This window comes from Actinocatenispora comari (assembly GCF_017312725.1).
In the GTDB taxonomy this organism is placed as follows: Bacteria; Actinomycetota; Actinomycetes; order Mycobacteriales; family Micromonosporaceae; genus Actinocatenispora; species Actinocatenispora comari.
The window spans coordinates 1-57671 of record NZ_BOPO01000091.1 but is presented as its reverse complement, the minus strand read 5'-3'; the positions used below and the strand labels follow the sequence as shown (position 1 = coordinate 57671).

Annotated in this window: 48 protein-coding genes, 2 pseudogenes and 1 riboswitch (1 of these 51 running past the window's edge); of the genes and pseudogenes, 23 read left to right on the top strand and 27 right to left on the bottom strand. The window is 74.6% G+C overall.

The features are described from left to right. Positions 1-11: the 3' portion of an FUSC family protein gene (locus NUM_RS23575; RefSeq protein WP_207127104.1), read on the top strand. 2134 nt of this gene lie to the left of the window's left edge; the window shows 11 of its 2145 coding nt (coding positions 2135-2145); its start codon lies off the left edge, out of view; its stop codon occupies positions 9-11. Between the two features lie 97 nt (positions 12-108). Here NUM_RS23575 and NUM_RS23570 read toward each other — a convergent pair whose 3' ends face one another. The 4 genes from NUM_RS23570 to NUM_RS23555 all read right to left on the bottom strand — a co-directional run bounded on the left by NUM_RS23570 (position 109) and on the right by NUM_RS23555 (position 3410). Beyond that, positions 109-1104 carry an NAD-dependent epimerase/dehydratase family protein gene (locus tag NUM_RS23570; RefSeq protein WP_207127103.1) on the bottom strand — a complete coding sequence of 332 codons (996 nt, stop codon included), beginning with the start codon at positions 1102-1104 and terminating at the stop codon, positions 109-111. 153 nt (positions 1105-1257) lie between these two features. Beyond that, on the bottom strand, positions 1258-1668 hold the full coding sequence (locus tag NUM_RS23565) for a MerR family transcriptional regulator (protein ID WP_207127102.1): 411 nt from the start codon (positions 1666-1668) through the stop codon (positions 1258-1260). Between the two features lie 80 nt (positions 1669-1748). After that, complete coding sequence (locus NUM_RS23560; protein WP_207127101.1) at positions 1749-2756, bottom strand: zinc-binding dehydrogenase; 1008 nt, start codon at positions 2754-2756, stop codon at positions 1749-1751. Positions 2757-2804: 48 nt separating this feature from the next. Further along, a complete protein-coding gene (locus tag NUM_RS23555) occupies positions 2805-3410 on the bottom strand; it encodes a TetR/AcrR family transcriptional regulator (RefSeq protein ID WP_207127100.1) in 606 nt (201 codons plus the stop codon). A 107-nt stretch (positions 3411-3517) separates the two neighbouring features. Here NUM_RS23555 and NUM_RS23550 point away from each other — a divergent pair, with 107 nt between their 5' ends. The 3 genes from NUM_RS23550 to NUM_RS23540 all read left to right on the top strand — a co-directional run bounded on the left by NUM_RS23550 (position 3518) and on the right by NUM_RS23540 (position 5958). Further along, positions 3518-4153 carry a VC0807 family protein gene (locus NUM_RS23550; protein WP_207127099.1) on the top strand — a complete coding sequence of 212 codons (636 nt, stop codon included), beginning with the start codon at positions 3518-3520 and terminating at the stop codon, positions 4151-4153. 5 nt (positions 4154-4158) lie between these two features. After that, on the top strand, positions 4159-5187 hold the full coding sequence (locus tag NUM_RS23545; protein ID WP_207127098.1) for a hypothetical protein: 1029 nt from the start codon (positions 4159-4161) through the stop codon (positions 5185-5187). A gap of 189 nt (positions 5188-5376) precedes the next feature. Further along, on the top strand, positions 5377-5958 hold the full coding sequence (locus NUM_RS23540) for a DNA-3-methyladenine glycosylase (RefSeq protein WP_207127097.1): 582 nt from the start codon (positions 5377-5379) through the stop codon (positions 5956-5958). Between the two features lie 106 nt (positions 5959-6064). On the opposite strand, the gene NUM_RS23535 is transcribed toward NUM_RS23540, so the two are convergent. Then, complete coding sequence (locus NUM_RS23535; RefSeq protein WP_207127096.1) at positions 6065-6250, bottom strand: hypothetical protein; 186 nt, start codon at positions 6248-6250, stop codon at positions 6065-6067. Positions 6251-6303: 53 nt separating this feature from the next. Next, positions 6304-6831, bottom strand: coding sequence for a M15 family metallopeptidase (locus NUM_RS23530; RefSeq protein ID WP_207127095.1), 528 nt, complete (start codon positions 6829-6831; stop codon positions 6304-6306). 87 nt (positions 6832-6918) lie between these two features. Here NUM_RS23530 and NUM_RS23525 point away from each other — a divergent pair, with 87 nt between their 5' ends. Next, positions 6919-7614, top strand: a complete 696-nt coding sequence (locus tag NUM_RS23525) for a response regulator transcription factor (RefSeq protein WP_207127094.1) — start codon at positions 6919-6921, stop codon at positions 7612-7614. 7 nt (positions 7615-7621) lie between these two features. Then, on the top strand, positions 7622-8701 hold the full coding sequence (locus NUM_RS23520; RefSeq protein WP_207127093.1) for a sensor histidine kinase: 1080 nt from the start codon (positions 7622-7624) through the stop codon (positions 8699-8701). A 10-nt stretch (positions 8702-8711) separates the two neighbouring features. Here NUM_RS23520 and NUM_RS23515 read toward each other — a convergent pair whose 3' ends face one another. The 8 genes from NUM_RS23515 to cobN all read right to left on the bottom strand — a co-directional run bounded on the left by NUM_RS23515 (position 8712) and on the right by cobN (position 18297). Further along, entirely contained in the window at positions 8712-9176 is a 465-nt protein-coding gene (locus tag NUM_RS23515; protein WP_207127092.1) for a GNAT family N-acetyltransferase, read from the bottom strand. After that, positions 9173-10309 (bottom strand): UDP-N-acetylglucosamine--N-acetylmuramyl-(pentapeptide) pyrophosphoryl-undecaprenol N-acetylglucosamine transferase, encoded by a 1137-nt coding sequence (locus NUM_RS23510; protein ID WP_207127091.1) that lies wholly within the window; start codon positions 10307-10309, stop codon positions 9173-9175. Before NUM_RS23510 ends, NUM_RS23515 begins: the two co-directional genes overlap by 4 nt. Before the next feature lie 27 nt (positions 10310-10336). Next, complete coding sequence (gene vanX / locus NUM_RS23505) at positions 10337-10951, bottom strand: D-Ala-D-Ala dipeptidase VanX (protein WP_207127090.1); 615 nt, start codon at positions 10949-10951, stop codon at positions 10337-10339. Next, positions 10948-11988, bottom strand: coding sequence for a D-alanine--(R)-lactate ligase (gene vanA, locus NUM_RS23500; RefSeq protein ID WP_207127089.1), 1041 nt, complete (start codon positions 11986-11988; stop codon positions 10948-10950). Before vanA ends, vanX begins: the two co-directional genes overlap by 4 nt. Then, a complete protein-coding gene (locus NUM_RS23495) occupies positions 11981-13012 on the bottom strand; it encodes a D-isomer specific 2-hydroxyacid dehydrogenase family protein (RefSeq protein ID WP_207127088.1) in 1032 nt (343 codons plus the stop codon). Before NUM_RS23495 ends, vanA begins: the two co-directional genes overlap by 8 nt. A gap of 110 nt (positions 13013-13122) precedes the next feature. Next, positions 13123-13743 carry a hypothetical protein gene (locus NUM_RS23490; protein ID WP_207127087.1) on the bottom strand — a complete coding sequence of 207 codons (621 nt, stop codon included), beginning with the start codon at positions 13741-13743 and terminating at the stop codon, positions 13123-13125. Positions 13744-13765: 22 nt separating this feature from the next. Then, positions 13766-14554 carry a precorrin-6A synthase (deacetylating) gene (gene cobF, locus NUM_RS23485; RefSeq protein ID WP_207127086.1) on the bottom strand — a complete coding sequence of 263 codons (789 nt, stop codon included), beginning with the start codon at positions 14552-14554 and terminating at the stop codon, positions 13766-13768. Beyond that, entirely contained in the window at positions 14551-18297 is a 3747-nt protein-coding gene (gene cobN / locus NUM_RS23480) for a cobaltochelatase subunit CobN (RefSeq protein ID WP_225918795.1), read from the bottom strand. Before cobN ends, cobF begins: the two co-directional genes overlap by 4 nt. A 457-nt stretch (positions 18298-18754) precedes the next feature. On the opposite strand from cobN, the gene NUM_RS23475 reads away from it, so the two are divergent. From NUM_RS23475 to NUM_RS23465, 3 genes are read left to right on the top strand one after another with little or no spacing between them, the layout of a single operon-like run. Next, on the top strand, positions 18755-19834 hold the full coding sequence (locus tag NUM_RS23475) for a sulfite reductase subunit beta (RefSeq protein ID WP_207127085.1): 1080 nt from the start codon (positions 18755-18757) through the stop codon (positions 19832-19834). Beyond that, complete coding sequence (locus NUM_RS23470; RefSeq protein ID WP_207127084.1) at positions 19822-20490, top strand: precorrin-8X methylmutase; 669 nt, start codon at positions 19822-19824, stop codon at positions 20488-20490. Before NUM_RS23475 ends, NUM_RS23470 begins: the two co-directional genes overlap by 13 nt. Beyond that, positions 20487-22052 carry a precorrin-2 C(20)-methyltransferase gene (locus tag NUM_RS23465; protein ID WP_207127083.1) on the top strand — a complete coding sequence of 522 codons (1566 nt, stop codon included), beginning with the start codon at positions 20487-20489 and terminating at the stop codon, positions 22050-22052. The genes NUM_RS23470 and NUM_RS23465 overlap by 4 nt, the downstream gene beginning before the upstream one ends. On the opposite strand, the gene NUM_RS23460 is transcribed toward NUM_RS23465, so the two are convergent. Both NUM_RS23460 and cbiT read right to left on the bottom strand, forming a co-directional pair. Then, a complete protein-coding gene (locus tag NUM_RS23460; RefSeq protein ID WP_207127082.1) occupies positions 21983-22912 on the bottom strand; it encodes a cobalt-precorrin-4/precorrin-4 C(11)-methyltransferase in 930 nt (309 codons plus the stop codon). The two genes, NUM_RS23465 and NUM_RS23460, sit on opposite strands and share 70 nt — an antisense overlap. 110 nt (positions 22913-23022) lie before the next feature. Continuing rightward, positions 23023-24255: a precorrin-6Y C5,15-methyltransferase (decarboxylating) subunit CbiT gene (gene cbiT / locus NUM_RS23455; protein WP_207127081.1), complete on the bottom strand. Its 1233-nt coding sequence runs from the start codon at positions 24253-24255 to the stop codon at positions 23023-23025. A gap of 93 nt (positions 24256-24348) precedes the next feature. Further along, positions 24349-24468, top strand: a riboswitch (cobalamin riboswitch). Between the two features lie 61 nt (positions 24469-24529). Here cbiT and NUM_RS23450 point away from each other — a divergent pair. The 4 genes and pseudogenes from NUM_RS23450 to cobA form a co-directional block, all read left to right on the top strand. Continuing rightward, entirely contained in the window at positions 24530-26680 is a 2151-nt protein-coding gene (locus tag NUM_RS23450; protein ID WP_207127080.1) for a VWA domain-containing protein, read from the top strand. Continuing rightward, positions 26680-27294: a cob(I)yrinic acid a,c-diamide adenosyltransferase gene (cobO, locus tag NUM_RS23445; RefSeq protein ID WP_207127079.1), complete on the top strand. Its 615-nt coding sequence runs from the start codon at positions 26680-26682 to the stop codon at positions 27292-27294. The genes NUM_RS23450 and cobO overlap by 1 nt, the downstream gene beginning before the upstream one ends. After that, positions 27288-28661 (top strand): annotated as a pseudogene (locus NUM_RS23440) (cobyrinate a,c-diamide synthase); the annotation flags it as partial. The gene cobO and the pseudogene NUM_RS23440, both read left to right, overlap by 7 nt. Before the next feature lie 276 nt (positions 28662-28937). Beyond that, positions 28938-29684 (top strand): annotated as a pseudogene (gene cobA, locus NUM_RS37325) (uroporphyrinogen-III C-methyltransferase); the annotation flags it as partial. Between the two features lie 160 nt (positions 29685-29844). On the opposite strand, the gene NUM_RS23435 reads toward cobA, so the two are convergent. The 3 genes from NUM_RS23435 to NUM_RS23425 all read right to left on the bottom strand — a co-directional run bounded on the left by NUM_RS23435 (position 29845) and on the right by NUM_RS23425 (position 31506). Beyond that, positions 29845-30585, bottom strand: coding sequence for a cobalt-precorrin-6A reductase (locus NUM_RS23435; protein ID WP_225918794.1), 741 nt, complete (start codon positions 30583-30585; stop codon positions 29845-29847). Positions 30586-30646: 61 nt separating this feature from the next. Continuing rightward, a complete protein-coding gene (locus tag NUM_RS23430; protein ID WP_207127078.1) occupies positions 30647-30811 on the bottom strand; it encodes a hypothetical protein in 165 nt (54 codons plus the stop codon). 101 nt (positions 30812-30912) lie between these two features. Next, on the bottom strand, positions 30913-31506 hold the full coding sequence (locus NUM_RS23425) for a TetR/AcrR family transcriptional regulator (RefSeq protein WP_207127077.1): 594 nt from the start codon (positions 31504-31506) through the stop codon (positions 30913-30915). 61 nt (positions 31507-31567) lie between these two features. Between NUM_RS23425 and NUM_RS23420 the strand changes: the two genes are divergently transcribed. Both NUM_RS23420 and NUM_RS23415 read left to right on the top strand, forming a co-directional pair. After that, the gene (locus NUM_RS23420; RefSeq protein ID WP_207127076.1) at positions 31568-32452 is read left to right on the top strand and encodes an oxidoreductase; all 885 of its coding nucleotides are present in this window, start codon (positions 31568-31570) and stop codon (positions 32450-32452) included. A 188-nt stretch (positions 32453-32640) separates the two neighbouring features. After that, positions 32641-33471, top strand: a complete 831-nt coding sequence (locus tag NUM_RS23415) for an aldo/keto reductase (RefSeq protein WP_207127075.1) — start codon at positions 32641-32643, stop codon at positions 33469-33471. A gap of 7 nt (positions 33472-33478) precedes the next feature. Here NUM_RS23415 and NUM_RS23410 read toward each other — a convergent pair whose 3' ends face one another. Beyond that, positions 33479-34786 carry a lanthionine synthetase LanC family protein gene (locus NUM_RS23410; protein WP_207127074.1) on the bottom strand — a complete coding sequence of 436 codons (1308 nt, stop codon included), beginning with the start codon at positions 34784-34786 and terminating at the stop codon, positions 33479-33481. Positions 34787-34896: 110 nt separating this feature from the next. Then, positions 34897-35790, bottom strand: coding sequence for an SMP-30/gluconolactonase/LRE family protein (locus tag NUM_RS23405; RefSeq protein WP_207127073.1), 894 nt, complete (start codon positions 35788-35790; stop codon positions 34897-34899). Positions 35791-35927: 137 nt separating this feature from the next. On the opposite strand from NUM_RS23405, the gene NUM_RS23400 reads away from it, so the two are divergent. The 7 genes from NUM_RS23400 (at position 35928) to NUM_RS23370 (ending at position 43165) form a co-directional block, all read left to right on the top strand. Beyond that, positions 35928-36923 (top strand): helix-turn-helix domain-containing protein, encoded by a 996-nt coding sequence (locus NUM_RS23400; protein WP_207127072.1) that lies wholly within the window; start codon positions 35928-35930, stop codon positions 36921-36923. A 282-nt stretch (positions 36924-37205) separates the two neighbouring features. Continuing rightward, complete coding sequence (locus tag NUM_RS23395) at positions 37206-38201, top strand: ABC transporter ATP-binding protein (RefSeq protein WP_207127071.1); 996 nt, start codon at positions 37206-37208, stop codon at positions 38199-38201. After that, positions 38198-38968 carry an ABC transporter permease gene (locus NUM_RS23390; protein ID WP_225918793.1) on the top strand — a complete coding sequence of 257 codons (771 nt, stop codon included), beginning with the start codon at positions 38198-38200 and terminating at the stop codon, positions 38966-38968. The genes NUM_RS23395 and NUM_RS23390 overlap by 4 nt, the downstream gene beginning before the upstream one ends. Positions 38969-39072: 104 nt before the next feature. Further along, complete coding sequence (locus tag NUM_RS23385; RefSeq protein ID WP_207127070.1) at positions 39073-39858, top strand: ABC transporter permease; 786 nt, start codon at positions 39073-39075, stop codon at positions 39856-39858. 46 nt (positions 39859-39904) lie between these two features. Next, positions 39905-40543 (top strand): TetR/AcrR family transcriptional regulator, encoded by a 639-nt coding sequence (locus tag NUM_RS37845; protein WP_207127069.1) that lies wholly within the window; start codon positions 39905-39907, stop codon positions 40541-40543. Beyond that, a complete protein-coding gene (locus NUM_RS23375) occupies positions 40540-41493 on the top strand; it encodes an ABC transporter ATP-binding protein (RefSeq protein WP_207127068.1) in 954 nt (317 codons plus the stop codon). The genes NUM_RS37845 and NUM_RS23375 overlap by 4 nt, the downstream gene beginning before the upstream one ends. Before the next feature lie 70 nt (positions 41494-41563). Continuing rightward, positions 41564-43165 carry an ABC transporter permease gene (locus tag NUM_RS23370; RefSeq protein WP_207127067.1) on the top strand — a complete coding sequence of 534 codons (1602 nt, stop codon included), beginning with the start codon at positions 41564-41566 and terminating at the stop codon, positions 43163-43165. A 54-nt stretch (positions 43166-43219) separates the two neighbouring features. Here NUM_RS23370 and NUM_RS23365 read toward each other — a convergent pair whose 3' ends face one another. Continuing rightward, on the bottom strand, positions 43220-43714 hold the full coding sequence (locus NUM_RS23365; RefSeq protein ID WP_207127066.1) for a MarR family winged helix-turn-helix transcriptional regulator: 495 nt from the start codon (positions 43712-43714) through the stop codon (positions 43220-43222). A 65-nt stretch (positions 43715-43779) separates the two neighbouring features. Here NUM_RS23365 and NUM_RS23360 point away from each other — a divergent pair, with 65 nt between their 5' ends. Beyond that, complete coding sequence (locus tag NUM_RS23360; RefSeq protein ID WP_207127065.1) at positions 43780-44172, top strand: DUF6069 family protein; 393 nt, start codon at positions 43780-43782, stop codon at positions 44170-44172. Positions 44173-44363: 191 nt separating this feature from the next. On the opposite strand, the gene NUM_RS23355 is transcribed toward NUM_RS23360, so the two are convergent. From NUM_RS23355 to NUM_RS23335, 5 genes are read right to left on the bottom strand one after another with little or no spacing between them, the layout of a single operon-like run. Next, a complete protein-coding gene (locus NUM_RS23355; RefSeq protein ID WP_207127064.1) occupies positions 44364-45281 on the bottom strand; it encodes a GlcNAc-transferase family protein in 918 nt (305 codons plus the stop codon). Then, positions 45278-45595 (bottom strand): YrhB domain-containing protein, encoded by a 318-nt coding sequence (locus NUM_RS23350; protein ID WP_207127063.1) that lies wholly within the window; start codon positions 45593-45595, stop codon positions 45278-45280. The genes NUM_RS23355 and NUM_RS23350 overlap by 4 nt, the downstream gene beginning before the upstream one ends. A gap of 7 nt (positions 45596-45602) precedes the next feature. Continuing rightward, positions 45603-46043 (bottom strand): type VII secretion system-associated protein, encoded by a 441-nt coding sequence (locus tag NUM_RS23345; protein ID WP_207127062.1) that lies wholly within the window; start codon positions 46041-46043, stop codon positions 45603-45605. Next, positions 46040-46615, bottom strand: coding sequence for a type VII secretion system-associated protein (locus tag NUM_RS23340; protein WP_207127061.1), 576 nt, complete (start codon positions 46613-46615; stop codon positions 46040-46042). The genes NUM_RS23345 and NUM_RS23340 overlap by 4 nt, the downstream gene beginning before the upstream one ends. Further along, a complete protein-coding gene (locus NUM_RS23335; protein ID WP_207127060.1) occupies positions 46606-57339 on the bottom strand; it encodes a toxin glutamine deamidase domain-containing protein in 10734 nt (3577 codons plus the stop codon). The genes NUM_RS23340 and NUM_RS23335 overlap by 10 nt, the downstream gene beginning before the upstream one ends. Positions 57340-57671: the final 332 nt, after the last annotated feature.

The window sequence follows — 57671 nt, the reverse complement described above, 5'->3', positions numbered from 1 at the left end:
GGTGGCGTTAGCGCGCCGGGCCCGTGCGGCCGGGACCGCTCGGCGCGCTCGGCGGCGCCGTGGCCACCCTGGTGTTCTCGGGTGGCCACGGCACGGGCCGGACGACGGTCAGCGGGCGTGCCAGGCCGCGAGCAGCGCCGCCTCGTCCTCGGCGGTGATGCCGCCGTCGCGCTCGTGGGGGCGCCACGCCTCGCGGGTCCAGGCGAGCGTGTCGCGGGCGGTCTCGGCCAGGTCTCGGGTGCGCAGGCCGGCGGCCAGCGACCGGGTCACGTCGCGGCTGAGGAACCCGCCGTACTCCGGCAGCGGCAGCCACAGCGGCAGCGAGCGTTCCCCGGCCCACGGGTTGACCCCCTGCTCGACCAGGAAGTCCTGATCCACCCAGGTCAGCTCCGGGGTCACCCCGACGCCGGCGGCGATCGCGGCCAGGAACTCGCGCATCGGCATCGGCGCGCCGTTCCCGTCGTACGCACCGGCCAGCCCGTCGACGCCGGCCCGGACGATCCAGTCGGCCAGGTCGCGCACGTCGACGACCTGAACGAGTCGGTCCGGATCGCCGGGCGCCAGCACCTCGCCGCCGCGGGCCAGCCGGCTCGGCCAGTAGCCGAAGCGGACCATCGCGTCGCGCGGCCCCACCAGCAGGCCGGCCCGGCACAGGAACGCCCGGTCGGCGCCCATCGCCTCGACCACGGCCAGCTCGCAGGCGCGCTTGCAGCGCCCGTAGTTCTCCTCGTCGGACTCGTCCACATCGGCCGGCGCCGGCTCGACCAGCGGCGCGGTCTCGGCGACCTGCCCGGGGGTCGCGTCGTCGGAGTACACGTTGCAGGTCGACACGAACGTCCAGTGCCCGGCCCGCTCCGCCAGCGCGGCCAGCGCGGAGCGTGCCTCGCTGGGCCGGCGGGCCACGTCGACGACCGCGTCGAAGTCGCCGTCGAGCCCGTCGTACGCCCCGGGCTGGGTGCGGTCGGCCCGGACGAACCGGACGCCGGGCGGCGGCTCGCCGGTCTTGCCGCGGGCCAGGCACACCACCTCGTGCCCGGCATCGCGGGCCGCCTCCGCCACCGCGCGCGACAGCATCGCGGTGCCGCCCAGTACCAGTGTTCGCATCGAACCAGTCCTCTCGTCGTACCGTCTCCGCGGAATCGTCGCAGCCGTCGGGGCGACACGCCCGCCGCTTTCGCCAGCAGCGGATCTGCTCAGAGCAGAGCGGACGACGGCCCAGCGTGGTGCGGTGATCCGATGGCGCCGGCGCGACCCGGCTCAGCGGCCCGCCGGCGATCCGCCCGACCGGGACGCGGAGGCCCGGGGCTGCGCGGCGGCGGCCGGCGCCGACGCCCGGCGCAGGTACTCGTCGAGCGAGTCCTGTTGCGCCCGGAGCAGGCGGACGCGGGCGCCGATGCGGTCCCGGTAGGCCCGGGCCGCAGCGAGATGCTCGGCCGCCGGGACGCCGCCCGCAGGCGGGTGCGGGCCGGCCAGCACGTCGCCGATCAACCGCACCGGGAGCCCCACCGCCAGCAGCGAGCGCACGGCCGCCGCCCGGTCGATGGTCGAGCGGCAGTAGTCGCGGTAGCCGTTGCTGCGGCGGCCGGGGACGATCAGCCCCTGGTCCTCGTAGTACCGCAGCGAGCGGGCGGACACCCCGACCGCCCGCGCCGCGTCACCGATCTGCATGCCTGCGCCAACGCCGCCGTGCTCAGGGGTGTTCCCGGGTACCGGCGGCACCCACCGATGCCGCCCGAGCCGGTGACGTCTCACCGCCACGGATCGAGGGCATGCTTGCCGGTCGTCTCGCCGGCCTCGAGCCGGCGAAGCACCGCCGGGCCCGCCGCGAGCGGGTGCACCCGTGGACGCCCGGGTGGGTACACCCCCTGGCCGACGAGCGTGTCGAGCTCGGCCAGCAGTGACCGGTGGAGGGCCGGGGCGCTCGTGGCCAGCGCGCCGATGTGCAGCCCCTTGACTTGCACCTGGTGACGGAAGACCAGATCGTGCGTGTCGAGCACGGCGTCCCCGGACGCGGCGCCGAACACCACGATGCGCCCCACGAACGGCCTGGTGACGGCCAGGCTGGTGGCGAACGTCGCGCGCCCGACCGACTCCAGCACCAGATCGACCCCGTCGGTACGGCGACGGATCAGGTCGGTCAGCTCGGGGCTGGCGCTGTCGAACACCTCGTCGACGCCGAGCGCCCGGACCGTGTCGTGCTTGGCCGCCGATGCCGTGCCGAGCACGCGCGCGCCGTAGTGGCGGGCCAGCCGGACGGCGGCCTGGCCGACCCCGCCGGCCGCGGCGTGCACGAGGACCACGTCGCCGGGCTCGACCTGGCCCAGTGGCCGCAGCGCGGCCAGGGCGGTCGCCCAGTTGAGCACCATGCCCAGGGCCGCGGCGTCGGTCCAACCCGGCGGTACCGGGATCGCGCCGGCGGCCGGCATGGTCAGGTACTGCGCGAAGGCGCCGGGTCCGGCGCCCACGACCCGGGTGCCGGGCGGGAGCGGAGCCGGGACGTCCGGGCCGGTCGCCACGATCTCGCCGGCGGCCTCGAAGCCGGCCAGGTACGGCGCCGCCGGCCCGCCGCCGTAGGTCCCGCGGGACTGCATGACGTCGGCGAAGTTGATCCCGGCGGCACCGACCCGCACCAGGTACTCCCCGGGCCCCGGGGTGGGGCGGGGCCGGTCGGTCACGAGGACCAGGTCGGCCGGCCCTCGGTGGGTCTGCTGCACCAGCGCCCGCATCGTCCTGTCGTGCTGCTCGTCGAGTCGCATCGGCCGACCGTAGAAGCCTCACACGTACGGCAAGGTCAAGTCGCCGGCTCAGCCGCGGGGCCGGACCAGCGGCAGGTAGACCTCGTCGACGATCTCGACCAGCAGGCCGTCCCCGGCGCTGGTCATGCCGTTGAGCCCGTACTCGTTGCGGAGCAGGTCGACGGCGACCGTCGCCACCCGCGGGGTCAGCGCCGCGGGGTCGGCCTCGCCGCGGGTGACCGCGCGCGCCAGGATCGTCAGCCACGGACCGACGCCGACCCGGCCGAGCTGCTCGCGGATCTCGCGCAGCCGCTCGGGATCGTCCTGCATCCCGGCCAGCAGGCCGCGCAGCACGGCGCCGAACGGTGCGGCCATCCGGTCGTTGGTCCGGCGCAGCATGGCCAGCGCGTCGTCGCGCAACGTGCCCGTGTCGGGCACGTCGTCCGGCGCGCTCGGCAGCATCGATCGCCATGCCGCGATGCTCAGCGCCGTCCGGTTCGGCCAGCGGCGGTAGATCACGTTCTTGCTGGTACCGGCGCGGGCGGCGACCCGGTCCATGGTCAGCCCGGGATAGCCGACCTCGGCCAGCTCCTCGGCCGCGGCCTGCAGCACCGCCGCCTCCAGCGCCGCACCGCGCCGGCGGGTCGCCTTGACCGCCGTGCCGTCCTCGACCATCGAGACCTCCCCTGAAGGAACTGGCCCGTACCTTACCGCAAGTCGCTTGCCCTGCGTGCAAGTCCATGTGAGATACGTTCACGTATCCTAATTTCGAGGGAGTGGACATGGACAAGCGAGCGCTGATCATCGGGCTGCTGGCCGACGTGGGGCTGCCGGCCGCGGTCTACTACGGGGGGCGCGCCGTCGGGCTCGACGTCGAACCCGCGCTGGCCGCCGGCGGCTGCGTCGCGCTGCTCCGGCTGGCGTACGTCGCGATCACCAGACGGCGCCTCGACGGGCTCGCCGCCGTCGTGGCCGGTGGGTTCGTCGCGCTGCTGGTCGCGTCGCTGCTGACCGGGGACGCCCGGATCCTGCTGGCGCGCGAGTCGATCGTGTCCGGCGGGCTCGGCCTGCTGCTGCTCGGATCGGTCGCCGTCGGCCGCCCGGTGCTCTACGCGATCCTGCGGCGGCTCAACGCCGGCAAGCCCGACGTGCTCGACCGGTGGGACCGGCTGTGGCGCGACCGGCCGGCGTTCCGGCGGGTGTTCGTGCTGATGAGCCTCGTCTGGGGGGCCGGTCTGCTGGCCGAGGCGATCGTCCGGGTGCCGCTGATCTACCTGCTGCCGGTCGACGTCACCGCCGCGCTGTCCACCGCGTTGCAGATAGGCACCGTCGGGCTGCTGGTCGGCTGGTCGCTGTGGTACCGCCGGAGCCGGCAACGCGCCGCCGCCCGCCACGCCACCACCCCCGAGACGGTCTGACTCCGGTGCGCGGCAAGGGAATCAACTACGACACCGGCGCCTACCCGGCGGGGCACCCGACGCGCGAGCGGTTCGACGCGGCGACGGTAGGCGAGGAGATGCGGGTCATCGCGGCGGATCTGCACTGCACCGCGGTACGCATCACCGGCGGCGATCCGGGCCGGCTCGATGTGGCCGCCCGCGCGGCGGCGGCCGCCGGCCTGGCCGTCTGGTACGCGCCGTTCCCGTGCGAACTGGGCACCGACGCGATGCTCGCGCTGTTCGCCGACTGCGCGAGACGAGCCGAAAGCCTGCGGCGGCAGGGCAACGAGGTCGTACTCGTGCTCGGCGGTGAGCTGAGCATCATGGCATCCGGGTTCCTGCCCGGCGACGACCTGCACGCTCGGCTGGCGTCGTTGACCTCGCCCGGCGGGCGGTCGCCGGCGCTGCTCGCCGCCGTACCGCCGGCGCTCAACGGGTTCCTGGCCACCGCGCTCGACCGGGTCCGGCCGCTGTTCGGCGGTCCGGTCACCTACGCCTCGCTACCGTACGAGCGGGTGGACTGGACACCGTTCGACTACGTCGCGGCGGACGCGTACCGGGCGGCGCACAACGCGGCCACGTTCGCCGCGGAGATCCGCGCCCTGCACCGGTACGGCAAACCGGTGGCGGTCACCGAGTTCGGCTGCGCCACGTTCCGCGGTGCGGCCGACCTCGGCGCCCGCGGCTGGCTGATCGTCGACCGCTCGTTCACCCCGCCCCGGCTGTCCGGCGAGTACGTCCGGGACGAGCCGGAGCAGGCCCGGTACCTGCGCGAGGTGCTGGCGGTCTTCGACGCAGAGGGGGTCGACACGGCGTTCTGGTTCACCTTCGCCGGCTACGCGTTCGAGCACCGGCCCGGCCCGCACGCCGATCTCGACCTCGCCTCGTACGGGGTCGTCCGGATCGGGCCGGACGGTCGACGCCGCCCCAAGGCCGCCTTCCACGCCCTGGCCGACGCTTACCGGGACCGTGCCGTGGACCATCGCCCGGCACCGGAGCGTCCGAGCCGGTGACGTCCGGAGCGCCGGGTCAGGATGACGTCTGGCGCGAACGGGCCGGTGACTCCCGAACCGCCGGGGCCGGTGACTCCCGGACCCGCGGTTCGGCCGGTGCCGTTCGGTCCGGTGCCCGCGCTGCCGAGCCCGGTCGACCTGCACCGTGGCCGCGGCGGTCCGGTGGCCTGCGCTAGGCTGCGCGCGACGATGAGCGAGATGCTGCGGCCAGGATTCGACTGGCTGGACCTTCCGGTGGAGCAGGCCGCGCGCCGGCTGCTCGGCTGCGAACTGCACCGCGAGCTCGACGGCCGCACGCTGGTCGCGCGGATCGTGGAGACCGAGGCGTACGACCAGGACGACGAGGCGAGCCACGCGTTTCGCGGGCGTACCGCGCGAACCGACGCGATGTTCCGCTCCGCCGGGCACCTGTACGTCTACCTGATCCACGGCATTCACCACTGCTGCAACGTCGTCACCGGGCGGGACGGGTACGGCAGCGGGGCGCTGGTCCGGGCCGTCGAACCGGTCGAGGGCGAGGACGTGATGCGGGCCCGCCGCGGCCGAGCCGGGACGGCGCTGACCAACGGGCCGGGCAAGCTGTGCCAGGCACTCGGCATCACCCGCACGCTGAGCGGCCACGACCTGTCGCTGCCGCCGGTACGGCTGGTCGAGCGCGACCCGGTCGACCAGCAGCGGATCGTCACCACGACGCGGGTCGGCATCTCCCGCGCCGTCGCCGCGCCCCGCCGCTTCTACCTCGCCGACAACCCCTACGTCTCCCAGCCCTGACCGGTCGCGCTTCCGCGCCGAGCCGGGCCTGTTGTCCTCGATCGGCGCCACCGCGAAGATCGTCCGGTAACGACGTCCTACCCGGGGCGCTCGTCGGGGGATCCGGTCAGCGGCGGGGTGGTTGCCAGCGGGCCAGGCGGGCGCGGTCGTGCCAGCTCGCGCGTTCCTGGTAGGGCGGCCCCTCGCGCTGCGGGGAGCCCAGCCGGCTGCGGATCGCCGCGAGCTTCGCGTCGACCCGATCGTGCTCGGTCATGCCGGCGCGGGCCCGGGTGTCGAGCTGGTAGGCGACCACGTTGGCCAGCGGCTCGTCGGCGAGCTTGCGGTGCGTCGACGCCGTGGTCGCGGTCAGGGCTGCATGCGGGGGTCGTGGGTGGGATCGGGGTAGAGGGGCGGCCGGCCGTGCCGGACGGCTTCCGGGCGCAGCTCGTAGTGCCAGGGCTCGTTGCGGTAGATCTGGCACAGCCCGTACCGGGCGCCGTACCGGGCCAGCCAGGCGGTCGCGTCGAACCGCCCGATGTCGACGGCGTGGCCGGCCACGTGCGCGGAGGTGTCCGCGGTGGCGACCCAGCGGGCGGCCTCCGCCGCCGACCCGTACTTGGTGACCGCCTCGCGCAGCAGCTGGTTCTGGTACGCCGGGGAGCGCCAGCCGCTGTTGACCCGGAACTCCACGCCGTCCCGGGCGGCGTCGGCGGCTGCCGCCCGCAGCGCGCGGAGCAGCGCGGAGTCGAGGTTGGCGACGCCGGGATAGCGGTCGTCGAACACCGTCACGCCGGCGGGCAGCACCCCGTCCGCCTCGGTCGTGGTCCGTACGGGCACCTCGTCGTTCGGCGGGATCCTGCCGGTCTTCGCTGGTGCTGAGGTGGTTTGTCGCATGCGGTCAGTCAAGGCGACGCCGTGTTGCCGGCTCGTATGTGCTTTTTGGTATGCCGACGATATGTGTCGGCTCCTAGCATCGAGACCATGCGTGTGTTGGTCGTCGAGGACGAGCCCTACATGGCCGAGGCCATCCGTGACGGCCTGCGGCTGGAGGCGATCGCGGCCGACATCGCCGGTGACGGCGACACGGCCCTGGAGCTGTTGAGCGTCAACGCCTACGACATCGCGGTACTCGACCGTGACATTCCCGGCCCGTCCGGGGACGAGGTCGCGCAGAGCATCGTGAGTTCCGGCAGCGGCATGCCGATCCTGATGCTCACCGCCGCCGACCGGCTCGACGACAAGGAGTCCGGGTTCGAACTCGGCGCCGACGACTACCTCACCAAGCCGTTCGCGCTGCGCGAGCTGGTGCTGCGGCTGCGGGCGCTGGACCGCCGCCGGAGCTACAGCAGGCCGCCGGTACGGGAGATCGCCGGGTTGCGGCTCGACCCGTTCCGCCGCGAGGTGTACCGGGACGGCAGGTACGTCGCGCTGACCAGGAAGCAGTTCGCGGTACTGGAGGTGCTGGTCGCCGCCGACGGCGGGGTGATCAGCGCCGAGGAGCTGCTGGAGCGGGCCTGGGACGAGAACGCCGACCCGTTCACGAATGCGGTACGCATCACCGTCTCGGCGCTGCGCAAGCGGCTCGGCGAACCGTGGTTGATCGCCACGGTCCCCGGCGTCGGCTACCGCATCGACGCCGAAGCCGGTACCGGGCGGGAGGGCGCGGGCCGTGCGTAGGCCCGGGATGAGCGTCCGGCTGAAGCTGACCCTCAGCTATGCCGGGTTCCTCATGGTGGCCGGTGCCCTGATGCTCGCGGTGGTGTACTTCTTCCTGCTGCGCTACGTGCCGTGGGTGGTCGTCACCTCCACGCCCGGGATGATGATTCCGGGGCGCACCGACCTGATCGAGGCGTTCGCCCCGAAGATCGCCTGGATGATGTTCTTCCTGCTGATCTTCGGACTGTTCGGCGGGTGGATCCTGGCCGGCCGGATGCTCGCCCCGCTGACCCGGATCACCAACGCCACCCGCAAGGCAGCGAGCGGGTCGCTGTCGCACCGGATCGAACTGGAGGGCCGCGCGGACGAGTTCCGGGAGCTGGCCGACAGCTTCGACGCGATGCTCGCCCAGATCGAGGCGCAGGTGGCCGAGCAGCAACGGTTCGCGGCCAACGCCTCGCACGAGCTGCGTACCCCGCTCGCGATCACCCAGACGCTGCTGGACGTGGCGCGCAACGACCCGCACCACGACACCCGGGAGCTGATCGAACGGCTGCACTACGTCAACGGCCGGGCGATCGACCTGACCGAGGCGCTGTTGCTGCTCAGCCGGGCCGATCGGCGCTCCTTCACCCGGGAGCCGGTCGACCTGTCGTTGCTGGCCGAGGAGGCGGCGGAGACGTTGCTGCCGCTGGCGGAGAAGCGCGGCGTCACGATCGAGACGGCCGGCGAGGTGGCGGTCACGATCGGCTCGCACCCGCTGCTGCTGCAGCTGACCACGAACCTGCTGCACAACGCGATCGTGCACAACCTGCCGCGGGACGGCACCGTGCGGGTCCACACCGCGGCGTTCGCCGGGTTCGTCGTGCTGACGGTCGACAACACCGGCGAGCAGCTCTCGCCGCAGCTGGTGGCGACGCTCACCGAGCCGTTCCAGCGTGGTACCCAACGCATCCACCGCGACCACAGCGGGGTCGGCCTGGGCCTGGCCATCGTCAAGAGCATCACCCGGGCGCACGACGGCGTGCTGCACCTGGTACCGCTGCCGTCCGGGGGGTTGCGGGTCAGCGTGCAACTGCCGGCCGCGCCGCCGCCGGTTCCCCGCTGACCCGCGGCGATCAACGGTCGGTGTCGGTGCCCAGCTCGCGAAGGAACCGGGACGAGACCCCGGCCTGATCGGCGTAGCCGTGCCGCCGGTAGAACGCGTGCGCGTCGCCTCGCCGAGCGGCGCTGGTGACCTCCATCCGCGTGCAGCCGTGCCCGATCGCGAACCGCTCGGCGGCGGCGACGAGGCGGGAGCCCACGCCGCGGCGGCGCACCCGGTCGCGGACCACCAGCGCGGTGATGCGGGCCCAGGCCCCGTCGCGCTCGAAGTACGGACAGATCTGGACGGCGACGATGCCGAGCGGCGCACCGCCGTCGTCGGCGACCAGGGCCGTCGCGCTCGGATCGTCGTGCCAGGAACGGATCCGGACCGCCGTCGCGGCCCGGTCCCGCTGCGGGTAGCCCAGCTGCTCCAGCAGCGCGACGACCGCGTCGACATCGGTGGCGTGCACCGGCCGGATCCGGAGCTCCCGGCTCACCGGGCGTCCCGGCGCCGGTCGGCGATGAGGCCCAGCACGTGCCGGGCCAGGACGGCGTCCGCGTCGGGGGCGCCGGCCGCGGACGCGGCGGCAGACATGGCCGCGATCCGGGCCGGATCGGTGAGCACCGGGAGCAGGCTGCTCAGCACCCAGGCCGGGTCGAGGTCGGCGTTGTCGACCAGCAGCCCGCCGCCAGCCGCGACGATCGGCTCGGCGTTGTGCCGCTGCTCGCCGCCGCGCAGCGGCAGCGGTACGTACGCCGCGGGAAGCCCGACGGACGTCAGCTCGGCGCAGGTCATCGCCCCGGACCGGCAGATCACGAAGTCGGCGGCGGCATAGGCGTACTGCATCTCGTCGACGTAGCGCAGCACCACGTACGGCGGGTCGCCGGCGGGTGCCTCGACCTCGTGCTGCGGCCCGGTGATGTGCAGCACCTGCACGCCGGCCGCGCGCAGCGCCGGTGCGGCGCCGGAGACCGCGACGTTGATCGCCCGGGCGCCCTGCGACCCGCCGGTGACCAGCAGTACCGGCCCGTCCGGGTGCAGGCCGAACCGCCGCCGGGCCGCGGCGCGCAGCGCGGACCGGTCCAGCCCGGTGATCGCCGGCCGCAGCGGGATCCCGATCGCGGTGGCGTGCGCCAGCCGTACTGCCGGGGTGGCGGTGAACACGTGCGTGGTCAGCCGGGCCGCGAGGCGGTTGGCGACACCGGGCTGGGCGTTCGCCTCGTGCACGACGATGGGCAGCCCGCGCCGGTGCGCGGCGAGGTAGGCGGGCGCGGCCACGTAGCCGCCGAAGCCGACCACGGCCTCGGCACGTACCCGGTCGAGTACGGTGCCGGCCGCCCGCACCGAGTCGCGCAGCTTGCCCGGGGTCTGCAACAGGGCGAGGTTCAGGTTGCGCGGCAACGGTACCGGCGGGATCAGCTCCAGCGGGTAGCCGCGAGCCGGGACGAGCGTGGTGTCCAGCCCGCGGACCGTGCCCAGCGCGGTGATCTCGGCGGTGGGGTCCAGCCGGCGCAGCGCGTCGGCGAGGTTCATCGCGGGCTCGATGTGGCCGGCCGAGTGGCCGCCGGCGACGACGACGCGTGGCGCGCTCACGCGGGTGCCCCGGGGCACGGGTGCGGTGGCATGCATGGTCCTTGTCTGGTGACGGGGGTCGGCTCAGCTGGCGAGGATGGGGAAGTCGAAGTAGGTGTCCGGGTACGGCTCGTCGGCCAGCGTGTAGTGCCACCACTCGCAGTCGTACGGGCGGAATCCGCTGGCGCACATCAGCTCGCGCAGCTGGTCCCGGTTGGCCGCCGCGGCCGGCGCGAGGCCCGCCGCCCGGTGGTGGGAGATCGGGTCCATCAGGTCGTGGTCGCCGCCCATCGCGGCGAGCTCCCCGGTGTCGAGGTGGTACAGGGTCAGGTCGACGGTGCTGCCCCGGCTGTGCCCGGACCGCCTCGCCACGTAACCCTGTTCGATCATCGCGGCACGGTCGATGTTCGGGTGGTGCCGCCGCTTGGTCCGGCCGTCCTCGGGTTCGGTCGACCAGCGCAGGAACCGGTCCACTGCGCGTTGCGGGCGGTAGGCGTCCCACAGCAGCAACCCGAAGCCGAGCGACTCGGCCTGCCGCCGCGCGTCGTCCAGCGCGGTGCACAGCGCCTTGGTGCCGACGATGCGGTTCGCCGCGTAGCCGTCCACCGGCTTGCCGGTGAAGTTGTCCCAGGTGGCGTACTTGGCGTCCCAGCGGATCCCGGGCACGAACTCGTCCACGAAGACGAAGTCGCCGTTCATCGCCGGCTTCCGGTCAGGGCCAGTGCCGCGATCCGGTCGATCACCTCGGTGAGCGGCAGCCCGGCGGCCGCCATCATCCGCGGGTACCGGCTGTACGAGGTGGTACCGGGGAAGGTGTTGACCTCGTTGAGGACCACGGTGCCGTCGTCGGTCAGGAACATGTCCACCCGGGCCAGCCCGCGGCAGCCCAGGGCACGGTAGATCGCCTTCGCGGTCTCCCGGACGAGCTCCCGGGTCGGGCCTGAGATGTTCGCCGGCACGGTGACGGTGGAGTTCTCCGAGCCGGTCTCGGGCGAGTTCTCCTGGTGGATCTTGAAGAAGCCGTGCGACAGGGTGATCTGGTCGACCTCGCCGGCGACCAGGTCGGTGTCGTTGCCGAGGATCGCGCAGCCGACCTCGGTCCCGGCGACCGCCGCCTCGATCAGCACCTTCGAGTCGAACTCGCGCGCCGCGGCCACCGCGCCGGGCAGGTCCGCCGGCCCGGCCGCCTTGCCCACCCCGAACGAGGAGCCCGAGCGGGCCGGCTTGACGAAGATGGGATAGCTGAACAGGTCCGGGTCGATGGTCTCGCCGGCGGTGAAGGTCCAGAAGTCCGGCGTGGCGATCCCCGCGCTGCGCACCACCAGGTACGCCAGCGACTTGTCCATGCACAGCGCGGAGCTCTGGATGTCGCATCCCACGTACGGCATGCCGGACAGCTCCAGCAGCCCCTGCATGGCGCCGTCCTCGCCGAGCTTGCCGTGCAGTACCGGGAAGACCAGGTCCAGCTCGATCGTCTCGTACTTGCCCTCGTCGAACACCAGCAGCCCGCGCACCCTGCGGTCGGGGGACAGCACGGCCGGCCGGCAGTTGCCGTTCTCCCAGTCCGGGGCCGGGCCGTCGCACAGCTTCCAGGCGCCGCTTCGGGTGATGCCGACGTAGAACGGCTCGTACTTCGTCAGGTCGAGGTTTCTCGCCACCTCCTGCGCGGACTTGACCGAGATGGGGTGCTCCTCGGAGCAGCCGCCGAACACGATGCCGACCTTCAACCTAGTCATGGTTTCTGCTTTCGAATCGGAGACAGTTGGCGATGGAGTTCTCGACCGTGTCGCGCAGCGCGTGGTCGGTGTAGTAGGCGGTGTGCGGGCTGACGACGACGTTCGGCAGCTGCTGCAGCCGGGCCAGCGTGGTGCCGGTCGGCGGCGCGTCCCGGCGGTCGGCGTAGAAGATCCCTTCCTCGCCCTCGACCACGTCCAGCGCCGCACCGCCCAGCTGCCCGGACTCCAGCGCGGTGAGCAGCGCGTCGCTGTCGACCAGCGGGCCGCGACCGGTGTTGACGACGATCGCGCCCCGGCGCAGCCGCCCGATCCGCTCGCGGTCGAGCAGGTGGTAGGTGCCCGCGGTGAGCGGGGTGTGCAGCGTGACGATGTCGCTGCCGTGCAGCAGCTCGTCGAACGACACGTGCTCGGCCGCGGTGGCCGGATGCTGGTCGTGGGCCAGTATCCGGCAGCCGAAGCCGGACAGCCGGTCGATGACCGCGGCGCCGATGCGTCCGGTGCCGACCACCCCGACGGTCAGGTCGCGCAGCTCCCGGCCGCGCTGCTCGGTCAGCCGGTAGTCGTACCGGTCGACCCGGGTGAGCACGGACCGGGTGTGTCGCACCGCCATCAGCATCAGCATCAGCGTGTAGTCGGCGACGCTGTCGGGTGAGTACGCGACGTTCTCCACGCACACGCCGATGCTCGCGGCGTAGGCGACGTCGATGTGGTCGAACCCGACGCTGCGGGTGGACACGTACCGCACGCCGGCCCGGCTCAGCGCACGCAGCGTGGTGTTGCCGATCCGGGTCTTGTGGCCGACGCTGATGCTGCGGTTCCCCGCGGCCAGCGCGACGTTGTCCGCCGACAGCGGCGTCTCGGTGATGGTGGCAAGCACGCCGAGGCGCGGTGCCAGCGTGCGGAACAGGGCGGCCTCGTCGGGCCCGCAGCTGTACACGGTGATCCCGGTCGCCGTCGGCGCCGCGGGGGGTGCCGTCGGCCGGGCGGGGCGGGCCGCAACTCGTACTGGCTCCCGGTAGCTCATGCCGGTCAGTCAAGTCGTCGCCGCGTTGCCGTCGCGTATCCGATTCTCGATACGCCGGCGATATGTTACTTGCAGGTAATCAGGCCGACGCGCGCCCGCGCCGGGTGGGCTCAGCGCGGCGGGCGGGCCGCCAGCCGGGCCAGCTCGGTGGCGGTGCGGCGGGCGGATTCCGTGGCCCCGGCGGCGAGGTAGCGGGCGAGCGTGTCCAGGTCGCCGGCCGGGCGCAGCGAGCCGATCGTCGGCTCGCCCAGCGGGTACGCCAGGTGCCGGCCCTCGCGATCGGGCCCCAGCAGCAGCACCGGCGCCGACACCCGGCTCGGCGTGACGGTGGCGCCGTCCCCGGTCGCGGTGCCCAGCCGGGCCTCGCAGCTCGCCAGGTCGACCCGGCCCCGGACACCGCCCTCGGCCACCAGCTCGGTGCCCTCGATCCAGCTGTGCACGCCGAGCACCAGCCGGCTCATCGTCGGGCGCATCACCTTCAGTGCGCCGACCAGGATCACGGTGACGCAGGCCAGCGCGAACACCGTGTTGAGCAGGATCGCGCCGACCGACCAGTGGTTGCGGACCGCATGCCGGATCTCGACCGGCAGGTAGGCCGCGACCACCACGGCGTAGCCGAGGATCAGCAGGTACCGGACCGCCCGGCCGGTGGCCAGCCGCCTGCGTCCCCGCGGGGACGTGAGATCGGTCAGCTGAACCGCTCCGGGTGGTGGTTGCGCAGGTTGGCTCACCGCGCCAGCATAGGTCGGCGCGTCAGGTCGTCCCGTCGCGCTCGCGGCGCAGCAGGTGCAGGTCCAGCACCCAACCCGCGGCCGCGCGCGCGGCGGCGCGGGCGGCGGCGATCCGGGGCCGGGCGCTGGCGAGGTCGCCGGCGACGAGCTGTTCGGACCCGGTGCCGAGGTTGGCCCCCCACCAGACGTGCCAGCCGGTGGGGTCCAGCGCGTCGAGCTCCGCGAGCGACCGGTTCAGCAGTACGGCGATGGCGGAGTGGCCCTGCGCGACCGCCTCGGCGAGCCGGCGCCCGGTGGTGACGTGCAGCGGCTCGCCGATGTCGTGCAGCACGATGCGGTGCCGCGCGGCCAGCGCGGACAGGCTGGACACGCCCGGTACCACGTGCAGCCGCGCCCCGGTGGCGTCGGCGACCCGGTTCAGCACCCGGATGGTGGAGTCGTACAGCGCGGGGTCGCCCCAGACCAGGAACCCGACGTCGCCGTGGTACCCGTCGAGCGCGGCGGCCCAGCGTCGCGCCCGGGCCGCGTGCCAGTCGGCGACCGCCTGCCGGTACCCGGCGGCACCGGCCGGCGTGCGATCGCGCTCCACGTCCGCGACGACGACCACCTCGGGTTCGCCGGCCACGTACCGGGCCAGCAGCGCCAGGCGGGCGGCGGCCAGCGGATCGCCGTCCGGGCGGTGCTTCTCGGTGACGACGAACCGGCCGACCTCGTTCATCGCCCGGACCGCTTCGAGCGTCACCTGTTCCGGATCGCCCGGCCCGATGCCGATCAGCACGATCCGCCGCCTCGACCCACCGTGCTCGCTCACGCGCCCGGTCCGTCCTCCAGGTCGCCCTCGACGGCGAGGTAGACCTGCTGCATCGCGGCGAGTACCGCCGGGTCGGGCTCGGCCCACAGGCCGCGCTCGGCGGCCTCGTGCAGCCGTTCCACGATGCCGCGCAGCGCCCACGGGTTGGCCTCGCGCAGGAACTGCTGCGTCGCGTCGTCCAGCACGTACTCGTGCGCCAGCCGGTCGTACATCCAGTCGTGCATCACGCCGGTGGTCGCATCGAACCCGAACAGGTAGTCGACGGTCGCGGCCAGCTCGAACGCGCCCTTGTACCCGTGCCGGCGCATCGCGCCGATCCACCGCGGGTTGACCACCCGGGAGCGGAACACCCGGTTCGTCTCCTCCTGCAGGGAGCGGGTGCGCACCGCGTCCGGCGAGGTGGAGTCGCCGACGTAGGCCCGCGGGTCGGAACCGGTGAGCGCCCGCACCGTGGCGACCATCCCCCCGTGGTACTGGAAGTAGTCGTCGGAGTCGGCGATGTCGTGCTCGCGGCTGTCGATGTTCTTCGCCGCGACCTGGATGCGCCGGTAGTTGGCGCGCATGTCCTCGGCCGCGGGCCGCCCGGCCAGATCCCGGCCGTACGCGAAGCCGCCCCACGCGGTGTACACCTCGGCCAGGTCCGCGTCGTCACGCCAGTTGCCGGACTCGACCACCGGCAGGATGCCCGCCCCGTACGAGCCGGGCGCGGAGCCGAAGATGCGGGTGGTGGCGCGGCGCTCGTCGCCGTGCGCGGCGAGCTCGGCGCGGGTGTGCGCGCGCACGTGGTTGTGCTCGTCCTCCTCGTCCAGCGCGGCGACCAGCCGGACCGCGTCGTCGAGCATCGCGACCACGTGCGGGAAGGCGTCCCGGAAGAACCCGGAGATCCGGACGGTGACGTCGATCCGGGGCCGGCCCAGCTCCTCGTGCGGCACCACCGCCAGCTCCCGCACCCGGCGGGACGCCTCGTCCCACACCGGTCGCACGCCGAGCAGCGCCAGCACCTCGGCCACGTCGTCGCCGGAGGTGCGCATCGCCGCGGTGCCCCACACCGACAGCCCCACCGACGCCGGGTAGCCGCCCGTCTCGTCGAGGTACCGGGCCAGCAGCGAGTCGGCCATCGCCAGCCCGGTCTCGTACGCCAGCCGGGACGGCACCGCGCGCGGGTCGACGGTGTAGAAGTTGCGGCCGGTGGGCAGCACGTTGACCAGCCCGCGCAACGGCGAACCGGACGGCCCGGCCGGCACGTACCCGCCGTCCAGGGCGTGCAGCACCGCGTCGAGCTCGCCGGCGGTACCGGCCAGCCGCGGCACCACCTCGCTCGCCGCGAACTCCAGCACCCGGCGTACCTCCGGGTCGTCGGTCAGGTTCGCCGCGGCTGCCGGCTCCCAGCCGGTGTCCTCCATCGCCTCGACCAGCGCGCGCGCCCGCGCCTCGACCGCGTCGACCGCGGCGGTCGCCTCGGCACCCTCCTTGAGCCCCAGCGCGGTCCGCAGTCCCGGCACGCTCGCCGCCTCGCCGCCCCAGACCTGCTGCGCGCGCAGGATCGCGAGCACCAGGTCGACCCGCTGCGCGCCCGTCGGAGCCTGGCCGAGCACGTGCAGCCCGTCCCGGATCTGCGCGTCCTTCACCTCGCACAGCCAACCGTCCACGTGCAGCAGGAAGTCGTCGAACTCCGCGTCCGCCGGCCGGTCGGTCAAACCCAGGTCGTGATGCAGCTGCGCGGCCTGCATCAGCGTCCAGATCTCGGCCCGGATCGCCGGCAGCTTCGCCGGGTCCATCGCGGCGATGTTCGCGTGCTCGTCCATCAGCTGTTCCAGCCGGGCCAGCTCGCCGTACGACTCGGCCCGCGCCATCGGCGGCACGAGATGGTCGATGATGACCGCGTGCGCGCGCCGCTTCGCCTGCGCGCCCTCACCCGGATCGTTGACCAGGAACGGGTACACCAGCGGTAGGTTGCCGATCGCGGCGTCGGGCCCGCACGCCGCCGACAGCGCCGCGTTCTTGCCGGGCAGCCACTCCATCGACCCGTGCTTGCCCAGGTGTACCACCGCATGCGCGCCGAACCCGCGCTCCAGCCACCGGTACGCGGCGAGGTAATGGTGCGACGGTGCGAGATCCGGGTCGTGATAGATGGCGACCGGGTTCTCGCCGAAGCCACGTGGCGGCTGGATCAGCAGCACCACGTTGCCGGCCCGAATCGTCGCCAGCACGATCTCGTTGGCGTCGTTGACGAACAGGCTCCCGGGTGGCGGCCCCCACGCCGCGACCACGGCGTCGCGCAGGCCCGCGTCCAGCTCCTCGAACCAGGCCGTGTAGTCGGCGGCGGAGATCCGCACGTGCGCGTCGGTCAGCTGCCCCGCGGTCAGCCACTCGGCGTCCTGCCCACCGGCCGCGATCAGCGCGTGGATCAACGCGTTCCCGGCCTCGGTGTCGCGTGCCAGGCTCGCCTCGGTGTCCGTGACGAGACCCGCCCCGGTTCCGCCTTCATGGCTCGCCTCGGTACCGCCCGCGACCGCCTCGCTGTCGCTTTCCCGGCTCGCTTCGGCTCCGCTCTCGCGGCCCGCTTTGGCTCCGCTTTCGCGGCTGGGCTCGGTGTCGCCGGTCGGGTCGAGGCCGGGGATCTCGCCGACCTCGTACCCGGCGTCGCGCAGCCGGCGCAGCAGCCGCACCGCGGACACCGGGGTGTCCAACCCGACCGCGTTGCCGATCCTGCTGTGCTTGGTCGGGTACGCCGAGAGCATCAGCGCGATCCGCCGCCGTGCCGGCGGGGTGTGCCGCAGCCGGGCGTGCGCGACGGCGATGCCGGCGACGCGGGCGCACCGCTCCGGGTCGGCCTCGTACCGGGGCAGGCCGTCGGCGTCGATCTCCTTGAACGAGAACGGCACCGTCACGATCCGCCCGTCGAACTCCGGGATCGCGATCTGGTTCGCCGAGTCCAGCGGCGTCACCCCCTCGTCCGAGGACTGCCACTCGGCGCGGCTGGAGGTCAGGCAGAGCCCTTGCAGAACGGGGATGTCCAGGGCGCGGATGCGGGCCACGTCCCAGGCCTCGTCGTCGCCGCCGGCACCGGCGCCGGCCGGCGTGATCCCGCCGGCGGCGAGCACGGTGACGATCAGGGCGTCGAGCGTGCCCAGCGCCGCGTACAGCTCGTCCGGAGCCGAGCGCAGCGAGGTGGAGAAGATCGGTACACCGACCGCCTCGCCGGTGGCGTCGATCGCGTCCGCGAGGGCGTGCGCGAACCCGGTGTTGCCGCTGGCTTCGTGCGCGCGGTAGTAGAGCACGCCGATCCGTGGCAGGTCGCCGGCCGGCACCTCGCGCGGCGCGTACCCCCAGGCGGGCACGGCGGCGGGTGGCTCGAACCCCTCGCCGGTCAGCAGCACCGTGTCGGACAGGAACGCGTGCAGCTGGGCCAGGTTCGCCGGTCCGCCCTCGGCGAGGTACCGGTGCGCGTCGGCGGCGATGCCCGCCGGCACCGTGGACAACCGCATCAGCTCGGCGTCCGGCCGCTGCTCACCGCCCAGTACCACCAGCGGCAGTCCGGACCGGCGCAGTGTGGCGAACCCGTCCCGCCACGACTCGGGCGTACCGAGCAGCCGCACCACGGCCACGTCCGCTCCGTCGAGCAGCGCGGGCAGCTCGGTGAGGTCGAGCCGGCCGGGGTTGGCCCACCGGTACCCGCGACCGGACGCGCGGGCCGACAGCAGATCGGTGTCGGAGGTGGAGAGCAGCACGACGGTGCGCATGCGGGTCCTCCCCGGGAGTTCTCGCTCCCTGGACGGCGGAAGAGGCCGCGCTCAGTGTCTGGCTCACCGACCCACCGTCTCTCGACGGCGAACCGGCACACAGTGGCGGAACCGCCCCGGAATCGCACCGGAGTTCCTGAGAGGCCCGACGCGTGTCCGGGCCCCCGAGCACGCGGCCTGCGGGCTCGGCACCACCCTAGCGGGTCGGTGCGCGACGGACCGACCGGCCGCCGCCCTCGCATCCCGACGGGTACTCGCGGTCCGGCGGGTGCCGACCGGCCGTCGCCTTCGTGTGGCGGCCGGCCGTCTCCCTCGCGCGCGCGGAGCCGGCCCCAGCAGGTCGAGCGACGGCCGGTGGATCAGCCCGTCTCCCTCGCGCGCGGGGCCGGTCCGCGCCGGAGGTGACCCTCGTCGCGCCCGCCGCCGGGGCCGCGGCGGCTGGTGGCACCATGGCGCGGTGACCAGACGCGTGCATCCCGACCGCTGCCCGGGTGTGCTGCGTCCCTGGCTCGCGGCGGACGGCGCGCTGGTGCGGCTGCGCATCCCCGGCGGCCGGATCGCGCCGGCGACGCTGCTTCGGCTGGTGGCGCTGGCCGAACGGTACGGCGACGGCGCCGTGCTGCTGACCAAGCGGGCGAACCTTCAGCTGCGCGGCATCGCGGCGGTCGCCGGTACGGTGCCGGCGCCGCTGGTCGCCGACCTGACCGGCGCCGGCCTGCTGCCGTCGCGCAGCCACGAACTGGTCCGCAACGTGGTCGCCTCACCGCTGACCGGTCTGCGCGGCGGCCGTACCGACCTGCGCCCGGTGGTCGTCGCGCTGGATCACGCGCTGTGCGCCGACCCGGCGCTGGCCGCGCTCGGCGGCCGGTTCCTGTTCGTCCTGGACGATGGTCGCGGCGACGTGGCCGGGCGCGATCTCGACCTCGGCCTCTGCGCGCTCGACGGGACCCGCGTCCAGCTGCGCGCCGGCCGCCAGCACTGGGGCCCGGTGGTACCGGTCGCCGACGCGCCGGCCGCGCTCGTCGGGCTGGCGCGCCGGTTCCTCGCCGTCCGCGGCGACGGGCCGACCGTGCCGTGGCACGTCGGCGAGCTACCCACCGGCGGCGCCGCGCTGCTGGATCGGCCCGGTGATCGGCATCCCGCGGTCGTCGACGCCGGACCGCCGGCCGAGCCCGGCCGGTACCGTGCGGACGACGGGCGGCGGCTCGACGTGCTGGGCGTACCGGACGGGCTGGTGCGCCGCCCGCTGGCCGAGCGGCTGCGCGACGCGGCCGAGCTGGTCGTCACGCCCTGGCGCAGCATCGTCGTGGCAGGCACCAGTGCGGGATGCGTTGGTACGGAAGCCTTCGGCATCGTAGGTGCCGGCGCCGACGGGCGAGCCGGTACCCACGGCGGCGGGACGGACGACGCCGGTACGGCTGCCCGGGGTGTCGCCGGCGCCGGCGGCGACGCGGCGGTGACGCGCGGCGGCAGGGGTCCGAGTGCGACGCGCGGCGTGGTGAACGTCGGGGGAGAGGGAGCGGGATGGGCACGGTGACGGGGCCGCCGACGGCGCGGTACGGCTACCAGCGCGACGGCGCGGCGATCTACCGGGAGTCGTTCGCGACGATCCGGCACGAGTCGCGACTGGCGCACCTGCCGGCCGACGCCGAGAAGGTCGCGGTACGGATGATCCACGCGTGCGGCCAGCCCGATCTCGCCGCCGACCTGGTGGTGCATCCGCGACTGGTGTCCGAGGCGCGGGCCGCGCTGCGGACCGGCGCGCCGATCCTCACCGACGCGCACATGGTGGCCTCCGGCGTGACCCGGGCCCGGCTGCCGCACGGCAACGAGGTCGTCTGCCTGCTGCGTGACGAGCGGGTCCCGGAACTCGCGCGCGAGTGGGGCACCACCCGGTCGGCCGCCGCGGTGTCGCTGTGGGCCGACCGGCTCGACGGTGCCGTGGTCGCGGTCGGCAACGCGCCGACCGCGCTGTTCCACCTGCTGGAGCTGCTGGCCGACGGTGCGGCCCGGCCGGCGGCGATCGTCGGCGTACCGGTCGGGTTCGTCGGTGCCGCCGAGTCGAAGGAGGCGCTCGCCGCCTTCGCCGCCGAGCACGGCATCGACGTCCCGTTCCTGACCGTCCGGGGCCGGCGCGGCGGCTCGGCGCTCGCCGCGTCGGCGCTCAACGCGCTCGCCCGGGAGCAGGAGTGAGCGCCCCCGGCCGGCTGTACGGGGTCGGCCTCGGCCCCGGCGATCCGGAACTGGTCACCGTCAAGGCCGCCCGGCTGATCGGCGCCGCCGACGTCGTCGCGTACCACCAGGGGCCGCGCCGCCGCTCGCACGCCCGCCGCATCGCCGAGCCGTACCTGCCCGAGGGGGTGGTCGAGGAGCTGCTGGAGTACCCGGTGACCACCGGCGGCACCGACCACCCGGGCGGGTACGCCGGGGCCATGGCCGAGTTCTACGAGCGGTGCGCGACCCGGCTCGCGGCGCACCTGGCGGCCGGCCGCGACGTGGTGGTGCTCGCCGAGGGCGACCCGCTGCTGTACGGCTCGTACATGTACCTGCACGACCGGCTCGGCGAGCGGTTCCGGGCCGAGGTGGTGCCCGGCGTACCGGCGTTCGCGGCGTCCACCGCGGCGCTGGCTCGCCCGCTGGCCCGGCAGTCCGACGTGCTCACGGTGCTGCAGGGCACGCTGCCGCGCGCGGAGCTGGCCCGCCGGCTCGCCGACACCGACGCGGCGGTGATCATGAAGCTGGGCCGCACGTTCCCCGCGGTACGCGCGGCGCTCGCGGAGGCGGGTCGGCTCGACGACGCCTGGTACGTCGAGCGCGCGTCGCTGCCCGACCAGCGCTGGCTGCCGGTCGCCGAGGTCGATCCGGCCGGCGTGCCGTACTTCGCGCTGGTCGTGGTGCCGGGCGACAGCCACACCGGGCGCCGCCGGTACGACGATCCGGACGTGGCGCCGGAACCGGACGTGGCTGCCGCACAGCTGGCCGTGGTGGGGCTGGGGCCCGGCCCGGAACAGTGGCTGACCCCGGAAGCGGCGCAGGTACTCGCCGAGGTCGACCACGTGGTCGGCTACGCACCGTACGTCGACCGGGTGCCGCAGCGGGCCGGCCTGCACCGGCACGCCTCCGGCAACACCGTCGAGCTGGACCGGGCCCGCCTCGCGCTGGAGCTGGCCCGGCGCGGCGAACGCGTGGCCGTCGTCTCCGGCGGCGACGCGGGCGTGTTCGGCATGGCGTCCGCGGTGTTCGAGGCGGCCCAGGATCCCGGGTACGCCGGGGTCGACATCCGGGTGGTGCCCGGGGTCAGCGCCGTGCAGGCGGTCGCGGCGCGGGCCGGTGCGCCGATCGGCGCCGACTTCGCCGTGCTCAGCCTGTCCGACCGGCTCAAACCGTGGCCGGTGATCGAACGGCGGCTGCACGCGATCGCCGCGGCCGACCTGGTGCTCGCGGTCTACAACCCGCGCTCCCGCACCCGTACCACGCAGGTCGCCGAGCTGCAGCGGATCCTGTTGTCGCACAAGCGGTCCGACACCCCGGTGGTGGTCGGTCGGGACGTCGGCCGGGCGGCTGAGTCGTTGACCGTGACCACGCTGGCCGAGCTGGATCCGGCCACGATCGACATGCGCTGCCTGCTCATCGTCGGCGCGTCCGGCACCCGCACCACCGTCACCGGCCGCGTCTGGACCCCGCGCTACGTCCCGGCCGAGCCCGTACCGGGTGTGCCCGCCGCGCCGGAATCCGCTGCGCCCGTGCGGTCGTAGCCGGTGTGCGACTGCGCCACGGTGCCGGTACCCGACCCGTCCGCGGCGCCGGAGCCGACCGCGACGTCATCGCCGGTGGAGTGCACGGCCGCGGCGCGGGTGGTTCCGGCCGGAACGGAGCGCTCCCGGGACGGGTCGTAGAGGTACGACTCGGCGCCGCGGACGTCGGCGCCCAGCGCCGGCCCGACCAGGATCACCGCGGCCTGCCGCAGCCCGGCCGCCTCGACCCGGTCGCCGATGTCGGCCAGGGTGCCGCGCAGCACCACCTCGCTCGGTTGGGAGGCGTGCGCGACGACCGCCACCGGACAGCGCGATCCGTAGTGTCCGGCCAGTTCCGCGGCCAGTTCCCGGGTACGGGTGATCGCCAGGTGCAGCGCGAGCGTCGCACCGGTGGCAGCGAAGGCGGCCAGCGTCTCGCCCGGCGGCATCGCGGTGGAGCGGGCCCGGGTCCGGGTCAAGACCACCGACTGCGCGACCTCCGGGACGGTCAGCTCGGCGCCGAGCCGGGCCGCGGCCGCCGCGTACGCCGGTACGCCCGGCGTCACGTCCCACGGCACCCCGGCGGCGTCCAGCCGGCGGGTCTGCTCGTACAGCGCGGAGTAGAGCGACGGGTCGCCGGAGGTGAGCCGTACCACGGTGTGGCCGGCGCGGTGCGCGTCGACCAGTTCGGCCACGATCCGGTCCAGGTCGAGCCGCTGGGTGTCGACCAGCCGGGCGGCGGGACGGCAGTGCCCGAGCACCGCCGCGTCCAGGTAGGTGCCGGGGTAGAGCACCACGTCCGCGGCGCCGAGCAGGGCGACGGCGCGCAGGGTCAGCAGATCCGCGGCGCCCGGCCCGGCGCCGACGAAGTGCACGCTCATCGGCGTCTCCGCCTCGCCGCAACCCCGGTGCGGGACCGGTGACTCGCGCTCATCGGCGCTCCTGCCTGCTCGCAACGCCGGTGCGGCACGAGAACCCGGTTCGCGGTCGCTCACCGGGTCACCGCCCACTGGGTCACCACACGCGCCGGCGTCCAGCCGGTCAGCCGGCCCAGCGGCGCCGCGGACTCCACCTGGATGCGGCTCAGCTCCCCGCCGTGCGCCGAGTACCACCCCGCGAGCAGCGTCTCGGTCTCCAGCGTCACGCCGTGCACGACCAGCCGCCCGCCCGGCCGCAGCGCCGCCCAGCACCCGTCGAGCACGCCGGGGGAGGTGGCGCCGCCACCGACGAACACCGCGTCCGGTGGCGGCAGCTCGGCCAGCACGTCGCCGGCCGAACCGGTCACCACCCGCAGCCCCGGTACGCCCAGGGTCGCGGCGTTGCGGCCGATGCGCGCCGCGCGGTCCGGGTCGCGTTCCACCGCGACCGCGCGGCAGGTCGGATGGGCCCGCAGCCACTCGATGCCGACCGAACCGGCACCGGCGCCGACGTCCCACAGCAGCTGACCGGGCTGCGGCACCAGCCGGGCCAGCGCGCTGGCCCGCAGGTCGCGCCGGGTGAGCTGACCGTCGTGCTCGTACGCGTCGTCCGGCAGCCCGGTGACCAGCCCGCACCGGGTGGCGCCCGCGCACTCGATCGCCAGTACGTGCAGTGCCGGCGCGTCGCCGACCCACGCCGCGGCAGTGCCGCGGGTGATCGTCTCGTCGGCCGCGCCCAGCCGGGCGAGCACCGTGTACCCGCTGGCACCGAAGCCGTGCCCCACCAGCGTTGCGGCCAGCGTGCCGGGCGTGCTGGCGTCGGTGGACAGCACCAGGATGCGCCGGCCCGGCGCCAGGTGGCGGGCGACGGTGCCGGGGTCGCGGACCACCACGGTGGTCTCCGCCGGCCAGCCGAGCCGGGCCCGGGCCAGCGCCACCGACGACACCGCCGGCACCACGGTGACCGCGTCCGGTCCGAGCAGCTCGACCAGGGTCGAGCCGATCCCGGCGACCAGCGGATCACCCGAGGCGAGCGCCACCACCGGGCAGCCGGCCGGGTCCGCATCAGTTGACCGGCGCCGCATGCCGACGGACGTCTCGTGGCCGGCGAGGTCGGCCAGCAACGCCGGAAGGCGGTCGCGCAGTGGCGAAGGCCACTCGATCCGCCGCTGCCCGTCGATCGCCGGAACCAGAGCGAGCTGGCGCGGGGCGCCGAGCAGCACGCCGGCCGAGCGCACCAGCGTACGCACCGGCTCGGTGAGCCCCGGCCAGCCGTCCGCACCGATCCCCACCACGTGCAGCCTCACGGCCGGCCACGATACCGACGGCCGGACCGCCGCTCCGCGCAGGTGCGCCCGGGTACCGCCGGCCACCGGGTCGTTAGACTGCCGGGCACAGGCCCGAGGTGCCCGCACGTCGCGGGAGAATCGGGAAGCCGGTGAGAGTCCGGCACAGGGCCCGCTGCGGTGACCCGGAACCGTCGTACGACGGGGGCCGGGAAGTCCGAAGACCGGCCTCGGCGCCTGGCGACGGACGCGCCCGTGTCCGCCGCACCGATGGCAGAGAGCGCGGGAGCCCCGAATGCCACAGCACCATCCTGGGCAGTACCCCCTGTCCGCGGTCGTCGGCTCCGACGACCTGGTCCTCGCCCTGGTTCTCGCGGCGGTCGCCCCGGAGATCGGCGGAGTGCTCGTCCGCGGCGAGAAGGGCACCGCCAAGACCACCGCGGTCCGGGCGCTGGCGGCGGTGCTGCCGCCGATCGACGTGATCGCGGGCGACCGGTTCTCCACCGACCCGCACGAGGCGGCGCCGCTGTCGCCGGACGGTCCGTTCGGCGCCGACGCGCCGGTCGAGACCCGGCCGGTACGGCTGGTGGAACTGCCGGTCGGTGCGACCGAGGACCGGGTGCTCGGCTCGTTGCACCTGCAACGGGCGCTGGCCGAGGGCGTCACCGAGTACGAGCCGGGCCTGCTCGCCCGCGCCCACCGCGGCATCCTGTACGTCGACGAGGTGAACCTGCTGCACGACCACCTGGTCGACGTGCTGCTGGACGCCGCCGCGACCGGCCGGGTCAGCGTCGAGCGCGACGGCGTGTCGGTCGGCCACGCGGCGCGCTTCGTCCTGGTCGGCACGATGAACCCGGAGGAGGGCGAGCTGCGGCCGCAGCTGCTCGACCGCTTCGGCCTCACCGTGCAGGTCGCCGCCTCGCGCGACCCCGGGCAGCGGGCCGAGGTGGTTCGCCGGCGGCTCGCCTTCGACGCCGATCCGGCCGGCTTCGCCGCTGCGTACGCCGGCGCGGACGCCGCGCTGCGCGACCGCATCGCCGCGGCCCGCGACCTGCTCGGCCGGGTGCTGCTGGACGACGCGACGCTGGTGCGGATCGCCGAGATCTGCGCCGCGTTCGAGGTGGACGGGATGCGCGCCGACATCGTCACCGCGCGGACCGCGGCGGCACACGCGGCCTGGCGCGGGAGCCGCCGCATCGAGAGCGCCGACCTGCGGATCGCGGCGCGGCTCGCGCTGCCGCATCGGCGGCGCCGCAACCCGTTCGACGCGCCCGGGCTGGACGAGCAACTGCTCGACGAGCTGCTGGACAAGACCGAACCGGAACCCGACCCGGACGGCCCGGACTCGGATCCGGCGCGCGGCGAGTCGGACACCGATCCGGGTTCGGGCGGCCACGACGGCCGACCGGATCACGGTGCGGGAGGCGCGGATCGTGACCGTGCCCCGGACGATCGTCGCGACGGCGGCGGTCGCTCGCACGGTCCGGACGCCGGTGACCCGGGGCCCGGTGCCGAGCCCTTCGATCCGGAGTCGGCGTCCGACGGCGCGGATCGACCGCCCGGCAACGCAAGCGCGCCAGCCAGCCCACCCGGCCCGCCGGGGTCGGCCGGGGGTGCCGGCACGGTCACCGCACCGGGCGGCGCGCCGTACCGGGCGAAGCTGTTCACCGTCGACGGGGTCGGCGCCGGGGCGGCCGGTCGCCGTTCCCGGGCCCGTACCGGTACCGGGCGGCGGATCGGTGCGCAGCGACCGACGGTGTCCGGTGGTGCGCTCCACCTGGCCGAGACGGTCCGCGCCGCCGTGCCCTTCCAGTACGCGCGGGGCCGGCGCACCGGCCGGCTCCGGCTCGCCGCCCCGGACCTGCGGGTCGCGGTGACCGAGGGCCGCGAGTCCAACCTGGTGCTGTTCTGCGTCGACGCGTCCGGTTCGATGGCGGCCCGGCAGCGGATGGCGGCGGTCAAGACCGCGATCCTGTCCCTGCTCACCGACGCGTACCAGCGGCGCGACAAGGTCGGCCTGATCACCTTCCGCGGCGCGGACGCCGACCTGGCGCTGCCGCCCACCGGGTCGGTGGAGGTCGCGGTCGCCCGGCTGCGGGAGCTGCCCGCCGGGGGCCGTACCCCGCTGGCCGAGGCGCTGGCACGGGTCGCCGACGTGCTGCGGGTCGAGCGGCTGCGCGACCCGCGCTGCCGGCCGCTGCTGGTGCTGGTCACCGACGGCCGCGCCACGTACGGCACGGACGCGGTGCGGCGCGCCCACACCGCCGCCGCGGCGCTGGGCGCGACCGGCCTCGCCTCGGTGGTCGTCGACTGCGAGACCGGGCGGTTCCGGCTGGGGCTGGCCGGTCGGCTGGCCGACCTGCTGGACGCCACGCACGTACCGGTCGACCAGGTGGACGCGGCCGCGCTGGCCGGCGCCGCCCGTACCACGCGGGGGGTGGCCTGATGGCGCAGGGGACGCCGCCGGTGCGGCCGGCCGACGGGCTGACCACCCGGCAGCGCCGCAACCGGCCGCTGCTGGTGGTCAACACCGGCGACGGGAAGGGCAAGTCGACCGCCGCGTTCGGGCTGGCGCTGCGCGGCTGGAACCAGGGCTGGAACATCGGCGTGTTCCAGTTCGTCAAGTCGGCGAAGTGGCGGATCGGCGAGCAGGCCGTACTGGAGCGGCTCGGCGCGTTGCACGCCGAGACCGGCGAGGGCGGGCCGGTCGAGTGGCACAAGATGGGCGCCGGCTGGTCCTGGTCACGCAAGGAAGGCACCGCCGAGGACCATGCCGCGGCGGCGGCCGAGGGTTGGGCGGAGGTGCGCCGGCGGCTCGCCGCGCAGACCCACGACCTGTACGTGCTGGACGAGTTCACCTACCTGATGCAGTGGGGCTGGGTGGACACCGACGAGGTGCTCGCCACGCTCGCCGACCGGCCCGGCCACCAGCACGTCGTGGTCACCGGCCGGCGCGCCGACCCGCGGCTGGTGGAGCTGGCCGACCTGGTCACCGACATGACGCAGGTCAAGCACCCGTTCCAGGCCGGTCAGAAGGGCCAGCGGGGGATCGAGTGGTGAGGCTGCCGCGGCTGGTGATCGCCGCACCCGCCTCCGGCCACGGCAAGACGACCGTCGCCACCGGGGTGCTCGCCGCGCTGCGCCGCCGCGGCCTGACCGTCAGCGGGCACAAGGTCGGCCCGGACTACATCGACCCCGGCTACCACGCGCTCGCCACCGGCCGGCCGGGCCGCAACCTGGACCCGTTCCTGGTCGGTACGCACCGGGTCGCGCCGCTGCTCGCGCACGGCGCCGCCGGCGCGGACGTGGCGATCGTCGAGGGCGTGATGGGCCTGTACGACGGGCAACTCGGCACCGACGGGTTCGCCTCCACCGCGCACGTCGCCGCGCTGACCGCCAGCCCGGTGCTGCTGGTCGTGGACGTCTCGCACGCGTCCCGGTCGATCGCCGCCGTCGTGCACGGCATGCGGACCTTCGACCCGGGGGTACGGCTGGTCGGGGTGGTGCTCAACAAGGCCGGCTCGCCGCGGCACGCCCGCGAGGTCACCGACGCGCTGGACGCGACCGGGCTGCCGGTGCTCGGCGTCCTCGGGCGCGACGACGGGATCGTCGCTCCGTCCCGCCACCTCGGCCTGGTACCGGCGGCCGAACGCGCCGGTGCCGCCGCCGAGCTCGACGTGCTCGCCGATCAGATCGAGGCCGGCCTCGATCTCGACGCGCTGCTGGAACTGGCCCGCGCCGCACCGGAGCTGGACGCCGCGCCGTGGGATCCGTTCGCCGAGGTGCGCGCCCCGCACGGCGACCGGCCGGGTACCGGCGCCGCCGCGCCGGACGGGAGCCGGCCGTTGGTGGCGCTGGCCGGTGGCCGTGCCTTCACCTTCCGGTACGCGGAGACCGAGGAGCTGCTGCGCGCCGCCGGTTGCGACACCGTCGTGCTCGACCCGCGTACCGACCGCGAGCTGCCCGCCGGGGTGCGCGGGCTCTACCTCGGCGGCGGCTTCCCCGAGGTGTACGCCGGCGACCTGGCCGGCAACCACCGGCTGCGCGCCGAGGTCCGCGACGCGGTCGGCGCCGGCCTGCCCACCGTCGCCGAGTGCGCCGGCCTGCTGTACCTGTGCCGCAGCCTCGACGGGCGACCGATGGTCGGCGCGCTGCCCGCCGACGCGGCGATGACGCCGCGGCTGTCGCTCGGCTACCGCACCGCGGTGGTCCCGGCCGACGGGCTCGCCGGCCCGGCCGGCACCCGGCTGCACGGGCACGAGTTCCACCGCACCGCGCTGACGCCGAGCGCCGGCGCCTCGCCGGCATTCCTGCTGGACGGCCGCGCCGACGGCGTCGGCTCCGCGACGCTGACCGCCTCGTACCTGCACCTGCACTGGGCCGGCCAGCCGCAACTGGCGCAGCGCTTCGCCGCCGCCGCCCGCGCGTTCGGCCGCACCGCGGTCGACCGCCCGCCGCTGCCGTCGTCGGGCACCGCGCCCAGCGCCAACGCACCGGCCCAGGTCACCGGCACACCGGTTCCCGACGCCATCGCGCCACTGGCCGGCGCCGGCGCACCGGTTGCCGACGGCACGCCACGGGTGTCCGGTGTCGCCGGTGTCGCAGAGGCCGCCGGTGCCGCCGAGGTGGTCGAGGCTGTCGACGCCGCAGCGCTCGCCGATTCCGTTGCCGTGGCGGCGTTCGCGGCCGGGGCCGGTACGGTCGGTGAAGTGGTACTGGTCGGGGCCGGGCCCGGCGATCCGGGGCTGGTGACGGTCGCCGGCAAGGCGGCACTGGCCGCCGCGGACGTGGTGCTGGCCGATCGGCTGGTACCGGTCGAGGCGCTGTCCTGGCTGCGTCCCGGCGCCGAGATCGTCGACGTGGCCAAGCATCCGGGCGGCCCGGCGACCACGCAGGAGCAGATCAACCGCCTGCTGGTGGCGCACGCGCGGGCCGGTCGTCGCGTCGTCCGGCTCAAGGGTGGGGACAGCTTCGTGTTCGGCCGCGGCGGCGAGGAGGTCCTCGCCTGCGCCGAGGCGGGTGTCCCGGTCCGGGTGGTTCCCGGTGTCACGTCGTCGATCGCGGTACCCGCGCTGGTCGGGATCCCGGTCACCCACCGGGGCCGCACCCAGGGGTTCACGGTGGTCTCCGGGCACGTACCGCCGGGCCATCCGGACTCCACGGTGGACTTCGCGGCGCTGGCCGCGGTGGGTACCACCATCGTGGTGCTGATGGGCGTCCGTACCCTCGGGGCGATCACCGCGGCGCTGGTCGCCGCCGGCCTCGATCCGGCCACCCCGGCGGCGGTCGTCGCCGACGGCGGGCTGCCCGCCCAGCGCGTCGAGACCGGTACCGTTGCGACGATCGCCACGGTCGCGGCCGAGGCCGGGATCGGCCCGCCGGCGGTCACCGTCATCGGCGCCGTCGCCGGTTTCGCCGCCACCGCAACGGATGCGACCGCGCGAGACTGACCCGGACCACGTCGGACCCGGGCGCCGCAGGCGATTCCGCTCGCCGCACCCGCGCCGGTACGGTGGCGCGTGGCCGGGTCCATCGGTGCCGCGGCCACGGAGTGCGGGCGCTCTGCCCGGTGCGACGACCGATCCCGTCGCGGGCGCTGCGCGGGATGCGTCAGCCGCGCGCGATCGCCCAGGCCGCCGCGTCGGCCGGGTCGGTGACGGTCCGCGCGGTACCGGGCGGGGTGCCGCGGCGGACCACCACGACCGGGATGCCCAGCTCGTCGGCGACCTGCAGCTTGGCCCGGGTGTAGCTGCCGCCCGAGTCCTTGGTGACCACCGCGTCGACCGCGTGCTCGGTCATCAGCGCGTGCTCGGCCGCGACCGGGTACGGGCCGCGGCTGGTGCGCAGCGTCCATGCCGCCGGCAGCGCGACGTCCGGTACGTCGACCACCCGGACCAGCGCCGCGTGCCGGTGCAGCGGCCCGGTGAACGCGTCCAGCCGCTGCCGCCCGACGGTCAGAAACGGCCGCGCGGACAGGGCCGCGACCAGTTCGGCCGCGTCCCGGTGACCGTCCACCCAGTGCCAGCGGTCCGCCCCGGGTGCGTCGCCCCAGCCGGGGCGTTCCAGCCGCAGCAACGGGACGCCGGTGGCTTCGCAGCCTTCGACCGCGTTCGCGGTCATTCCCATCGCGAACGGGTGCGTCGCGTCGACCACGGCGGTGACGCCGTGCTCGGACAGGTACCGGACGAGCCCGTCGACGCCGCCGAACCCGCCGACGCGGACCTCGCCGACCGGCAGCCGCGGCCGGGCCACCCGGCCCGCCAGCGACGACACGAACGCGACGCCGGACGCCTGCAACAGCTCGGCCAGCGTCCGCGCCTCCGCGGTACCGCCGAGCACCAGCACCGTCACCGCGCACCACCCACGGGCCGCCGGCCGTGTGGTGACGTCGATCCGTGGTTCGCGGCATCGCTCATGTCCCGACGGTACCGGTCGCGGATCCCGCCGACGGCCGCAGCGCCGTGCCGCCGACGACCCGCGAGGCGAGTGCGAGTACCACCACGCCGGCCAGGCCGAGCAGCGTGACGAGCAGGACCCGGCCGGGGACGAACCCGGACCTGTCGCCGAGTGTCGGCACCGCTCCCGTGAGGTGTCGGCCGGGACGACGGCACCGGATCCCCGCCGGTGCCACGGCCGACGGCCGCGCGGCCAACCCGTACGGCCATCCGGCGCGGACCGTCAGGGGCGGGCGCCGCGGAGGAACTGCTGGACCGCCGTGCTGACCAGACCGTCGAGCAGCTCCGGCGGGACGATGTTGCCGTTGACGATCGAGGCGATGCCCTGCAGCGTCGCGAACAGCACGATGCCCACCTGCTCGGGGTCGCCGGCCTGCAGCGCGCCCTCCGCCTGGCCCTGGGCGATCACCTCGACGAGCAGCCCGAGCGTCGTCTCGGCCGCCTCGGTGATCCGGGTCGCACCGGGCCGGTGCTTGCTGGTGTACATCAGCTCCAGCAGCGCGGCGTTCTCGGTGGCGAACCGGGTGTAGACGACGGCCGCGGCCCGGACCCGGTCGGGGAAGTCGTCGGCGCTGTCCAGGGCGGCCCGCAGCGCCGCGTCCAGCCGGGCGAAACCGGTCTCGGCGAGCGCGTCCAGCAGCGCCTGCCGGTCGGCGAAGTGCCGGCGGGGCGCGGCGTGGCTGACGCCGATCTCGCGGGCCAGGTCGCGCAGCGCCAACTGGTCGACGCCGTGCTCGCGCAGGCCGCGTTCGGCCGCGTCGAGCAGGGCGGTGCGGAGGTTGCCGTGGTGGTACGGCCGCTCGCTGGTGGTGGGCACGGTCCGATCCTAGCTGTTGTTTTCGTTGACAACATTGTTGCCGGTGGCTACTATGTTGCTCATGACAACATTCGATCTCTCCGCTCTGTCCGGCCGCACCGTCGTCGTGACCGGCGGCAACAGCGGGATCGGTCAGTCCGCCGGTCGAGCGCTGGCCGCCGCCGGGGCCCGGGTCGTGCTCGCCGTCCGTACCGTGGAGAACGGGCGCGAGGCTGCCGCCACGATGCCCGGTCGGGTCGAGGTGCACCGTCTCGACCTCGCCGACCTCGCATCGGTCCGCGAGTTCGCCACGGCGTTCACCGAGCCGATCGACGTGCTGATCAACAACGCCGGGGTGATGATCCCGCCGCTGTCACGCACCGCGGACGGGTTCGAGCTGCAGTTCGGCACCAACCATCTCGGCCCGTTCGCGCTGACCAACCTGCTGCTGCCGCGCATCCGCGGCCGGGTGGTCACCGTGTCCTCGGTCGGGCACCGGGCGGGCACCATCGAGTTCGACGACCTCGACTGGCGGCGGCGCCGCTACCGGGCGATGGCCGCGTACGGGCAGTCCAAGCTGGCGAACCTGCTGTTCACCGCGGAGCTCCAGCGCCGCCTCACCGAGTCCGGCTCGCCGGTGCTCGCGACCGCCGCACATCCCGGCCTCGCCGCCACCAACCTGCTGTCGCGCCAGCAGACCGGGCTGCACCGGCTCGCCGACCTGCTGGTCCGGCCGTTCGCGCAGAGCGCGGCCGCCGGCGCGCTGCCGATGCTGTACGCGGCGACGGCCGAGCTGCCCGGCAACAGCTACGTGGGGCCCCGCGGGTTGCTGGAGTGGCGCGGCGCGCCGACGCTCGTCGGCCGCTCCGCGCGCGCCCGGGACACCGCGACCGCCGGTCGCCTGTGGCAGGTCTCCGAACAGCTGACCGGCGTGACGTTCCCGCAGCGGCTGCTGCACGCCGCCTGAACCGTCCGCGCCGCCCAGGCACCACCCGCGCGCCGGGCCGGCTGGCGGGCGCCGTCACCGCCGAAGCGGCCGGATCCGGCACGGGCCGGCCGGAACGGGACGGCTGTCGCGTCTCCCGGTTGCGGCGGACGGGGGGAGCCGGGGTCGATACCCTCGACAGCAGTCCGATCCCGGTGAAGGAGTGCGCGATGGCAGAGCCAGGTACGACGGCGGACGGGCGGGCCCGGGTGCTCGCCGACGGCAACGAGATTCCGCTGCTCGGGCTGGGCGTCTGGCAGGTGCCGGACGGGCGGGAGTGCGAGGACGCGGTGCGCTGGGCGCTCGCCGCCGGCTACCGGCACATCGACACCGCGCAGGCCTACCGCAACGAGCGCAGCGTCGGGCGCGCGCTGCGCGACAGCGGAGTGCCCCGCGAGGAGGTGTTCATCACCACGAAGTTCTTCCCCGGCCGGGAGGATCCGGAGCGGGAGGCGCAGCGCAGCCTGGAGCGGCTCGGCGTCGACTACGTCGACCTGTACATCATCCACTGGCCGCAGGGTGGGCCGACCTGGGCGTGGGACGGGATGCAGCGGGCGCACGCACGCGGGTACGCGCGGTCGATCGGCGTCTCCAACTTCGACGTCGAGGAGCTGGCCGCGGTGTTCGGGGTGGCCGAGGTACCGCCGGTGGTCGACCAGGTCCAGTTCAGCCCGTTCGAGTTCCGTCGGAAGCTGCTGGACGCCTGCGAGCAGCGCAACGTGGCGATCGAGGCGTACAGCCCGCTCGGTACCGGGCGGCACCTGGGCGACCGGCAGGTGGCCGAGATCGCCGAGCGACTGGGCCGCACGCCGGCGCAGGTGCTGATCCGGTGGGCGTTGCAGCGCGGCCTGGTCGTGCTGCCGAAGTCCACCCACCGGGAGCGGATCGAGAGCAACGCGCAGGTCTTCGACTTCGCTCTGACCGACGAGGACATGGCCGCCCTGGACGGCCTGGACCGCACCGACGGTACCGACCGGGCCCAGGAGCACGCCTGGTGGTGAGCGCGCCTCACCCGGTGACGCGCGGCGCGGCGGGGACCGCCCACCACTGTTCCGGGCGGTCCACCACCGGGGCGGCCAGCCCGTCGTCGAGTACCCGGGCGAGCCGGAACAGGTAGGCCGCGATGCCCGCGGCGCCCTGCATCCACGACGTACCGGGCGGCAGCAGCGGCTGCTCGATCCGGTACTCGACGAACCGCCAGCGGGCGCCCGCCTCGTCCCGGATCGCCCGCTCCAGCAGCGCGTCGCCCATCGTCCGGGCCGGAGCCAGCAGCTCCGCGTTGCCGGTGTCCTGCGCGGTGTCGAGCAGCATGTCGCCGACCCCGGCCGTACCGCAGCAGCGGCCGTCGTTGTCCCAGAAGCCGGGCCGCAGCCGTTGCGGCAGCCCGGAGTCGAGCACCGAGCGGATGCACCGCTCGCGCAGCTCGGCGACCGGATGCCCGTCGACGTCCGACACCCCGGCGCGCGCCAGCGCGGCGAACAGGTAGGTCAGGCCGGTCGGGCCGTGACACCAGCCGTAGGTGACCGGCTCGACCTCGCGGCTGGAGTACGGCAGGGTGTGCGGCACGACGAAGCCGCCGTCGGCGAGCGACCCGACCGACAGCAGGTGCCGCGCCCCGTCGACGGCGGCGTCGACGAAGTCCTTCCGGCCCAGCAGAGTGCCCGCGACGGCCAGCGCGCTCGCCACCCCGGCGGTGCCGTGCGCGAAGTTCGGCGTACTGGCGGGGTAGCCGGGATGCAGTCGCCAGTCGAGCCCGCCCTCGGTGCGCTCGGCCGCACCCAGCAGCGCGGTGCCGCCGGTCGTCAGCAGCGCCGTCGCGTCCAGGCCGCCGGCCCAGGCGGCGGCCAGCACGACCCCGGCGGTACCCATGATCAGGTCGGTGATCGGCTCGCTCGTCTCCAGGTCGGAGGTGCTGGGCCAGCCGTCCGGGGTGGCCAGCTCGGCCAGCCGGCGCAGCGCGACGCGTTCGGTGCCGGGCGCGAGCTGCCGCAACGCGAGGACGTGCCCGGCCAGCCCGTCGGCCCAGCACGCCTCGGTACGCTCCGGCGCGGTCGCGGTGAGCCTGGCCACGATGCCGTCGGCGAGGGTGCGCTCGGTGCCGGTGAGCGGCCGGTACCGGGCGATCTCGGTCAGCACCGGCGCCAGCCCGGCGATGCCGCTGTACGCCGAGTCGCGCTCGCCGTCCGGCTCGGTCGGCGGTGCACCGTCGACGGGCACGTCCTCGGGTAGCCACGGCCCGTCGTCGTCGCGCACCTGGGCCAGCACCCAGGACCAGGCCGCCTCACCGGTCTCCCGGTACCGTGTCGCATCAGGCATCCGACCAGCGTACGGCGCCGCGCCGACCGGCACTGCCACGCACGGCGCCGACGGATCCGGCGCACGGCGGGAGCCTCTGGGCAACGATCCGGCGCCCGACTCGACGGCGGTCAGGCGACGGCCGGGACCGGGATGGCGCGGACGACGAACGGTGCGGCGGCGGTGCCGTCGTGCTGGCCGGCGAACTGGGAGTGCACCAGCAGCAGCCGGTCGCCGAGGTGCGCGACCGTGGTCGGGGTGTCGCGGTGGCGCTGCGGCCAGCGGCCGACCAGCGCGGCGGAGCGCCGGTCCGGCGCGGGGCGCAGCGCGGTCAGCACGTAGTCCGCGCCGCCGTCAGGCCGGTCGATGTTGTCGCAGACGTACACCAGGTCGTCGACGACGACCAGCCCGTCGCCGTTGACCGGCACCCCGCCCACGTCGACCTGCTCGGCGGCCGCCGCCGCCACGTCGACCTGCTCGGCGGCGGCCGCCGCCACGTCGACCCACCACAGCGTTCCGCTGCCCTGCGCGGCGACCAGCAACGTGGCGCCGCCGTCCAGCGCCACGATGCCGTTGAGATAGGGCAACTCGCCCGGATCGGGCACCGTGAGCCACTCCTCGGGCGCGCCGATCTCCTCGCCCAGCGGCACCCGCCACAGCACCGGCCGGACCGAGTCGGTCACGTACGCGTACCCGCCGGCCACGCACACGTCGTTGAGCAGCGACGGTTCCGGCACCGGGTGGCGGGCGAGGAGGGCGCCGCTGGTCGTGTCGTAGCCGAAGAGCTGGCCGGTGTCGCCGCCGCACACCAGCAGCCGGCCGGCCGGATCGACAACCATCCCGGCCGCCTTGGTCCGGCCGTCGGTGCCGGGAGCCAGCCACACCTCGGTCTCCGGTTCGCCCAGGCGGCCGCGGAAGATCGTGCCCTGGGCGTAGCTGGAGACGTAGAACCTGACCCCGTCCGGGTCCTCGGTGATGCCCTCCGGGAACACGCCGTCCCCGGGCAGCAGGTAGTCGGTCAGCACGCCGCAACGGTACCGGCGGGTCGGACCGCCCTGCCGGGTTCGTCGGCGGCGTCACCACCGCGACGCGCCGTCCGGTCCGGCCGCAGCGTCGGTCACACTCCCGGCCACCACCGGCCCGGCCCGCCTATGCTCCGGACGTGATCCGGATCGAGTTGGACGAGCCGACGCTGTCGCGCACCCGGATCGCGCTGAGCCCGCTGTGGGAGACGGTGTGCAGCCTGCACCTGCTGCACCGCACCGGTGGCCGGCCGCCGTACCCGTACCAGGACTGGGCCCGGCGCGCCGTCGAGGCGGTGCCGGCGACCGGGATCGGGTGGTACCCGGCGGCGACCGACGGCAACTCACCGGACTTCCTGTCGCCGATCCCGGCCGGCCCGACCCCGACGATCGCCGACGAGCTGACCGCCCTGTGCGAGACCGATCCGGCCACCATCGTCGCGCAGCTCGACCGGCACCACCCGGACGGCGAACCGCCGGCACTGGCGCCGTTTCGTACCGATCCGGGCGCAGCGCTGTGCCGGCTCGCCGACCAGCTGCTGGCCTACCACGAGCGGGCGATCGAACCGTACTGGCCGGCGCTGCACGCGGTGCTCGACGAGGAGCTGCTGCACCGGGCCCGGGCGCTGGCCACCGACGGCGCCGACGCGCTGCTCGCCGACCTGCACGACCGGGTCCGCTGGCAGCGGCCGGTGCTGACGCTGGTCAAGCAGCTCGACTACCGGGAACGGGTGGTCGACAAGCAACTGCTGCTCATCCCGCTGGTGTTCTCCCGCGGCGGGCTGATGTGCTCCACCGACCATCCGCGCATCACCGCGGTGTCCTACCAGGCGCGCGGTGCGGCGGTGCTCGCCGGTGAGCCGGCGGAGCCGGCGCCGGCCGACCGGCTGGCGCTGCTGGTGGGGCGCGGCCGGGCGACGCTGCTGCGCGAGCTGGTGGCGCCGACCAGCACCGCGATGCTGGCTCGCCGGCTCGGCCTCGCCCCGAGCACGGTGTCCGAGCACCTCGGCACGCTGCTCGCCGCCGGTGCGGTCGCCCGCCGCCGGCACGGCCGTACGGTGCTCTACCAGGTCACCGAGACCGGTACCGCGCTGCTGACGCTGCTCGCCGACCCGGCCAGCAGCACCGTCGCCTGACCGTCCCCGGCGCGCCGGCCGACCCGGATTCCCGTCAGCCGCCGATCCGCGCAGCGAGCCCGGATCGGCGTAGCGGACCTCCGATCGGCGCCGCCCGGTGTCCCCGCCGGGCCGCGCGCGGTGTCCCGGTCGGGCTTCGCCCTGACGTCCCGGTCGGGCTTCGCGCGGTGCCCGGACGGCTCGGCCCGGTACCTCGGATCGGCCGCGGGGCGGCGTTTCCGGTCGATTCGGTCGCTGCCGAATCGTTGGCGTCGCGGTGGCCGCGGTTCCTACCGTGCCGGCATGGCAGGTGAACTGGCGATCGAAGCGGTGGGGTTGCGCCGCACGTACCGGACCCGGACCGGCTGGCTGCGGCCGCGGCGCGGCAGTGTCGACGCGGTGCGCGGGGTGGACTTCGCGGTGGCCCGCGGCGAGCTGTTCGGGCTGCTCGGCCCGAACGGCGCCGGTAAGACGACCACGATCAAGATGCTCAACACGCTGCTCACCCCGACCGGCGGCACGGCCCGGGTGATGGGCCTCGACGTCGTCCGCGACACCCGCGCCGTGCGGCGCCGGATCGGCTACGTGTTCGGCGGCGACCGCGGCCTGTACGAACGGCTCTCGGCGCTGGACAACCTGCGCTACTTCGCCGAGCTGTACGGCGTGCCGGCGCGCGAGCAGCGGGCCCGGATCGGCGCCCTGCTGGACGCCGTCGACCTGACCGGCCGCGAGCACGAGCGGGTGGAGGGGTACTCGCGGGGCATGCGGCAGCGGCTGCACATCGCCCGCGGGCTGCTGCACGAACCCGACGTGCTGTTCCTGGACGAGCCGTCGATCGGTGTCGATCCGGTGGCGGCCCGCGAGCTGCGCGCGATGATCGCCGAGCTGTCCGCGTCCGGAACCACGGTGCTGTTGACCACGCACTACATGGCCGAGGCGGAGGAGCTGTGCGACCGGATCGCGGTGATCGCCGCCGGCCGGCTCGCCGCGCTGGGTACCGCCGACGAGCTCAAGCACGCGGCGGCCGGCCGGCGGGTGCTGTCGGTCGAGGCGTACGGGGTGACCGACGCGCACCTGGCGCACCTCGACGCACTGAGCGGGGTACGCGACGCGACCGTCGAGGTGTCCGGCCAGCAGCAGACGCTGCGCATCCAGACCGACGCGCACGTCGACGTGCAGCCGGCCGTACTGCGGGAGCTGGCCGGGGTACGGCTCGGCCGGGTGGAGACGCGCGCGCCGACGCTGGAGGACGCGTACGTGGCGATCGTCAACTCGACGCGGGCCGAGGCGGCGGCGTGAACCCGGTACGGATGCTGCTGCTCGGCACGCTGTTGCAGGTCAAGCAGCAGAGCCGGTCGCCGCTGGAGATCACCATCTCGCTGCTGGTTCCGCTGGTGCAGGCGACGCTCGCGGTCTACCTGTTCAAGGCCGGCACGAACCCGCCGGCGCTGCTGCTGGCCGCGGTCGGGGCCGGGATGATGGGCGTCTGGTCGTCGGTGCTGTTCGGTTCCGGTGCGGCCATTCAGAACCAGCGGTTCCAGGGCACCCTGGAGATCCTGATGATCACGCCGATGCGGCCGGCGTTCAAGATCCTGCCGATCACGCTGGCCACCGGCCTGGTCGGGCTGTACTCGGTGGTCGCGACGCTGCTGTGGGGCGTGCTGCTGCTCGGGGTCCCGCCGTCGTTCGCCGCACCGCTGTGGTTCGTGGTCGCCGCGCCGGTGTGCGTGTTGGCGCTGGGCGCGTTCGGGCTGCTGCTGGCGAGTACGTTCGTGCTGCTGCGCAACGCGAACGCGATCGTCAACCCGCTCGGCTACCCGGTCTGGCTGCTGTCCGGGATGCTCGTTCCGGTGACCGCGCTGCCGGGCTGGACCGGCCCGATCGCCGCCGTACTGCCGACCACCTGGGGTGCCCGGGCGCTGCGGGCGGCGGTGACCGGCGGTCCGGTGTGGCCGGCGCTGGCGCTGTGTGTCGGCGAGGCGCTGATCGCGCTGGTGCTCGGCGCGATCGCGCTGCACTTCGTGGACCGGCGGGCCCGGGTCACCGCGACCCTCGCCCTGACCTGATCGGCGCCGCCGGCCCGGCGCCGTGTCTGTCCACAGTGGACATAAATACCTCCGGCCGGCGGCGCGCCAACGATCGCCGCATCCGCTCGTCCCAGTGAGGAACCATGCGCACTCTCAGACTGCTCACCGTCGGCGGCGTGATCGCCTACCGCGCCCTGTTCAACTGGACCACGCCGGCGATGTTCGTCGGCACCCTGCTCGTCTCGCCGGTGTTCCAGCTGCTGTTCTTCGTCTACCTCGGCCGCACCCTGCACGTCGGCGACGACCTCGGCTACCTGGTCGGCAACGCCGTGCTGAGCGCCGCGCTGGCCTGCGTGTACGGCGGCACGATGGCGGTGGCCAACGAACGCCGGTACGGCACCCTCGGCCCGCTGCTGCTCTCCCCGCTGCGGCGCGCCGCGGTCTTCGGTGGGCGGGCCCTGCCGTACGCGGTGAACGGGGTGCTGATCTCGGCGTTCACGCTGACGGTCGGGGCGCTGCTGCTGCGGATCCCGATCGGCGTCCGGTCGTTGCCGGGGCTGGCGCTGGCGATCTGCGTGGGCGCGCTGTCCTGCTCGTTCTTCGGGCTGACGCTCGGCTCGATCGGGCTGCGGTTTCGCGACGTGTGGCTGGTGTCCAACGTCGCTGACGCGGTGTTGTTGCTGGTCAGCGGCGTCAACGTGGCGCCGGCTGCGCTGCCGCCGGTGCTGCGGGCCGCCGGCGCGCTGCTGCCGCTTCGGCACGCGGCGACCGCCGCCCGCGAGGCCGCCGGTGGCGCGCCGCTGGCCCGGCTGGTACCGCCGCTCGGCGCCGAGCTGGGCCTCGCCGCGGGCTACGCGTTGCTCGCGATCGGTCTGTTGGCGCTGTTCGAGCGCGGCAGCCGCCGGCACGCCACCCTCGACGTGCTCTGAGCGAGGTTCTTGCCAGCGGGCTGTACGCGCGTTTAGTATGTTGAACATGAGTTCAGTCGCCGACGAGAACGATCTCACCGCGAAGGCGAACATCCGCAACGCCGCGCTGCGCCTGTTCGCCGAACGCGGCCACGACGCCGTCACGGTGCGGGAGATCGCCGCCGCGGCCGGGGTGTCACCCGCGCTCGTGGTGCACCACTTCGGCAGCAAGGAGGGGCTGCGAGCGGCGGTGGACGAGCACGCCGCGCAGGCCTTCGACTCGCTGTTCGCGATGGACGAGCAGGACCTGGCCGAGGCGGTCACCGGCGACAACTGGGTCTCGGTCGCCGAGATGTTCGCGCGGGCCTTCCCGCACGGCTCCCCGCTGCCCGCCTACCTGCGCCGCCTGCTGCTCGTCGGCGACCCCGCCGGAGCGGCGCTGTTCGGCCGCTGGGTCGATCTCACCCGCCGGATGCTCGACGCGATGACCGAGCTGGGTGCCGTCCGGCCCGCTCAGGACCCGGCCGTTCTCGCGACGTTCCTGCTGGTCAACGACCTGGCTCTGGTGCTGCTGCGCAACCAGATCGCCGCCGCGATCGGGGTCGACCCGCTCACCTCGGACGGGATCGCCCGCTGGACCCGAGAGGTCACCGACGTCTACACCAGGGGCGTGTTCGTGGTCGCGCCCGGGGAGGAGTCCTCGTGAGCGTGTCGAGCGCACCCGTCATCGACATCCGCAACCTCACCAAGTCGTTCGGCAAGGTCCGCGCCCTCGACGGCCTCGACCTGTCCGTACGGCCGGGCGAGGTGCACGGCTTCCTCGGCCCCAACGGGGCGGGCAAGTCCACCACCATCCGCATCCTGCTCGGGCTGATCCGGGCCGGCGGCGGGCACGTCGAGCTGTTCGGTGCCGATCCCTGGCGCCGGGCGGCCACGCTGCACGGACGCCTCGCGTACGTGGCCGGCGATGTCGCCCTGTGGCCCGGCCTCACCGGCGGCCAGTGCATCGACGTGCTCGGCGCCACGCACGGCGCGGTGAACCAGGCACGCCGGCGAGCGCTGATCGAGCGCTTCGACCTGGACCCGACGAAGCGGATCCGGGACTACTCCAAGGGAAACCGGCAGAAGGTCGCGCTGGTCGCGGCGCTGGCCGCCGAGGCCGACCTGCTGGTGCTCGACGAACCCACCTCCGGGCTCGATCCGCTGATGGAGCAGGCGTTCCAGCGGTGCGTGCGGGAGCGGCGCGACGACGGCGCCACGGTGCTGCTCTCCAGTCACCTGCTGGACGAGGTCGAGGCGCTGGCCGACCGGGTGAGCATCGTCCGGCACGGCCGGACGGTGACCACCGGCAGCCTCGCCGAGCTGCGCCGCCACACCCGCACGTCGGTGCACGCGGTCACCGTCGCCGCACCCGACGGGCTGGCCGGCGCCGAGGGCGTGGCCGACTGGGCCAGCACCAGCCGGGACGGGCAGGTCGACGTGCGGTTCACCGTCGACGCCGAGCACCTGGACGCGGTGGTCGGCCGGCTGCACGCCGCGCGGATACACACCCTGACGGTCACCCCGCCGAGTCTGGATGCGCTGTTCCTGCGCAACTACGCGGACCCGGTCGACGCCCGCGAGCCGGGGGAGACGCCTGCCGGAGCCACCCGGTGAGCGAGCGCGCGAGTCACGGGCCCGGCGCGGCCCGGCGCCACCCCGGTGTCGCGACGAGGGAGGAGCACCGATGAGCGCCCGCAACCCCCGCCGGCCCGGCCTGGCCACCATGGTCGGGATCGTCTGGCGCACCCGCCGCCGCGGCATCCTGGTCTGGGTGATCGCCCTCGCCGCGAGCATGATCGGGACGGCGGCGTCGATCGCCGGACTGTACGACACGCCGGCGAAGATCCACGGCTACGCCGAGGCGGTCACCGCCGGCAGTGCGCTGGCCGCGATCAACGGCCACGTCGAGGGCATCGACAGCCTCGGCGGGGTCATCCAGGACGAGTTCGGGTTCCTGGCCTCGTTCCTGCTTCCGTTGCTGGGCATCGCGCTGGTCGCCGGGTCGACCCGCCGGGAGGAGGAGACCGGCCGGTTGGAGACGGTCCTCGCCGGCCGGATCGCCCGGCACCAGCCGGTGCTCGCGGCGCTCGCCGTCGCGACGGCGGCGATCCTCGCCACCTCGGTACTGTTCGCCGCCGGGCTGGCGCTCGCCGGGGTGCCGGTGGCCGCCGCGATCCTCTACAGCGCGGCACTCGGCGCGCTGGCGTTCGCGTTCGCCGGCGTCGCCGCGCTGCTGGCGCAACTGGTCCTGCACGGGCGGGGCGTCTACGCCGGGAGCCTGATCGTGCTCGCCGTGGCGTACGCGCTGCGCGGGGTCGGCGACACGACCGCCGCCGGCTGGTTGACCTGGCTGTCCCCGCTGGGCTGGGTCGAGAAGGCGGCGCCGTTCGCCGACCGGCGCTGGTGGGTGCTGCTGCTTCCGGTCGGCACCGGGCTGGTCGCGGGCGGTGCGGCGCTGTGGCGTTCGGCGCGGCGTGACCTGGGCAGCGCGCTGCTGCGCGGTGGCCTCGGCCCGGGCCACGCGACCCGGCTTCGCCGGCAGCCGATCGGCTTCGCCGCGTGGATCCACGCCCCCGCAACGCTCGGCTGGCTGGCCGGCGGGGTGCTGCTGACCGGGATGATGGGCGCGCTGGCACGGCAGCTTCTCGGCGCGCTGGCCGGCAACCCGGGGCTGGCCGCAGCCATGGGCATGAGCGGTGCCCGGCCGCTGCACGGCTTCGTCGCCGGTACCCAGCTGTACCTGGCGGTCATCGGCACCGGCTACCTGATCCAGGCGATCGGCACGCTGCGCGCCGAGGAGGCCGGCGGCCGGCTGGAGACCCGGCTCGCCGGCACGCTGTCCCGGATCCGTTGGCTGGCCGCGCATGCGGTGGTCGTCGCGGCGGGGCTCGCGGTCATCGTGGTCGGCTCCTCGCTGGTACTGGCGTCGACGACGGCGTGGTCGGTCGGTGACACCGACGAGTTCGGCGCGATCGTGCGCTCCGGCCTGGCGTACCTGCCGGCCGAGCTGGTGCTCGGCGGCGTCGCGCTGGCGCTGTTCGGCCTGTGGCCGCGCGGTGTCGGCCTCGGCTGGGCGGCGTACGCGGTGGCGACCTTCATCGCCTTCCTCGGCCCCGGCCTGAAACTCGCGCAGTGGGTGCTCGACCTCGCCCCCACCACGCACGTCGGGAACCCGCCGCTGGGTACGGCAGAACCGGGCGGCCTGGCCGTGCTGTCGCTGGTCGCCGTCGCGCTGCTGCTGCTCGGCTTCGTCGCCTTCCGACGCCGTGACGTACCGCGAACCTAGGCGCCGTCGCCCTGCGGGTGATCGAGGCGCAGCCGGATCGCGGTGGCTGCGCGCTCAGGGTCGGAGTATCTCGGTGGGCAGCCCGAGCGCCTCGACGATGCGCTGCGCATCCCGGCCGAACCCGACGAAGTGCCGGCCCAGCGGCTCGACCACCAGCCGGCGCACGGTGGCGACGTGGGCCGGCGCCGACTCCTCCAGGTGGGTGCGGCCGGCGGGGGTGAGCGTCGCTTCGGTGAACCGTCGGCCCTGCCCGGTGCGTACCGTGCGGGTGACCCAGCCGCGGTCCTCCAGCCGGGTCACCGCGTGCGAGATGCGCGGCAGCGAGCCGTTGGCCATCTCGGCGATCTGACTCATCCGCAGGGTGTGCTCGGGCACGACCGACAGCCGGGCCAGGATCATGTAGCCCAGCAGGGTCAGGTCGGCATCGCGCAGCAGCTGACTCTCCAGCGCTCCGGGCAGCGTGAGCAGGACCTTCGCCAGATTGATCCAGGCCTGTTGCTGGTCGCTGTCCAGCCACGTCGCCGGCTCGTCGTCCTCCCGTGAACTCACCACGCTTGACTTTAACACGCAACTCAACGTAGCTTGGGTTGCACACGCAACCCAAGGAGGGCGTCATGACCGCCTCGATCACCTCCACCCCGCGATCGACCGTCGCGCTGCGGGTCGGGCTGGCCGCCGTCGTGGCCGTCGCCGCCAACACCGTCGTCGCACTCGTCGCCGCCGCGCTCGACACCGGCGGCATCGGGATGGGCCTGACACCCGTTTCCTACGTACCGGCGACGCTGATCGGGGTCCTCGCCGGTACGGCGGGGTGGGCGCTGGTCGCCCGCAGGGTGCCGCACCTGCTGCGGATTCTCGTGCCGTCGGTGCTGCTGCTGAGCTGGATCCCCGACCTGTCGTTGCTGGCGGCCGGCGCCACCGCCGCCAACGTCGTCGGCCTGATGCTCATGCACACCCTCGTCGCCTCGGCGGTCGTGCTCGCCGCCCGGACCGGCCGCCGGCACTGACGGCCGTAGCTGACGCCAGTGCCGGCGGCCGCCGTAGCTGCCGGCCGCGGCTGACGACCGCCGTAGCTGCCGCCCGGGACGGACACCCGCCGTCCCCGCGCCCGGGACGGACACCCGCCGTCCCCGCGGCCGGGACGGACACCCGCCGTACCTGCCGCCGGCGCGCCGAGGGGTGCGTGCCGGCGGCGTCGTCAGCGGGGGACCGGTGCCGGCTCGATGCCGAGCCTCGCCGCGTCCTCCGCGGTCCTGCGCTGGAAGTCGACACCCGCGTACGCCTGGTAGTCGGCCATCGTGCGTGCCTCGCCCTGGGCCAGCTCGCCGAACATCGGCCAGGTCAGCAACGTGCGCACCCGGCGGCGCCCGGCCCGGTCCAGCTCGTACCAGGGTTCCTCGGCGGTGGCGTGATCGTCCCAGTGATGCGGCGCATCCTCGCGCACGTAGTAGTGCCAGGCGAGGATCTCGGCCGGGTGGAACAGGTCGTACCCGTGGGTGAACGCCCGGGTCGCGAGGTTGATCTCCTCGCCCATGAAGTAGATCTTCTCGTCGTAGCGGACGTCGCGGACGAACGTCCCCGGCGCGAACAGGAACCCGGCGGCGAGGAACCGGGCCCGTACCGGCTTCGGCGGCTGCTGCTTGCCGGTCAGGAACACCTGGCCGACCTCGGGCAACCCGTCCGCCGTCCAGCCGGACAGCACGATCGCGGTGGGTTGCGCGGCGCCGTCGAGCTCCCGCGCCGGATCGTAGGCCGCCGGGTAGGCGGTGACGATCGGCTTGGCCGCGCCGGTCTGCTCGGCGATCGCGACGAGCCGCTCGTCCCAGCCCGGTACGAAGCGGGTGTGGCTGTCGACCTGCAGGTACCAGTCGGAGTCGACGTAGTGCTGCTGGATCTTGGCGCGGGCCCAGCAGGCGCCCCGGCTCTGGCGGGCGTCGAACTCGAGGATCGTGACCCGCCGGTCGTCGCGCAGCGCGGACACGTCCTCGTCGCCGAGGTGCTGCCAGTTGACCACGATGCGCAGCTCGTCCGGGGAGGCGGCCTTGGCCAGGCAGTCCAGCACGGTCGGCACCAGCTCCGGGTCGCGGTAGGACGCGACCGACACGAAGATGCTCACCACAGGCCCGCCGGCGGTGGGATCGGGATCTCCGGCAGCCCGCGTTGCCGGGCGTGCTCGTTGAGCCAGCGCTCCAACGGCGGTGCGGACGGCGCCTGCCAGACCGCCGCGCCGTCCTTGTCGACCACCAGTGGGCCGGCCGCGACCGCGTCGGTGAACACGCCCGTCTCGTACCACGCCACGGTGTTGTAGGCGAAGGCCCAGCACCACGGGTACTCGTCCGGCGGCGCGTCGGACAGCCGCAGCGGGGTGGCCGGGTCCTGCAGCTCGGCGAGCCGTTGCGCGGCAAGCGATCGCGCTTCGTCGACGTCCATGTCGCGGTCAGCCCTCGCCTTCGCTCGCCGGTCCGCCCACCGGCACCGTGTCGCCGCGAGCCGGCGGGCCGGGCAACGACGCCCGCGCGGCGGCGAGCTCGTCGTCGCCCAGCAGTACGGTGTCCCGGACGAAGTCGCCGACCAACCGGAACGGCACCGGGCCGGCCGGGTTGAACAGCACGTCGATCTCGTCCGGCAGCAGCGTGATCAGCTCCATCAGATCGGCCGGCTGCCAGCTGGCCGCCGCGGCGTGCTGCCGATGCGCCTCGCTCGTTGCGACCACCACGCACGGGACGTCGTCGGGAGCGGGCGCGATCACCGGCCGCTCGCCCGCATCGAGCGCCACGAAGAGCGTGGCGTCGTGCAGCGCCGCCTGGAGCTGCTCGGCGGTCGCCGCGTCGGCCATCACCATCCGGAACAGCACGTCGAGCCGGTCCGTCGCGGTCACCCTCGCAGCACCTCCAGCAGGCCGTCGGCCGGGATCCGGGTGGTCGCCACGCCGGCCGGGTTGAGCAGCAGATCGTGGCCGGCCGGCAGCCGCGCCGCCAGCTCGGCCACCGAGAGCACCACCGTACCCAGCCCGGAGACCGGTGCGGCCTGCTCCTCGGCGGAGAACACCGGTACCACCGGAGCGCCGTCCGGGTCGCTCGCGCGCACCGGTGCGCCCGCCGCGTCGACGAGCACCGCCAGCTGCGCGTCCCGCAACGCCGCCAGCAGACCGTCCAGGTCGCCGTACTCGGTGGCCAGCCGGTACGCGGCGGCGTCGACCGGGTCGGTGGGCTCCGGCCAGCCGAGCGACCAGGGCGACTCCCGATGGCCCGGGTTGGGCTCGAACTCGCCCGGCTGCCCGACTTCGGCGCACGGCCACCGGCCGACGAGCGCCCACGCCGGCACCGGGGCCGAGCCCGCGAAGTACGGGTCGACCAGGTGCAGCGGTTCGTCCGGACTCGCCGCCGCGACCAGCTCGCTGGGTAGCTGCACCGGCTGTCCGGCCGGTCCGAGCAGTGTCGTCACGGCCACGTCGGTCTCCTCCGCATCCCCGTGCCCTCGGGTAGGAATCCCATGCCCACCACCGCGCCCCGGTGCCGCAGCGGCCGGGCCGGCACGGCGTCGTCCGGCACCGTACCGGCGGGGTGCGCCGGCGGCGACTCACCGAACCCTCGCCCCACCAGCACGTTCCCCTGGTACAGCGGCTTTCCCGGCGGTTCGCTGTTCCCGGCGTACCCGTCCGGTTCGACGGGCTCGTCCGGTTCGGCTGGTCCGGCGGGCGGCCTCTCGGCGCCCTCGTCGTGGGGGAGCGGCGGTCTCGCACCATCGCCGGGGAGCTCGACGGGCGGGTTCGTCGCCAGCACCACCGTGTACCGGTCGTGCTCGTCCAGGTGCAGCACGATCGCCGGCACGCCGCCGACGCCGTCCGGCGGCTCGTTCGGCGCCGTACCCCCGGCACCCGGCGGGTCGTTCGGTGCGGTGCCGGCGTCATGCGGCGGCTCGTTCGGCCCTCGCGGGGAGAAGTCCTGGAAGCCGCCGTCCGCGCGGACCACCCGGATCGGCACCCCGAACTCCCGCGCCGCCGCGGCGGCCACCAGATCGCCGCCGGTACCGGCACCGGCGTCGACGGCACTGCGGCGCACCGAGGAGGCGGCCAGCCCCGCCCGCGTGGCGGGCTCGAACGCCGGCTCGTCCGGCAGCTCCGGCACCAGCCCGGTGTCGTCGTACTCGCTGAGCATGGGTTCGGCCAGCCGCACGCCGGCGCGGTGCAACTCGTCGGAGCCGAAGCGCTCGGCCGGGTCGAGTCCGGCGAACGCGCGCAGCTGCGGATCGGTACCGATCCGGCCGGCGATCCGGTCGCGCAACCCATCCAGGTCGAGGTCGTGGCCGCGCTCGCTCAGCGCGTGGTGCAGCGCGGCGAACTGCGAGTCGCGTGCCGGCCAACCGCCGACCTGCCGCACCGGCCGCCCGCCCGGGTCGACCAGTACACCGTCCACAGTGGAGTACTGCGGGGCGGGCGGTGCCGGTTCGGTCGCGGTGAAGGTCGCCGGCGGCGCACCGGTCCGCTGCTCGGCGGGGCGGGCGTACCAGTCGGTCAACTCCTCGGCCGCCCGGCGGGCGTCGACCAGTTGCCGGTCCAGCACGTCGGTACCCGACCGGGCCCGGCTCAGTTCGACGGTGCCGTCGGCGATCCGGGCGTCAATCTTGCTGAGCTCGGCCCGGGCCGCCGCCTTCTCGGCGTCGGTGCGGGCAGCCTGCTGCCGCGCCTCGCCGGCGCGCCGTTCGGCGCCGAGCGAGTCGAGAAGACCGGCCAGGTCCTGCCGCTTGCGGGCGGCCTCGGTCCACTGGTCGGCGACCTTCTTCACCTGGTCCCACGCGGTGGAGACGGCGTCCGGGAACGTCTCGTCGGTGATGACGCCCAGCGATCGGGCTTCCTGTTCGGAGACCCAGACGTCCACTGTGGAGTGCACGTCGACCACCGCGGATCCCCCGTCGGCCGCCCAGGGCGGGTTCCCGATCCGGGTCGCGGTGTGCCGCCACGTGGCCGGCACGCGGATCAGCAGGGCGCGGCCCTCGCGCTCGGTCAGCTCGGTGCCGGCGCTGGTGTCGTGCGTGGTCTGCACGCCGTCGGTACGGCTGTCGGCGGCGAGCGGCACGCTCGGTCCCGGGGCGACGTAGCCGGCCAGCCCGCCGGGCGGTGCCGGCTCGACCTGCTGCCGGGTGGTCTGCCCGGCGCCCTGCGTGGCGTCCGACCGGGTGCTCGCCGTACGGTCGGTCGACGTCGTCTCGGGCCGCGACGCGTCCGGCCCGGAGCCCCGGTCCGGGTTGCCCAGCTTGCGCCCGTCGCCGACCCGCACCAGCCGGGCGCCGTGGGCGTGCAGGGACAGTTCGGTCCGCAGCCGCACCGCCGGCCGCAACGGTCGAGGATCGCGCAGCGTGGTCTCCAGCGCCCCGGCGCCGCCCGACAGCGACGGCAGGTGACCGCGGAGCACGTTGTCACTCAACGTCGCGTGCACCGTCGCCGCGCCCGCGCTGCCGGGCCCGACCAGGCCGGTACGGGCTGGCGGCGCGCCGACGTCGGTGGCCGCCCGGCCCGCGTTGCGGACGGCCTGCTGGGCTCCTGCCCGGATCCGTTCGACGTCGTGCACCCGCTGCGGGAAGGCGTGCCCGCTCAGGACGATGCCGGCCGGCATCGGTGCGCCCGGGCCGGACGTGAACCGGACCGGGTCGATCGTCGCCGTCGTCGTGGGTCCGGTCGCGGGGCGGTCGGCGAGCCGGGCGAGACTGAGCGGAACGTCCTCGTACAGCTGGGTCACCGGGCTGGTGACCGTGAACGAGGTGCCGTCGGACAGCTGCACGACCGCCTTGACCCGCACGCCGTGCCGGAAGTGCGCCACCGGTTCCTGGGTGGACAGGCTCAGCTCCTGGTGCCCCGTCGTCGACTCGGTGGCACCGCTCGCCGTCGCCGCGCTGCCGCGCACCCCGCTGGTACCGAGGGAGGTCGACGGGGTACCGCCGCCGGAGGAGACCGTGACACTGGTGTCGATGCCGGCGCCGGCGGTGCTGGTCCGCTGGCGGGCATCCTCGCTCTTGCTGTCGACCGACAGCTTCTCCGACAGCTTCCCGCCGGGCGCCAACCGCACCAGTTCCGGCTCACCGGCCGGTTCCAGGGACAGGGTGACCCGACCGTCGTGCAGCCGCCAGAACCCGGCCTGGTCCACCCGCAACGACAGCCCGTGCCGGGCCATCGTGGGCCCGAGGCCGCCCGCTGCCGTGTCGGACAGCGCGGCCGCGATGCGGCTCAGGTTGGCCTTGACGTCCGCCCGGACATCGGCGTCGCGCAACCCGGGGATGCGGCGCCGCGCCGCCTGCGCCATCAACGAGTCGACCAGCGCGGCACCCTGCAACTGCCCGGCGACGAACGGGCCGCTGAGCCGACCGTCGGTCGTGTCCGGCCGCCAGGACCGTGCGGTCGAGTTGTCGTCCGCCGTCCCCGTCCGTGCGTCGGAGACCGCCGTCCCCTCCGGCCCCATGGTCCCAGCCGGCGGCGTGGTCGCGCCCGGCGGCGTCGCGGCCGGTGGCGTGGCCGCGGCTGGCGTCGTCGCGGCCGGTGGCGTGGCCGCGGCTGGTGGTGTCGCGGCCGGTGGCGTGGCCTCGGTGGCGGCGGTGTGCCCGGCCGGTGCGGTGTCGGCGCCCGGGCCGAGGATGCCCAGCTCGCGGGCCACCCGCACCGGCAGCCGCAGCCGTACCCCGTCGGGCACGGTGACGGACTCCCCGGCGTACCGCGGTCGGCTGCGTTCCCGGCCGCCGAGCCGGCGCGCCCAGCCGCCCAGCCGTGGCAGCCAGCCGGTGCGGCCGGAGACCGCATGCACGTGGTGGGTCACGGTGCCCTGCACCACGATGGTCGGCTCGCTGAGGGTACGGGACGCCTTGGCGGTCACCGTGCCGGAACCGCCGAGCGTGTGCGACGAGCCGCGGCCGACCGAGGCACCCGGCAGGAGGCTGCCGGTCGCCGGGATGCCCGGAGTGGTTCCGCTCGCGGTGATCCCGGCGCTCGCGGAGACGTCCGTGGTGGTGGCGACCGAGTCGCCGAACGACGTCTCCTGCTCCGCGGACACCTCCAGGGAGTGCGCGTTCGTGACCGGACCGACCGCGCGCAGGCTGGTGGGGTCCAGTTCGCTTTCCACCACCACCCGCAGCAGCCGGTCGGTGAACACGCCCTTGGCCTGCAGGCCGCTGACGTCGCGACCGCCGGTGAGTTGCCGCCCCAGCTCTCCACCCAGCCGCGACGGGGTGAACTCCGCATCCATCGTGGTGACCGGATGCTGGTCGACGGTCGAGCCGGTGACCGCGGCGACGACCCGGGCGGCGCTGCCGGACAGCTGGTCGGCGCCGGCCAACCGCTCCACCCGGTACGGCTGGGAGAGCCACACGCCGTTCGCCGCGTTCCCCTGCCGGGGCAGCGGAAGCTTCCCGTCGAGCAGGCGGGCCCGGACCGGATCCGCGGTGCCGATCGGAGTCGGCGCGACCGCCGCTCCGGTCTTCGGCGCCGGCGCCGGGGCGTCGAGCGGCGCGATCATCCGGGCCTGGCCCCGCACGCCACCGAGGTACCGGCGGGTGCCGCGGACCGCGAGCCGGTCGCCGCGCACCGACGCCGCGCCGATCACCGGCAGGGCGGCCACCAGCCACTGGGCGACCTGATGGTTGGCCGTCGCCTCGGCCCGCAGCGAGACGTTCGCCGACCACTGCTGTACCGGCCGGTCGCTGCTGCCGGTGTGCCCGGAAGTCGCCTTCAGCCCGTACGAGGTGAGTTCGGTCCGGCCGCGCGCCACCTTGACCGACGCGTTGCCGCCGAGCCGTTCCGGGCCGACCGGGGTCACCGCGGTCACGGCCAGCTCCGGCCCGAGCTCGCCCTGGTCGGTCCGGGAACTGCTGCCGTCGAGCTTCACCGCGGCCGAGTTCCCGCCCTTCCACCGAGTTCCGGCGTCGGTGCCCAGGAAGTACGGGTCGGTCAGGTCGCCGCGGAGGGTCACCGTCACCGCCGAGTGCCGCACCAGGCCGGGCCGGATCAACCTGATCGGCAGGCCGTCGGCGGTGATCCGATCCAGCTGGGACAGCACCGCGGTGTCCTGCAGCGCGGTCCGCAGCGTGTCCAGGTTCCGTTGCGCCAGCGCCGATCCGGCGTTCGTGTCCGGATCGGCGACCAGCCCCGGGTACTGGCTCGCCACGGCGCGGACCACCCGATCGGCGAACCGCCGCAACGGGTCGCCGCCGCCCGGTGTGTCGGCCTGGACGCCGGTGACCTGCATACCCGGTGCGAGTTCGACGGCCCCGGCCGCACTGTCGAGCGGCGGCCGCCCACCGACCCGATCGGCATCACGCCGCCCGCCGAGCCGATCGGCATCACGCCGCCCGCCGGGCCGGTCGGTGTCGCGCCGCCCGCCTGTCCGGTCGGTATCGCGCTGCCCGCCGGGCCGGTCGGTGTCGGGCCGCCCGGTGGGCCGGTCGGTGTGGTGCTGTTCGCCGGACCGGGCCGGGTCACGCTGTTCGGCGGGCCGCGATGCGTCGTGCTGCTCGCCGGTGCGGGCGAAGTCGCTGCGCCAGCCGGCGAGGTCCCGCGCGGTCGACTGCGGCATCCGCAGCCAACCACGGCCGGGTACCCGGGTGTCGCGACCTGTCGCGGTGTCGTGCAGGGTGAGCGCGAGCGGGACCCGGTACACCGCGGAGGAGGTGCTGGTCCGCGAGCCGGTCACCGCGGCGTCGCCGCCCACCGTCACGGCGTGCTCGGCGGACCGGGTGAAACCGCCGACCAGCGCCGCACGCACCCGCGCCACGCCGGCGGTCAGGCTCGGCCCGAGCGCGATCCCGGCCCCCACCAGCCGGGTGCTCGCCACCTTGTTCGTCGACGCGTCCTTGCCGGCCAACTCGTGCGCCACCGTGGTACCCGAGGACCGGTCGTGGCGCACGTAGCGTCCGCGACCGGTCGGCTTGAGCGAGACGGTGAAGCCGGTACCGGGCACCTGCACCGGGCCGGCCAGCAGGTCGGGCGCCAGGGCGGCGATCCGGTCCGGCGCCGTGAACTCGCGCAGCGCGACCCGCGCCGACTCGTCCGGCACCGCGTCGATCGCCTGCTGCAGCGCGTTGCTGGCCGGCTCTCCGGTGCTGCCGCGGCTCCAGTCGGTGCCCACCGCGGTGATCGCCGGCCAGGCCCGCGGACGCAACCGTACCCGCGCCGGCACCCGTCGCGGGGAGGACTCCTCGGCCGGCAGCCGTACCCGCAGCCCGTCCGGGACGGTCGTCTCGAACCGGACACCCCGGCCGTCCACGGTGGCGGCGACCCGCACCCGCGCGTCCGCCGTCGCGGTGCGCTCCAGCCCGCTCTGCGCCACCGACGAGGTCTTCTTCACCTGGAACGACCGGCTGGCGGTGAACCCACGGGTGCGTCCCGCCCGTAGCCGCAGCCGGGCGAAGACACCGTGTGCCCCGTCCAGCGGCAGCGCCACCGCCACCTCGGTACGGTCCGACGTCGTCGCGGTCGTGCCGTTCGTGTCGCTGGTACCCACCGACCACGACGCGTCCGTGGCGCCGTCCTTCGATCCGGCCGCGCTGTCGGTACTCTCCCGCCAGGTCCGTGGCGGCACGAGCGACACGACGAGGTCGTACCGCTTGCCGTCGTTGCCGATCATCGTGACCGGATAGCCGCTGCCGGCAAGGAACTGCGGCCGTTCGCGGATCAGTCGGCCGATCCGATCGGCGACGTCGGCGGGCAGCCCGTTGGCCCGGGCATCGCTCGCGACCTGCTCGCCACCCAACAGCACCGGCACCCCGTCGCTGACCACCCGGTCCAGCGCCGCCGCCGGCGCCAGCGCCCGTTCGCCGTCGCCCGTCGTACCGCTCCGCTGCCCGTCGGCGCCGCGCGCCTCCTGCTGCCCATCGGTACCGCCGGTCTCGACGCGCGTGTCTCCCGCCGCATCGGTGTTGGCCCCGTCGATCCGTGACGTCTGCTGCGCTTCGGCGCCGGTGGAGCCGACCGGCGTCGTGTGCTGCGCTTCGACGTTCGCGGTGTCGGCGGGTGACGCCGGAGCCTCCACGTCGGTGGTGTCGGCGGGCGTCGTGTGCTGCGCCTCGACGTTCGCGGCGTCGGCGAGTGACGCCGGAATCTCCACGTCGGTGGTGTCGGCTGGCGCGGTGTGCTGCGCCTCGACGTTCCCGGTGTCGGCGGGTGACGCCGGAGTCTCCACGTCGGTGGTGTCGCCGGGCGCCGTGTGCTGCGCCTCGACGTTCGCCGTGTCGACTGGGGATGCCGGCGTTGCCGCCTTGCTGGGGCCGGCGGGCGGTGTGCGCCGGGTCTCGAGGTTCGCCGTGCCGGCGGGTGGTGCCGGTGGGGACGGGTTGTTGGTGTCGGCGGGTGGCGGGTGTTGTGCCGCGGACCTGGCGGTGTTGGCTTGCGCTGAAGCCGCCACGCTGCTGGTGTCGTCAGGTGGTGTCCGCCGTACCTCGGTGCCGGTGGGCGCCTGCGGTGTTTCGGCGCTGGTGGTGGCTGCGGGGGCCGTGGGCGGTGTCGCGACCTTGGGGGTGTCCACGGGAGAGGTTGGCGCCGCTTCGCTGCTCGGGTCGGCGGACGGCGTGCGCGGTGCCTCGACGGTCGCGGTGTCGGCCGGTGACACCGGAGCCCCCACGTTGCTGGTGTCGGCCGGCGGCGTTGGCTGCGACAGGTTGCTGGTGCCAGCGGGCGGCGTGTGCTGCGTTGCTGCGGCGTCGAGGGGAGAGGCCGGCGTCGCCACGTCGGTGGTGTCGAGGGGCGGCGTGCGCCGTGCCTCGGTGGTGGTGGCGGGTGGCGCCTGAGGTGTTTCGGTGGGTGATGCGTGCCGTGCCTCGACCTTGCCGGTCTCGTCGTTCGGCACGGGCTGCGGCGTGGCGTCGGCGTGCGGTGGGAGCTGCGTGCCGGTCGTGGCGGACTCGTCGGGGTGTGGTGCCGGCTGTTCGACGGTGGTCGTGCCGTCGTGCGGTACGGGCCGTGTGCCGGTGGTGGTCTCGTCGATCCGCGGCGTCTGCCGCTGCTCGGTCGGGGCGAGCGGCTGATCGCTGCGCCGTGCGTCGGTGGTGGATCCGACCGGGTGACCGGCGTCCTGCTGCGGGTTCCTGGCCTGCTGCCGGCTGTCGGGGTGCGCCGGCCGCGCGGGCGGGACTCGGTCGGAAGCGGGCGCCGGGTCGCTCGAACGCGGCTCGGCCGGCGCGATCGCCGTCGAGGCGACGTCGGTGCTCGCCGATCCGTCGGACCCGGACGTCAGCCCGGCGTCGGGCGGCGCGGCTGCCCGGGGCGACGGCGAGCCGAACAGGAGATCCGCGGTACCGCTGGGGTTCTGCTCGCTCGACGACCCCGGTGCCGGCCCGCCGGGGGTCTGCGGCGGTGCCGCCGGCGTCGGCGCGTCCTGGTGCGGGGAAGTCGTGCTCGCCGCCGCGGCACCCGGAGACGCGGTTCCCGTGGGGGAGGTGTCCGCAGGCGGCTCGTTCGTCGGCGTCGTCTCGGTGGATCCGTTGTCCGATGCCGGGTCGGTGCCCGGGTGGCCCGCTGGTGTGGTAGCGGCCGGCGGCTGGTTCGCTGGCGGTGGCGGGTGTACGACGTTGTCTGCGGTGATGGGTGCGGACCAGGGAAGCATCGCCTGCGGCCGGGTGAAGTCCTTGAACAGCCGGTCGACGAGCTGGTCGCCGGACAGGTTCTTCAACCGGTCGACGAGCTCCTGGTTGCCACCGCGGGCCTCGATGCGCGAGATGTCGAGCAGGATGCGGCTGGCGAGGCCGGGGATGATGTGCGGTCCGGCCAGGATGTTGTTGTGCAGGTTCTCCGGGTGGTCGGAGATCTGGTCGTGGTAGAAGGCCTCGTCGATCCGCCGCGCGTCGCCGTCGATGTGGAGCATGTACCCGGTGTCGTAGGAGCCGTCGGGGCCCGGGTCGAAGCGTCGTACCTGCCGATCGAACTGGTTGGCCCGGTCGGACTGGCGTTGCAGGTCGTCGACGTGTCGTTGGTAGGTGTCGTCGACGTCGTCGTCCCGGAACGTCTGCCTGATGTTCTTGCTGAGCTGGATGATCTGGGTGATGTGGTCGACGTCGTCGTCGGTCAGCGCGTCGCTGCCGTTGCTCAGCGACGCGGAGAGGTTGTTCGCCAGCCGGTCGGCGTGGTCGTCGGCGTCGGGGTAGTTGCTCCAGATGTCCGCGATCTGCTGCGAGGACTGGACCATCTTGGCTTCGGGCGAGTTGAAGGCCGAGGGCTCGCCGTTCGACCATCGTTCCCGCTTGTACGACAGCAGGTTCCCGTCCCGGTCGGCGCGCAGGGTGGGCGACTCCTGGTCGTAGAAGTCGTTGAGCATGATCCAGCCGTTGTCGGTGAGCCGGTCGATCGGCAGCGCGATGCGGGCCGGGCCGCTGGTGTCGCCTTCGGCGAACCTGGTGTTGCGGAAGGGGATGTTCCGGCCCTCGACGAAAAAGAAGACGAACCCGTGGTTGGCCAGGTCCTGGGCGTCGAACTCGCCGGTGTTGTGCGCCGCCGCCGGATCGTCCTGGGCCAGCTTGATCTGGGACTTCATCTCGCCGGCGCCGAGCATGGTGTTGGCGCGGTTCTGCGTCGTGTAGTGGTGCAGCTCCCGGTTCGCCAGCGCGTCCTCGACCTTGCGCCGTACGGTGTCGTGCCAGGGTTGGGGCGGCCCCAACTGCCGCTGCATGTCGTCGAGGTTGGCCTGGGAGTGCTCGGCGATGAACGCGCGACCTTCCGGCGAGCCGGCGTGCTGCGGGCCGGCCCACAGGTAGCCGTTCTGCGTCATGAACAGGTAGACGGCCGCGTCGGTGTCGTCGGTCGCCCAGTTCGACAGGTCCGGTACGTAGGTGTCGATGAAGTCCTGTACCGGATCCGTCGGCTCCGGCGACGTCTGCCGATCCGGCGAACTCGGTGCCTCGATCAGCAGGTCGGCCGGTGGGTTGCCGTCGTCCGACTCGGTATCGGAGTCCTCGGGCGACGCTTCGACCAGGAGATCCGCCGGCGGGTCGCCCTCGTCGGACTCGTACTCCGAGTCGGGGTCGGAGTGGGACTGGGTGTCGGAGCTCGGGTCGGTCGGCGTGTCGTGCCCGGGCTGCGAACCGAACGTCGGAACCGACGAGTGCCCGGTCGTGTCTTGGGTACCGTCGCCGAGCGGCGACGATGCATCCGGTGTGCCGTCGGTGTTCGGAGCCGGGTTCGCCGGTGGGTCGGCGACCGGTCCCGCCGCCGGGTTCGCCGCGTTGACGTCCGGCGTCGAACTCGGGCTCGGTGTGTTGTTGGTGTTGGGCGTCGAGCTCACGTTCGGCGTGTTGCTGGTGTCGCGCGCCAAACTCGGGCTCGGCGTGCTGCTGGTGTTGGGCGCCGAACTCGGGCTCGCCGTCGGGTGGTCACTGGGTGTCGGACGCGCGCTCGGGGTGTTGCCGGCGTCGGGTGCCGCGCGCGGGTTCGGCGCGGTGGTGTTGGATGCCGGGCTGGGGTTCGGCGTGGTACTGGTGTTCGCGGTCGGCGTCGCGGCCGGGCCGGTGTGCGGTGCCGGCTGGGTCGACGGGGCGACGTGGGTCGGCATGACGTGGAAGCGGGGGTTCTCGGCCGGATCCGGCAGCGTGGCGATGTCACCGGCCTGCCCGTCGATGAAGATCAGGTGCCCGCTGGGCAGCCGTACGACGTTGACCAAATGACCGACGCGCGGATCACCGTTCGGCTTGGGCGGGAAGGACCAGCCGATGATCCCGCGTGAGCCGGGCGGCAACGTGCTCAGCGTGGCGATCGTGTCCATCAGGTTGTCGATCGGCGGGCCGAACGTGCCGCCCATCGCCTGTTCGAGGCCGGACACGGGCATGGGGGCGGACTTCGGGGTCGGCTGTGCGGGCTGCCCGTCCAGCAACCGGTCGGTGTGCTGGACGGCCAGGTGACAGTTGGTGTCCTGGGAACCCAGCTTGACCGGGTTGATCTGGGCCAGCTCGGGGACCAGCGCGTCGCGGACGATGGCGAGATCACCGGTGTGGTCGACGCCGCCGACCGGGTTGTTCGACACGACCGGGGGCAGGTCCGGCCGCGGCGACGCGGAGACGTGGTCGAGCAGGTCGCCGAAGGCGCCGGCCCGCTGCTGTTGCAGAACGGCACCCTGATCCGGGGTGAGTGACGGGTCGGCCGCCCGGGTGGACAGCTCGACGAACCGCGCGCCGTGCGTGCTGGGCGGCGCGGTCGGCGGCGGCGGTGCCATCGGCACGACCGGCTGTGGATGCCCCGGTGCCGACGCCGGCGGGGGTTGGTTGGCAGGTGCCGGAGCCACCGGTACAGCCTGCCGTGGAGCCGGCTGCCCGGGCCCCGGTGCCGACGCCGGTTCGGGTTGGTTGGCGGGCGGCGCCGGACTCTGCCGAGCCGCCGGCGCCGGCTCGGGCCGCTGGCTGGGCGGATCCTGCTCGGCAGGTGCGGGTACGGGCTCCCGGTCGGGCGGTGTGGCGTTCTGCGGGGCCTGCGGCTGCGGGTTCGGCGCTGGCGGCGCGGCCGGTGGTGCTTCGGACATCTCGATGTCGTCGGTGTCCGGCGAGACGG

Coding starts and splice junctions, on each gene's coding strand:
- NUM_RS23570 (WP_207127103.1), bottom strand. CDS start 1,104: ATGCGAACACTGGTACTGGGCGGCACCGCGATGCTGTCGCGCGCGGTG.
- NUM_RS23565 (WP_207127102.1), bottom strand. CDS start 1,668: ATGCAGATCGGTGACGCGGCGCGGGCGGTCGGGGTGTCCGCCCGCTCG.
- NUM_RS23560 (WP_207127101.1), bottom strand. CDS start 2,756: ATGCGACTCGACGAGCAGCACGACAGGACGATGCGGGCGCTGGTGCAG.
- NUM_RS23555 (WP_207127100.1), bottom strand. CDS start 3,410: ATGGTCGAGGACGGCACGGCGGTCAAGGCGACCCGCCGGCGCGGTGCG.
- NUM_RS23550 (WP_207127099.1), top strand. CDS start 3,518: ATGGACAAGCGAGCGCTGATCATCGGGCTGCTGGCCGACGTGGGGCTG.
- NUM_RS23540 (WP_207127097.1), top strand. CDS start 5,377: ATGAGCGAGATGCTGCGGCCAGGATTCGACTGGCTGGACCTTCCGGTG.
- NUM_RS23530 (WP_207127095.1), bottom strand. CDS start 6,831: ATGCGACAAACCACCTCAGCACCAGCGAAGACCGGCAGGATCCCGCCG.
- NUM_RS23525 (WP_207127094.1), top strand. CDS start 6,919: ATGCGTGTGTTGGTCGTCGAGGACGAGCCCTACATGGCCGAGGCCATC.
- NUM_RS23520 (WP_207127093.1), top strand. CDS start 7,622: ATGAGCGTCCGGCTGAAGCTGACCCTCAGCTATGCCGGGTTCCTCATG.
- NUM_RS23510 (WP_207127091.1), bottom strand. CDS start 10,309: ATGCATGCCACCGCACCCGTGCCCCGGGGCACCCGCGTGAGCGCGCCA.
- vanX (WP_207127090.1), bottom strand. CDS start 10,951: ATGAACGGCGACTTCGTCTTCGTGGACGAGTTCGTGCCCGGGATCCGC.
- vanA (WP_207127089.1), bottom strand. CDS start 11,988: ATGACTAGGTTGAAGGTCGGCATCGTGTTCGGCGGCTGCTCCGAGGAG.
- NUM_RS23495 (WP_207127088.1), bottom strand. CDS start 13,012: ATGAGCTACCGGGAGCCAGTACGAGTTGCGGCCCGCCCCGCCCGGCCG.
- cobN (WP_225918795.1), bottom strand. CDS start 18,297: ATGCGCACCGTCGTGCTGCTCTCCACCTCCGACACCGATCTGCTGTCG.
- NUM_RS23470 (WP_207127084.1), top strand. CDS start 19,822: ATGGGCACGGTGACGGGGCCGCCGACGGCGCGGTACGGCTACCAGCGC.
- NUM_RS23460 (WP_207127082.1), bottom strand. CDS start 22,912: ATGAGCGTGCACTTCGTCGGCGCCGGGCCGGGCGCCGCGGATCTGCTG.
- NUM_RS23450 (WP_207127080.1), top strand. CDS start 24,530: ATGCCACAGCACCATCCTGGGCAGTACCCCCTGTCCGCGGTCGTCGGC.
- cobO (WP_207127079.1), top strand. CDS start 26,680: ATGGCGCAGGGGACGCCGCCGGTGCGGCCGGCCGACGGGCTGACCACC.
- NUM_RS23420 (WP_207127076.1), top strand. CDS start 31,568: ATGACAACATTCGATCTCTCCGCTCTGTCCGGCCGCACCGTCGTCGTG.
- NUM_RS23415 (WP_207127075.1), top strand. CDS start 32,641: ATGGCAGAGCCAGGTACGACGGCGGACGGGCGGGCCCGGGTGCTCGCC.
- NUM_RS23410 (WP_207127074.1), bottom strand. CDS start 34,786: ATGCCTGATGCGACACGGTACCGGGAGACCGGTGAGGCGGCCTGGTCC.
- NUM_RS23395 (WP_207127071.1), top strand. CDS start 37,206: ATGGCAGGTGAACTGGCGATCGAAGCGGTGGGGTTGCGCCGCACGTAC.
- NUM_RS23385 (WP_207127070.1), top strand. CDS start 39,073: ATGCGCACTCTCAGACTGCTCACCGTCGGCGGCGTGATCGCCTACCGC.
- NUM_RS37845 (WP_207127069.1), top strand. CDS start 39,905: ATGAGTTCAGTCGCCGACGAGAACGATCTCACCGCGAAGGCGAACATC.
- NUM_RS23370 (WP_207127067.1), top strand. CDS start 41,564: ATGAGCGCCCGCAACCCCCGCCGGCCCGGCCTGGCCACCATGGTCGGG.
- NUM_RS23360 (WP_207127065.1), top strand. CDS start 43,780: ATGACCGCCTCGATCACCTCCACCCCGCGATCGACCGTCGCGCTGCGG.
- NUM_RS23350 (WP_207127063.1), bottom strand. CDS start 45,595: ATGGACGTCGACGAAGCGCGATCGCTTGCCGCGCAACGGCTCGCCGAG.
- NUM_RS23335 (WP_207127060.1), bottom strand. CDS start 57,339: ATGGCACCGCCGCCGCCGACCGCGCCGCCCAGCACGCACGGCGCGCGG.